Annotated in this window: 40 protein-coding genes (1 of these 40 running past the window's edge); 9 read left to right on the top strand and 31 right to left on the bottom strand. The window is 71.8% G+C overall.

Annotation, left to right across the window (positions count from 1 at the left end; all coding sequences use genetic code 11):
* Positions 1-111: 111 nt before the first annotated feature.
* From gatA to NUH29_RS13180, 8 genes are all read right to left on the bottom strand, one after another.
* A complete protein-coding gene (gene gatA, locus NUH29_RS13215) occupies positions 112-1614 on the bottom strand; it encodes an Asp-tRNA(Asn)/Glu-tRNA(Gln) amidotransferase subunit GatA (RefSeq protein ID WP_258799684.1) in 1503 nt (500 codons plus the stop codon).
* On the bottom strand, positions 1611-1910 hold the full coding sequence (gatC, locus tag NUH29_RS13210) for an Asp-tRNA(Asn)/Glu-tRNA(Gln) amidotransferase subunit GatC (protein ID WP_258799683.1): 300 nt from the start codon (positions 1908-1910) through the stop codon (positions 1611-1613). Before gatC ends, gatA begins: the two co-directional genes overlap by 4 nt.
* A 73-nt stretch (positions 1911-1983) precedes the next feature.
* Complete coding sequence (locus NUH29_RS13205; RefSeq protein ID WP_258799681.1) at positions 1984-3324, bottom strand: alpha/beta hydrolase; 1341 nt, start codon at positions 3322-3324, stop codon at positions 1984-1986.
* 143 nt (positions 3325-3467) lie between these two features.
* Positions 3468-5810, bottom strand: coding sequence for an NAD-dependent DNA ligase LigA (gene ligA / locus NUH29_RS13200; protein WP_505912358.1), 2343 nt, complete (start codon positions 5808-5810; stop codon positions 3468-3470).
* Between the two features lie 42 nt (positions 5811-5852).
* Complete coding sequence (mnmA, locus tag NUH29_RS13195; protein ID WP_258799679.1) at positions 5853-6956, bottom strand: tRNA 2-thiouridine(34) synthase MnmA; 1104 nt, start codon at positions 6954-6956, stop codon at positions 5853-5855.
* 45 nt (positions 6957-7001) lie between these two features.
* The gene (locus NUH29_RS13190) at positions 7002-8621 is read right to left on the bottom strand and encodes a cell wall-binding repeat-containing protein (RefSeq protein ID WP_258799678.1); all 1620 of its coding nucleotides are present in this window, start codon (positions 8619-8621) and stop codon (positions 7002-7004) included.
* A gap of 26 nt (positions 8622-8647) precedes the next feature.
* Positions 8648-10267 carry a cell wall-binding repeat-containing protein gene (locus tag NUH29_RS13185; protein ID WP_258799677.1) on the bottom strand — a complete coding sequence of 540 codons (1620 nt, stop codon included), beginning with the start codon at positions 10265-10267 and terminating at the stop codon, positions 8648-8650.
* Positions 10268-10365: 98 nt separating this feature from the next.
* Positions 10366-11529, bottom strand: coding sequence for a cysteine desulfurase family protein (locus NUH29_RS13180; protein ID WP_258799676.1), 1164 nt, complete (start codon positions 11527-11529; stop codon positions 10366-10368).
* Between the two features lie 57 nt (positions 11530-11586).
* On the opposite strand from NUH29_RS13180, the gene glgX reads away from it, so the two are divergent.
* Together glgX and ybaK are read left to right on the top strand one after the other, a co-directional pair.
* Positions 11587-13632, top strand: a complete 2046-nt coding sequence (glgX, locus tag NUH29_RS13175; RefSeq protein ID WP_258799675.1) for a glycogen debranching protein GlgX — start codon at positions 11587-11589, stop codon at positions 13630-13632.
* On the top strand, positions 13632-14102 hold the full coding sequence (gene ybaK, locus NUH29_RS13170; RefSeq protein ID WP_258799674.1) for a Cys-tRNA(Pro) deacylase: 471 nt from the start codon (positions 13632-13634) through the stop codon (positions 14100-14102). The genes glgX and ybaK overlap by 1 nt, the downstream gene beginning before the upstream one ends.
* Before the next feature lies 1 nt (position 14103).
* Here the strand turns inward: ybaK and glgP are convergent, their stop codons facing one another.
* The 6 genes from glgP to NUH29_RS13140 form a co-directional block, all read right to left on the bottom strand.
* On the bottom strand, positions 14104-16662 hold the full coding sequence (glgP, locus tag NUH29_RS13165; RefSeq protein WP_258799673.1) for an alpha-glucan family phosphorylase: 2559 nt from the start codon (positions 16660-16662) through the stop codon (positions 14104-14106).
* 58 nt (positions 16663-16720) lie between these two features.
* Positions 16721-17368, bottom strand: coding sequence for a signal peptidase I (locus NUH29_RS13160; protein WP_258799672.1), 648 nt, complete (start codon positions 17366-17368; stop codon positions 16721-16723).
* Entirely contained in the window at positions 17365-18192 is an 828-nt protein-coding gene (locus tag NUH29_RS13155) for a hypothetical protein (RefSeq protein WP_258799671.1), read from the bottom strand. Before NUH29_RS13155 ends, NUH29_RS13160 begins: the two co-directional genes overlap by 4 nt.
* Entirely contained in the window at positions 18186-19607 is a 1422-nt protein-coding gene (locus NUH29_RS13150; protein WP_258799669.1) for an RICIN domain-containing protein, read from the bottom strand. Before NUH29_RS13150 ends, NUH29_RS13155 begins: the two co-directional genes overlap by 7 nt.
* A complete protein-coding gene (locus tag NUH29_RS13145) occupies positions 19604-20233 on the bottom strand; it encodes a hypothetical protein (RefSeq protein ID WP_258799668.1) in 630 nt (209 codons plus the stop codon). The genes NUH29_RS13150 and NUH29_RS13145 overlap by 4 nt, the downstream gene beginning before the upstream one ends.
* Positions 20234-20306: 73 nt before the next feature.
* Positions 20307-20933 (bottom strand): alternate-type signal peptide domain-containing protein, encoded by a 627-nt coding sequence (locus NUH29_RS13140; protein WP_258799667.1) that lies wholly within the window; start codon positions 20931-20933, stop codon positions 20307-20309.
* 425 nt (positions 20934-21358) lie between these two features.
* Between NUH29_RS13140 and NUH29_RS13135 the strand changes: the two genes are divergently transcribed.
* Both NUH29_RS13135 and glgB read left to right on the top strand, forming a co-directional pair.
* Positions 21359-23368: an alpha-1,4-glucan--maltose-1-phosphate maltosyltransferase gene (locus NUH29_RS13135; protein WP_258799666.1), complete on the top strand. Its 2010-nt coding sequence runs from the start codon at positions 21359-21361 to the stop codon at positions 23366-23368.
* 1 nt (position 23369) lies between these two features.
* Positions 23370-25535 (top strand): 1,4-alpha-glucan branching protein GlgB, encoded by a 2166-nt coding sequence (gene glgB / locus NUH29_RS13130; RefSeq protein ID WP_308445775.1) that lies wholly within the window; start codon positions 23370-23372, stop codon positions 25533-25535.
* 3 nt (positions 25536-25538) lie between these two features.
* On the opposite strand, the gene NUH29_RS13125 is transcribed toward glgB, so the two are convergent.
* Both NUH29_RS13125 and NUH29_RS13120 read right to left on the bottom strand, forming a co-directional pair.
* Positions 25539-26456: a tetratricopeptide repeat protein gene (locus NUH29_RS13125; RefSeq protein WP_258799665.1), complete on the bottom strand. Its 918-nt coding sequence runs from the start codon at positions 26454-26456 to the stop codon at positions 25539-25541.
* Positions 26457-26461: 5 nt separating this feature from the next.
* Entirely contained in the window at positions 26462-28306 is a 1845-nt protein-coding gene (locus NUH29_RS13120; RefSeq protein WP_258799664.1) for a DUF8094 domain-containing protein, read from the bottom strand.
* Between the two features lie 292 nt (positions 28307-28598).
* On the opposite strand from NUH29_RS13120, the gene NUH29_RS13115 reads away from it, so the two are divergent.
* Together NUH29_RS13115 and NUH29_RS13110 are read left to right on the top strand one after the other, a co-directional pair.
* Positions 28599-30923 carry a hypothetical protein gene (locus NUH29_RS13115; RefSeq protein ID WP_258799663.1) on the top strand — a complete coding sequence of 775 codons (2325 nt, stop codon included), beginning with the start codon at positions 28599-28601 and terminating at the stop codon, positions 30921-30923.
* Between the two features lie 49 nt (positions 30924-30972).
* Complete coding sequence (locus tag NUH29_RS13110; RefSeq protein WP_258799662.1) at positions 30973-32034, top strand: AI-2E family transporter; 1062 nt, start codon at positions 30973-30975, stop codon at positions 32032-32034.
* Positions 32035-32349: 315 nt separating this feature from the next.
* On the opposite strand, the gene NUH29_RS13105 is transcribed toward NUH29_RS13110, so the two are convergent.
* The 14 genes from NUH29_RS13105 to rpsB form a co-directional block, all read right to left on the bottom strand.
* On the bottom strand, positions 32350-33288 hold the full coding sequence (locus tag NUH29_RS13105) for an RHS repeat-associated core domain-containing protein (RefSeq protein WP_258799661.1): 939 nt from the start codon (positions 33286-33288) through the stop codon (positions 32350-32352).
* Positions 33289-33354: 66 nt separating this feature from the next.
* The gene (locus NUH29_RS13100) at positions 33355-34074 is read right to left on the bottom strand and encodes an alpha/beta hydrolase (protein WP_258799660.1); all 720 of its coding nucleotides are present in this window, start codon (positions 34072-34074) and stop codon (positions 33355-33357) included.
* Entirely contained in the window at positions 34071-34364 is a 294-nt protein-coding gene (locus tag NUH29_RS13095) for an Rv1322 family protein (RefSeq protein ID WP_258799658.1), read from the bottom strand. The genes NUH29_RS13100 and NUH29_RS13095 overlap by 4 nt, the downstream gene beginning before the upstream one ends.
* A 34-nt stretch (positions 34365-34398) precedes the next feature.
* Positions 34399-36156: a cation:proton antiporter gene (locus NUH29_RS13090; protein ID WP_258799656.1), complete on the bottom strand. Its 1758-nt coding sequence runs from the start codon at positions 36154-36156 to the stop codon at positions 34399-34401.
* A gap of 33 nt (positions 36157-36189) precedes the next feature.
* Positions 36190-36810, bottom strand: a complete 621-nt coding sequence (locus NUH29_RS13085) for an aggregation-promoting factor C-terminal-like domain-containing protein (protein ID WP_258799654.1) — start codon at positions 36808-36810, stop codon at positions 36190-36192.
* Positions 36811-36905: 95 nt separating this feature from the next.
* Positions 36906-37451 carry a DivIVA domain-containing protein gene (locus NUH29_RS13080; protein ID WP_308445780.1) on the bottom strand — a complete coding sequence of 182 codons (546 nt, stop codon included), beginning with the start codon at positions 37449-37451 and terminating at the stop codon, positions 36906-36908.
* A 29-nt stretch (positions 37452-37480) separates the two neighbouring features.
* The gene (locus tag NUH29_RS13075) at positions 37481-38455 is read right to left on the bottom strand and encodes a phosphatidate cytidylyltransferase (protein ID WP_258799652.1); all 975 of its coding nucleotides are present in this window, start codon (positions 38453-38455) and stop codon (positions 37481-37483) included.
* A complete protein-coding gene (gene frr, locus NUH29_RS13070; protein ID WP_258799651.1) occupies positions 38455-39009 on the bottom strand; it encodes a ribosome recycling factor in 555 nt (184 codons plus the stop codon). Before frr ends, NUH29_RS13075 begins: the two co-directional genes overlap by 1 nt.
* Before the next feature lie 125 nt (positions 39010-39134).
* Positions 39135-39950, bottom strand: a complete 816-nt coding sequence (locus NUH29_RS13065) for a DUF3097 domain-containing protein (protein ID WP_258799650.1) — start codon at positions 39948-39950, stop codon at positions 39135-39137.
* Positions 39950-40681 carry a UMP kinase gene (gene pyrH, locus NUH29_RS13060; RefSeq protein WP_258799649.1) on the bottom strand — a complete coding sequence of 244 codons (732 nt, stop codon included), beginning with the start codon at positions 40679-40681 and terminating at the stop codon, positions 39950-39952. The genes NUH29_RS13065 and pyrH overlap by 1 nt, the downstream gene beginning before the upstream one ends.
* A 78-nt stretch (positions 40682-40759) precedes the next feature.
* On the bottom strand, positions 40760-41953 hold the full coding sequence (locus NUH29_RS13055) for a hypothetical protein (RefSeq protein WP_258799648.1): 1194 nt from the start codon (positions 41951-41953) through the stop codon (positions 40760-40762).
* Between the two features lie 159 nt (positions 41954-42112).
* Positions 42113-43360 (bottom strand): LPXTG cell wall anchor domain-containing protein, encoded by a 1248-nt coding sequence (locus NUH29_RS13050; RefSeq protein ID WP_258799647.1) that lies wholly within the window; start codon positions 43358-43360, stop codon positions 42113-42115.
* 200 nt (positions 43361-43560) lie between these two features.
* A complete protein-coding gene (tsf, locus tag NUH29_RS13045) occupies positions 43561-44388 on the bottom strand; it encodes a translation elongation factor Ts (protein ID WP_258799646.1) in 828 nt (275 codons plus the stop codon).
* A 40-nt stretch (positions 44389-44428) separates the two neighbouring features.
* A complete protein-coding gene (gene rpsB, locus NUH29_RS13040) occupies positions 44429-45436 on the bottom strand; it encodes a 30S ribosomal protein S2 (protein ID WP_258799645.1) in 1008 nt (335 codons plus the stop codon).
* A 381-nt stretch (positions 45437-45817) separates the two neighbouring features.
* Here rpsB and NUH29_RS13035 point away from each other — a divergent pair, with 381 nt between their 5' ends.
* From NUH29_RS13035 to NUH29_RS13025, 3 genes are all read left to right on the top strand, one after another.
* Complete coding sequence (locus NUH29_RS13035; protein ID WP_258799644.1) at positions 45818-46648, top strand: serine protein kinase RIO; 831 nt, start codon at positions 45818-45820, stop codon at positions 46646-46648.
* A gap of 90 nt (positions 46649-46738) precedes the next feature.
* Complete coding sequence (locus NUH29_RS13030; RefSeq protein ID WP_258799642.1) at positions 46739-47188, top strand: M23 family metallopeptidase; 450 nt, start codon at positions 46739-46741, stop codon at positions 47186-47188.
* 41 nt (positions 47189-47229) lie between these two features.
* On the top strand, positions 47230-47535 hold the full coding sequence (locus NUH29_RS13025) for an SHOCT domain-containing protein (RefSeq protein ID WP_258799641.1): 306 nt from the start codon (positions 47230-47232) through the stop codon (positions 47533-47535).
* Between the two features lie 7 nt (positions 47536-47542).
* Here the strand turns inward: NUH29_RS13025 and NUH29_RS13020 are convergent, their stop codons facing one another.
* Positions 47543-47694: the final stretch of a tyrosine recombinase XerC gene (locus tag NUH29_RS13020; protein ID WP_258799640.1), read on the bottom strand. The gene runs 754 nt beyond the window's last position; the window shows 152 of its 906 coding nt (coding positions 755-906); the start codon falls outside the window, past its right edge — the gene reads right to left on this strand; it ends in the stop codon at positions 47543-47545.

The raw sequence follows: 47694 nt of genomic DNA, 5'->3' as shown, positions 1-47694 counted from the left end.
CGCCCGCTACGCGGGCTACTCAACCAACGCGGTTTCGACACACCCGCTACGCGGGCAACTCAACCAACGCGGTTTCGACACACCCGCTACGCGGGCTACTCAACCAGCGGGTCAGGCGAGAGCGGGCGCGTTCGCGAGCAGGGGGCCGCCCCACTGTGCCTCGAGCAATTGCTCGAGCGCGGCGCCGACCGTGTAGAGGCGCGCGTCCTCGCGGGCGGGCGCCATGAACTGGATGCCGACCGGCAGGCCGTCCTCGGGCGCGAGCCCCGACGGCAGCGAGATGCCTGGCACGCCCGCCAGGTTCGCCGGGATCGTCGTCAGGTCGTTCAGGTACATCGCCAGCGGGTCGTCGACCTTCGAGCCGAGCGGGAACGCGGTGGTCGGCGCCGACGGCGTCGCCAGCACGTCGACCTTCGCGAATGCGGCATCGAAGTCGCGCTGGATGAGCGTGCGCACCTTCTGCGCCGAGCCGTAGTAGGCGTCGTAGTAGCCCGCCGACAGGGCGTAGGTGCCGAGGATGATGCGGCGCTTCACCTCGTCGCCGAAGCCCGCCTCGCGGGTCGCCGACATGACGTCCTCGACGGTCGGCTGGCCGTCGGGTGTCACCCGCAGGCCGAAGCGCACCGAGTCGAACTTGGCCAGGTTGCTGGAGGCCTCCGCCGGCAGGATCAGGTAGTAGGCGGCGATCGCGTACTGGAACGACGGCGCCGACACCTCGACGATCTCGGCACCCTGCGCCTCGAGCAGGGCGAGCGCCTCCTGGAAACGCTGCACGACACCCGGCTGGAAGCCTTCGCCGCCCGCGAGTTCGGAGACCACACCGACCCGGAGGCCGCGAACGGCACCCTCGCGCTGCCCGGCGCGCGCGGCATCCGCGAACGAGGGCCACGCATCCGGGATCGAGGTGGAGTCGTGCGGGTCGTGCCCGCCGATCACGTCGTGCAGCAGGCCGGCGTCGAGCACCGTGCGGGTGACGGGACCCACCTGGTCGAGCGAGGAGGCGAGCGCGATGGCGCCGTAGCGCGACACCCCGCCGTAGGTGGGCTTCACCCCGACCGAGCCGGTGACGGCCGCCGGCTGACGGATCGAGCCACCCGTGTCGGAGCCGAGGGCGAGCGGCGCCTCGAAGGCGGAGACGGCCGCGGCCGAGCCGCCGCCCGAGCCGCCGGGGATGCGCGAGAGGTCCCACGGGTTGTGGGTGTTGCCGTACGCGGAGTGCTCGGTGGAGGAGCCCATCGCGAACTCGTCCATGTTGGTCTTGCCGAGCGGCACCAGGCCGGCGGCACGCATCCGCGCGACGACCGTGGCGTCGTAGGGCGGGATCCAGCCCTCGAGGATCTTCGAGCCGGAGGTCGACGGCATGTCGAGCGTGCAGAGCACGTCCTTGATGGCGACCGGCACGCCGGCCAGACCGGATGCGGCACCCTCGGCACGGGCCTTGTCGATCGCCGACGCGGTGTCGAGCGCGTCGGCGTTCAGGTGCAGGAAGGCGTGCACGTCACCGTCGACGGCGGCGATGCGGTCGAGGTGCGCCTGCGTCACCTCGACGCTCGACACCTCGCGGGCGTCGAGCAGCGCCGCCAGCTCGGCGGCCGACTTCGTGACGAGGCTCACTGCTCCTCCCCCAGGATCGAGGTGACCTTGAAGAAGTCGCCGTCGCGCTCGGGCGCGCCCGCGAGCGCCTCGTCGGGGGTGAGCGTCGCGCCCACCACATCCGGACGCGTCACGGTGCCGAGCGGGATCGGGTGGCTGGTGGCCGGCACGTCCGGCGTGGCGACCTGCCGCACGGTGGCGACGGCGTCGACGATCTGGCCGAGCTCGCCGGTCAGGCGCTCCACCTCGTCATCCGTCAGGCCGATACGCGCGAGGTGCGCGAGATGGCGCACGACATCCGGGGTGATCTCAGACACGCTTCCATCCTAGGTTCGGCGCGATGGTCTCGAGACGCGTCGCCTGCGGCGGCGCTCCTCGACCGGCTCATGGTCAGAAGACGCGGGTGAGGGCGCGCGCGAAGTCGCCGCGGGAGTGGTCGGGCCCCGTGACGTAGGCGCCCTCGCCGATGCCGATGAGCGCGAGGTTGCGCAGCGACATGCTGCCCGGCGCGAAGTAGTCGTTGTGGGTGATCGCCCCGGTGAGGGCCGAGCCGGTGACCGGGTCGGATCCGGCCGCGACCGAGAACAGCTGCGCCCCGTAGGCGCGCGAGGCAGGCTGGCTGCCGAACACCCCGGATGCCGGGATCGGGTCCCAGTCGGCCGCCCCCACCCAGACGTTGCCGTCGGTCACGTGCAGCTCGTCGACCGAGCGGGCCGGACTGCCCGGCGACCCGACGACGGCGAGGGCGTCGACGTGCACGTCGTCCTCTTCGAGGGAGAGCAGCGCCGCCGTCGAGCCGTAGGAGTGGGCGAGCACCGCGAGGTAGGGCTGGTCGTCGCCGCGCGACGCCCGCAGACCCTGCAGCGAGTCGGTCAGCGCATCCCGCCCTTCGCGCGCGAGCTCCATCGAGGCCACGTTCACGAGGCTCGGGGTGGTGTACCCGATCCAGGCGACGGCCGCGACGGTCGCGTGCGACTCCGGATGCAGCACCCGCAGCCAGCGCTCCTGGTCGTCGACGAGGGTCTGGGCGGTCGCGGTCCACGCCTCGATCTGGGCGTCGACGCCGAAGAACATGCCCGGCACCAGGTATTCCACGTAGTCGGCGGTCGCGAGGTCGCCGACGGTGACCACCGCGCGCCCCTCGCCGGTCACGTCGAGCGTCACGAGCCGCCGACGCTGACCGTCGGGTTGGAGCGCCTTGTCGATCTGGTCGAGCATGTGCAGACGGTTGACGAGCTCGTCGCGTTCGGCGCGGCCGACCGTGCCGTCGGCCAGTCGCGAGCCGAGCTGCTGACGCGCGGTCGCGAGCACCGCGCGATTGGCGAGGTCGCGGGTGCGGTAGGGCACGCCCTCGAGGTTGCCGACCAGCTCGGGTGCCAGCTCGCGCAGGGTCGCGCGACCGGTGACGGAGGCACCCTTCCACCATGCGGTCACCTGGGCGGCGCTCGGCGGCGCGGCGAGCAGCTCGGAGACGGCCTGCGGATGCGCGTCGAGGAACGCGCCGACGTCGCCGCGCGGCATCGAGCCGAGACGGTCGAGCAGCGCGATGCCGTGCAGCTGGTCGATCGGGGTCGACGGGCCGCCGATCGGATCCGCCACCGGGTCGAGCGGTGCGTCGAGCGCGACGAGGGCGGCGAGCGCGAACGCCGGCGCCTCGCCCACGACCGAGATCAGGGGCTCCGCGGGCACGCCGAAGGCCCCGGCGAGGGTCCCCGGGGTCGCGAGCAGCAAGGCGATCTCGAACAGCTGATTGCCCTTCCCAGTAGCGCACAGCAGCGGATGTGAGACATTCTAGCGCGGGCATGTCCCCCACCACGGGGGTGGAAACGCTCTCGTAACCTGGGGCGGACGTTTTCGCCCCTCGTCGGCGCGGATCAGGCCAGGATCGACGGTCCCTCGGCGAGGAAGCGGCTGAAATCGTCGGCCTCGACGATCGGGATGCCCAGCTCGGCGGCCTTGGTGGCCTTCGAGCCCGCCCCGGGCCCGATCACCACGTAGTCGGTCTTCTTGCTGACGCTCGAGGCGGGCTTGCCGCCGGCGGCGATTACCGCCTCCTGGGCGCCATCGCGGGAGTGCTCGGGCATCGATCCGGTGACGACGATCGTGAGCCCCGACAGCGGACCGTCGACGGACTGCCGGCGTCCCGGACCCGGGTGCCCGGGGGTCGCCCACGGCACCCCTGCCGCCGTCCACCGGTCGACGATGTCGACGTGCCAGTCGACCTCGAACCAGTCGAGCACCGCATCCGCGATGATCGCCCCGACGCCGTCGACGGCGGCGAGCTCGTCGCGGCCGGCGGCGCGGATGGCGGCGAGCGAGCCGAACCAGTCGGCGAGCGCCCGCGCCGCCACCGGGCCGACGTGGCGGATGTTGAGGGCGACGAGGAAGCGCCACAGCTCCTTCGTCTTCGCCTTCTCGAGCTCGGCGAGCAGGGTCTCGGCCACGGCGGACGGCCCGACGACGGCCGGGCGGTCCTTGCGCTCGTGCTCGACGATCTTGCGGAACGGCGAGCGCAGGTCGTACGAGCCGTCGTCGAGGGTCTTGCGTTCGCCGGTCTCGGCGTCGCGCACGACCACCTCGATCGGCATGAGCTGCTCGAGTGTGAGGTCGAACAGGCCCGCCTCGGTCTCGAGCGGGGCGCCGACCTCGGCCTGGGTGAGGGCTGCGGCACCCACCTCGCCGAGGCCCTCGATGTCGAGCGCACCCCGCGATCCGATGTGCTCCACCCGCCCGCGCACCTGCGCCGGGCAGGCGCGCGCGTTCGGGCAGCGCAGGTCGATGTCGCCCTCCTTGGCGGGGGCGAGCGGGGTGCCGCACTCGGGGCAGTTCGCGGGCATCACGAACTCGCGCTCGGTGCCGTCGCGCAGCTCGACGACGGGCCCCAGCACCTCGGGGATCACGTCGCCCGCCTTGCGCAGCACGACGGTGTCGCCGATGAGCACGCCCTTCGCCTTCACCACGTCCTGGTTGTGCAGGGTGGCCTGCCGCACGGTCGAGCCGGAGACGCGCGCCGGCGCCATGACGGCGAACGGGGTGGCGCGGCCCGTGCGGCCCACCGACACCACGATGTCGAGCAGCTTCGTCTGCACCTCCTCGGGCGGGTACTTGTAGGCGATCGCCCAGCGCGGCGCGCGGCTCGTGGCGCCGAGCTCGTCGTGCAGGGCGAGCTCGTCGACCTTCACGACGATGCCGTCGATCTCGTGCTCGACGTCGTGGCGGTGCTCGCCGTAGTGGGCGACGAAGTCGAGCACGCCGTCGACGTCGGGGCTCACCCGGCTGTAGGGGGTGGTGGGGAGTCCCCATCCGGCGAGCAGCCCGTACACCTCGCTCTGCGCGGCGACGGGTGGGTCGGGCCACGCGCCGATGCCGTGCACGTAGAGGCGCAGCGCGCCGATGCGGGCGTGCGCGGCCTCGAGCTCGAGGCCGTCCTTCTTGTCGAGCTGCTGACGCAGTCCGCCGGACGCCGCGTTGCGCGGGTTGGCGAACGCCGGGAAGCGGCGGGCCGCCGACAGCCGCACCTTCTCCTCGTCGAAGACCCCGGAGCGCCCGGCGGCGCGTTGCGCGGACTCGGCGAAGGCGCGTTCGCGCAGCTCGGCCTGGAAGGCGTTCAGCTTCTCGAACTCGGCGACGGGGATGAACACCTCGCCGCGCACCTCGACGATCTGCGGATGACCCTCGCCGCTGAGGCGGGCGGGGATCTCGGGCAGCCGCAGCGCGTTCTCGGTGACGATCTCGCCGACCCGGCCGTCGCCGCGGGTGGCGGCCGAGGTGAGCACGCCGCGCTCGTAGCGCAGGTTGATCGCGAGTCCGTCGATCTTGAGCTCGGTGAGCCACGAAACGTGGCGGCCCGCCGCATCCGCCGTCTTGACGCACCACTCGCGCAGCTCCTCGGCGGAGAACACGTTGTCGAGGCTCAGCATGCGCTCGGCGTGCTCGATGGTGGCGAGCCCGCCCGCCTGAGTGCCGCCGCCGACGGTCTGGGTGGGCGAGTCCTGGCTCTGCAGCTCGGGGAAGAGGCGCTCGAGCTCTTCGAGGCGGTGCATGAGCCCGTCGTATTCGGAGTCGGCGACGAGGCTCGTGTCGCGGTCGTAGTAGGCCTCGCGCAGTTCGAGGATGCGTGCGGTCAGCTGCTCGGCCTCGGCGTGCGCGGCCTGCAGGGTCACGCGGGTCCGCTCGGGAACCTGCTCGACGTCGTCGGTCTTCGCGCCACGTGCCACGGGTGCCAGCCTAGGCGCCGCCTCCGACGCCCACCCCTCACCTCAGGCGGGGACGGGGACGGCCGAGACGGTGCGGTCGATCGTGCACTGGCCGACGACGCGGGTGCCGACGTAGACGACCGCGGTCTGGCCGGGGGCGACGCCCTCGATCGGCTCATCGACGCGGATCACGAGCTCGCCGGCCTCGAGACGGGCCGTCGCCGGCACCGGGTCGGCGTGCGCGCGCACCTGCACCTCGCAGGCGAAGCCGGCATCCGCATCCGCGGGCGCGGCGCCCGCCCAGCTGTAGCGCGCACCCGCCAGCTCGGCGATCGCGAGCGCCTCGCGCGGGCCGACGACCACCTCGTTCGTGACGGGGCGCACCTCGAGCACGAAGCGCGGCTTGCCGTCGGGCGCGGGGTAGCCGATGTTCAGCCCCTTGCGCTGGCCGACGGTGAACGCGGCGGCACCCGGATGCGTGCCGATGCGGTCGCCGGACCGGTCGAGGATGGCGCCCTCCTCGGCCCCCACCCGCTCGGCGAGCCAGCCGCGGGTGTCGCCGTCGGGGATGAAGCAGATGTCGTGGCTGTCGGGCTTCGCGGCGACCGACAGCCCGCGCGCCTCGGCCTCGGCCCGCACCTCCGCCTTCGAGGGGGTCGCGCCGAGCGGGAACCAGGCGTGCGCGAGCTGCGCGGCGGTCAGCACCCCGAGCACGTACGACTGGTCCTTCGCCCAGGCGGCGGCGCGGTGCAGCTCCACCCCGTCCGCGCCGAGGCGCACCTCGGCGTAGTGGCCGGTGACGACGGCGTCGAACCCGAGCGCGAGGGCCTTGTCGAGCAGGGCCGCGAACTTGATGCGCTCGTTGCAGCGCATGCACGGGTTCGGGGTGCGGCCGGCCGCGTACTCGGCCACGAAGTCGTCGACGACGTCCTCGCGGAAGCGCTCCGAGAAGTCCCACACGTAGAACGGGATGCCGAGCTTCGCGGCGGCGCGGCGCGCATCCATCGAGTCCTCGACGGTGCAGCAGCCGCGGGATCCGGTGCGCAGCGTGCCCGGCATCCGACTGAGCGCCAGGTGCACGCCGACCACCTCGTGGCCGGCCTCGACGGCGCGCGCGGCCGCGACGGCGCTGTCGACGCCGCCGCTCATCGCCGCGAGGATCTTCACGCGTTCCAGGGTACGCGGCTGGTCAGCCGACGACGTGCCGCCCGCTCAGCACTGAGGGAACCCGGTGACTGTCGACTCCGCGATCGAGTTCGGGCCCCCGAGCACGTAGATCCTCTTCGCCGACTCGAGGTCCCAGTGCGATACGAAGGGGATGCATCCGGGCGCCACCAGCAGGAGCCGCGCCTCGTACGCGCCCGCGAGCCAGCTCCCGGCGAGGGCGTCGGGGAATCCCAACCCGTTGGCGATGAACACCTCGTCGGTCACGAAGTGGCGCGAGGGCGTCATCGCCGCGGATTCGAACCGGTCGGCCCCCGTCGAGCGCAGCACGATGCGCACACCCGGGGTGGCCGCGATGCCGGCGACCAGTCCCTCGCTCACGCTGACGGGACCGCCGACGACGATCACCGTCGTGACGCCCAGCTGCTGCAGCAGTTGCCGCGTCGCGGTCTCGAGGTACGGGGTCTTCCCGTCGACGAGGATGACGGGGGCCGACATGGCACCCGCGAACGCATCGCCCGCCAGCGCGTCCGGGAAGTCCCGGCCGGTGGCCACCACCGCGAAGTCGCTCCCGCCGGGGAACCCGCGCACGGCGAGTGCGCGGGAGACCGCGTACCTGTCCGCGCCGCTCACCCGCTGCACATCCGGGGCGAGCGCGCCGAGCTGGGCGGCGACGTCGTCTCCCACGGACGCGGGCCCCCCGACGATCAGGATGTGCGCGGGCCCCAGGCGCCGGATCTCGTCGCGCACGACGTCGGGGAGCGAGAACGGCGTCACGAGGAGCAGCGGTCCGGACCCGGCGGCGAGCGGTCCGGCGCTGAGCGCGTCGGGGAAGTTGAGGCCGTTCGCGACGTAGACGGTGTCGGGTCGGTTGCTCGACGGGTCCGGATAGCCCTCCTGCGAGACGCTCACCGCCATCGCGAATCTGTCGCTTCCGCCGAGCCTCACCACCTCGGCCGGCGATGCCGGCTCCGCGTGGATGTCGATCCCCGAGGTGACGGAACCCCCGGTCACGGTCACCGTCTCGGCTTGCCACCAGAAGTCGACGTCGCCGGAGTAGCGTTCCGCAACCGTCGGATCCGGTTGACCGATGCGGATGATCACCTCGCCGGGCGGGATGCCGTCGATCCGGAAGTGGGGATCGGCGGCGCTCACCGCGAAGTCGCTCGCGACCTGGACGAGGCTCCCGTACTCGTCGAAGGCGAGGGCGTCGGCCCGGAACAGGTGCGTCCCCCCGAGGCCGGAGACGTCGACCGTTCCCGTGACCGAGCCGGTGCTCTGCGGGAACGCGATCGTGACCCTGGTCGTCTGCCCGGCGCGCACCGTGACGATGTCCGAGGCGTAGCGCGAGAGGGTGCCGCCCGCATACACGGCGAGACCGTCGACGCGAGCCCAGACGAGGAAGTCCCCGGCCGGGAACGACGGGTACACCATCTCGCCCGCGCTGTCGGTGAAGCCGGAACCGGGCATGTCCCCCTCGCCCCGATCGGGCGCGTTGGCGATCATCACGTTGGTCACCGCCCCGGACACGGGGCTCGCACCCCGCACGACCGAGACGATCAGGGTTCCCGCGGGGTTCAGCGCCACGGCCGGGCTCGCCGTGACCGCGAACGGGATGGCGAGCAGCATCGCCGTCGCCATCGCCCGAACCACCCCGAGTCGGGACATCTCGGCTCCTCTCGTACCGACCCCCGTCAGACGCCGCAGGGGGTGAGCGTCATGACCGCGTCGCTGACCGAGTTGGGGCCGCCGAGCACGTCGATCTCGTGCGGCTGCAACCGCACGATCTCGGAGATCACGCTCATCGGCACGCAGTCGCGCTGCACGAGGTAGATGGGCGCCTGCCATCCGCCGGCGAGGGGTCCGCCCGCGAGCGCGTCGGGGAAGTTCAGCCCCGTCGCGAGCATCACCGTGTCGGCGACCGGGAAGGTCGCCTGGTTCAGCGAGGCGGCAGCTTCGAAGCGGTCGGAGCCGGAGCGCCGCACCACCTCGCCGACGCCGGGCAGGCCGCTCAGCGACGCGACGAGGCCGGGGGTCACGCTCGCGGGTCCGCCGACCACGATGATGCGCTTCGTCTCGAGCTGTGCGAGCAGCTGGGCCGTGGCCGCGTCGACGGAGGTCGCGTGCCCGTCGACGAGCACCACCGGGGCGTGTTCGAACGCCGCCGCGGCTCCCGCCGCGAGCGCATCCGGGAAGTTGTGGCCGGTCGCGATGTAGACGGTGTCGGAGGTGTCGAAGCCCGTGCTGACGAGGTTGCGCGACGCGGCGAAGCGGTCCGCACCGTCGACGCGGCTGATGTTGTCGGTGTAGCCCGCGAGCTGCGAGAACACCGCGGGGCTCACCGAGTTGACGCCGCCCACGACCACGATGTTCGCCGGCTGCAGGCGTGCGAGCTCGGTCGCCACCGAGGAGGGCACCGAGGTCGGCGTGACGAGCAGGATCGGCCCGCCGTAGGCGGCACCGAGCGGGCCGGCGCTCAGCGCGTCGGGGAAGTTGAGGCCGTTGGTGACGAACACGACGTCGATGCCGGGCGAGTACAGCTGGGAGATGCCGACCGCCATCTGGAAGCGGTCCGCACCCGAGAAGCGGGACGAGTAGACGCCCGCGTCTCCGACGGTGCCGTCGATGCCGGTGACCGGCGTCGCCTCGTCGGACACCGTGACGAGTTCGGAGTCGACGATCCAGTCGGCGTCGTTCCAGTACTCGGCACCGGCGAGCGCGAATCCGGCCGGCACGAAGCGCACGAGGTAGTCGCCGGCCGGCACGCCGGTGATCGTGTAGCCGCCCCCGGCGGTGACGATCGCCTTCGCCGACCACTGGGTGAGGTCGCCGCTGACCGAGTCGATCAGGTGGGCCTGGGCGGCGAGCGAGCCCACCGCGCCATCCGTGGCGTCGGCCACGGTTCCGCCGATCGTGCCGCCGGGTCGGGTGACGAAGTCGACGAACGTCTCCACGCCGTCCGTCACCGTCACGACCTGCGACTGGGAACGGTACGGGGTGTTCCCCGCCCACAGCGAGGTGATGCACGGCGTGCCGGTGGGGCACTCGAACCGCGCCTCGACCAGGTACCGGCCGGGCGTGAGGTACAGCGAGTATCCGGCGAGGTACCCCTGGGAGGTCACGTCACCGGTCGCCAGGTTGGTCGCCGTGAGCTGCGCGCCGACGCTCTGGGTTCCGCTGCCGCTGTCGAAGCTCAGACTGCCCCGGATCGTCCCGTGGGGGGTGTCCGCCTGCGCGGGTGCGACACCCCCGATCGCGACGAGCGCGCCGACGAGCAGCGCGATGGCGAGGGAACGCGGACGGGTGAGGGTCATGAGGGCTCGGATTTCGTCGAGGGTGGACGGAGTCGACTCACTCTAGAGATCGCGGAGCGCCGCGCGGGTCGCCACGTCTCCCCCAGTCCGGGGGCGGGTCAGGACGCGGATGCGGCGGCGCGGGCACCCGCGACGGCGGCCGGCAGGGCGGCGAGGAACGCGTCGACGTCCGCGTCGCCCGAGTCGTGACCGAGGGTGATCCGCAGGGCGCCGCGGGCCTCGGGCTCCGGCACGCCCATCGCGATGAGCACGTGCGAGAGCTCGGGCACCCCGGCCTGGCAGGCGGAGCCCGTCGACACGGCGATGCCGGATGCGTCGAGCAGGTAGAGCAGGGCGTCGCCGTCGGCGCCCGCGAACGTGAAGTGGGCGTTGCCCGGAAGACGCCCCTCCCCCGGCGCCCCGCGCAGCACGGCGCCGTCGACGGTCGCGAGCACCCCCGCGACGAGACGATCCCGCAGCGCCGCCACGCGCGTGAGCGGCACCTCCGCCACCGCCCGCGACGCCGCGACCGCGAACGCCGCGGCACCCGCCGCATCCTGGGTGCCGGATCGTCCGCGCTGCTGGTCGCCGCCGTGCAGCAGCGGCTCGACGGTCGCCGTGCGGGCGAGCACGAGCGCGCCCACCCCCACCGGGCCGCCGACCTTGTGCGCCGAGACCGACACGGCGTCCGCCTCCACCTCGTGCACCCGCACCGGCACCTGCCCGAAGGCGGACACCGCGTCGAGGTGCACCGGCACCCCGTGGGCGTGCGCGAGCGCCACCAGCTCGGCGACCGGCTGCAGGGTGCCGACCTCGTTGTTGGCCCACAGCGCCGTCACGAGCGCGACCTCCCCGGAGGCCGCCGCGAGCGCCGAGTCGAGGGCGTCCAGCCGGATGCGGCCCTCGGCGTCCAGCTCGATCCACTCGAGCTGCGCCCCCTCGTGCCGCGCGAGCCACTCGACCGCGTCGAGGGTCGCATGGTGCTCGCCCCGCGGCACGAGCACCCGCGAACGGCGCGGATCCTGTGCCCGGGCGGCCCAGAACATGCCCTTCACGGCGAGGTTGATCGACTCGGTCCCGCCGCTCGTCAGCACCACCTCGACCGGGTCGGCGTCGAGCGCGCGCGCGAGCTCCTCGCGTCCGGTCTCCAGCAGCTCGCGCGCCGCCTGCCCGGCGCCGTGGATCGACGACGGATTCCCGACCAGCCTCAGCGCATCCGTGTACGCCGCGAGCACCTCGTCGGGCATCGGCGAGGTGGCGGCGTGGTCGAGATAGACCGCCACGGGGGCCTCCTGTTCGCGTTTACAAGACCGTCACGCGCACCACCTAACCTAGAGGGCATGTCGCCCGCCGATCCGCTCAGGAACCTCGGCGTGCACCTCACCTCGCGCGGCGGCGAGATCCGGGTCTGGAGCGCGAGCGCCACCTCGGTCGAGCTGTGCATCTTCGACGAGAAGGACTCGAGCTGGGTCGCCAAGCGGGTGCCGCTCACCCGCGGCGAGGGCGACGTCTGGTCGGCCAGCACCCGGTCGCTCACCCCGGGCGCCCCGTACGCGCTGCGCGTCGACGGCCCCGACGGGCCCACCCACGACTTCGACGTCGACCGCTACCTGCTCGACCCCTACGCGCGCGGCCTCACCCGCACGCGCGACGGTGCCTGGCGCAGCTACGTGCAGGACGACTCCTTCGACTGGGGCGGGGTCGCGAAGCCGGCGATCCCGCTCGACCACACCGTCATCTACGAGGCCCACACGAAGGGGCTGACGGCTCTCAACCCGGAGCTGCCCGAGGAGCTGCGCGGCACCTACGCCGGCCTGGCGCATCCGTCGACGATCGCCTACCTCACCGAGCTCGGCGTCACCGCGGTCGAACTGCTGCCGGTGCACCAGTTCGTCTCCGAGCAGCGGCTCACCAAGATGGGCCTCGTCAACTACTGGGGCTACAACACCCTGAACTTCTTCACCCCGCACGCCGCCTACGCCACCCGCGCGGCCCAGGTCGGCGGTACGGGCGCCGTGCTGCGCGAGTTCAAGGGCATGGTGAAGCTGCTGCACGCGGCGGGCATCGAGGTGATCCTCGACGTCGTCTACAACCACACGGCCGAGGAGGGGCGCGGGGGTCCGACCAGCTCGTTCCGCGGCATCGACAACGCGAACTACTACCGCCAGACGCCCGACGGCCAGTACATCGACACCACCGGATGCGGCAACACGCTCGACTACGAGCTGCCCGCCGCCCAGCGCCTCGTGCTCGACTCGCTGCGCTACTGGGCGAACGAGGTGCAGGTCGACGGGTTCCGCTTCGATCTCGCGGCCACCCTGGGGCGCGGCGAGGGTGCGGAGTTCACCCGCGACCATCCTCTGCTGCACGCCATCATCGACGATCCGGCCCTGCAGGGGGTCAAGATGATCGCCGAGCCCTGGGATGTGGGCATGGGCGGCTGGCAGGTCGGCAACTTCCCGGGCGGCTGGTCGGAGTGGAACGACGGCTACCGCGACCGGATGCGCAACTTCTGGTTGCGCGACGTCGCGCAGGCCCGCGCCACGGGCAGTGCGAGCGAGGGCATCGGCTCGCTCGCGCGACGCCTCGCGGGCTCGAACCACGTGTTCGCGCTGGAGCGCGGGCCGCTCGCATCCGTCAACTTCGTGACCGCCCACGACGGCTTCACGGCGGCCGACCTCGTCGCGTACGACCGCAAGCACAACCTGGGCAACGGCGAGAACAACCGCGACGGCTCGAACGACAACAAGTCGTTCAACCACGGCGTCGAGGGCCCCACCTCCGACGAGGAGATCCAGGCGATCCGGCGCAAGGCGGTGCGCAACCTGCTCGGCACGCTCGTGCTGTCGGCGGGCATCCCGATGCTCACGGCGGGTGATGAGTTCGGTCGCACGCAGCGCGGCAACAACAACGCCTACTGCCACGACTCCGAGCTCACCTGGCTCAGCTGGGACCGCAACGAGTGGCAGGAGGACCTCTTCGAGGTCGTCAAGACCCTCATCCGCCTGCGCCGCGAGAACCCGGCGCTGCGCCCGGTGCGCTTCGGGCGCTGGGGCGAGACGACGCCGTCGGCCAGCCAGATGGACTGGTACAACAAGGACGGCGAGACGATGACCCTCGAGGACTGGGACTCGCCCGAGGAGCGCACCCTGCAGTACCTCGCGGCGTCGACGCCGGAGTTCGAGGAGTTCAACCGCATCCTGCTGGTGGTGCACGGCCTCGAGACGGATGTCACGGTCACCCTCCCGGCGCACGAGGGCGTCGAGCGCTACACGCTGCTGTGGGACTCGGGCCACGACGACATCAGCGGCATCGAGGGCGTGCACCGCCCGGGCGAGGAGCTGGCGATGTCGCCCACCTCGATGCTGCTGTTCCGCGCGGACTGATGGCGGGCACCCCCGCGACGGCGGCGCTGACGGCGGCCGGCATCCCGTTCAGCGAACACGCCTACACGCACGACCCGGGCAACCGCGACTTCGGCATGGAGGCGGCGACCGCGCTCGGTCTCGACCCGGACCAGGTGTTCAAGACGCTGCTCGCCGACGTCGACGGACGGCTCGTGGTGGGCATCGTCCCGGTGACGGGCAAGCTCGACCTGAAGGCCCTCGCCGCGGCGGTCGGCGGCAAGAAGGCGGTGATGGCCGACCCGGCGCTCGCCGAGAAGCGCACCGGCTACGTGGTGGGCGGCATCAGCCCGATCGGTCAGAAGACCCGCCACGAGACGGTGCTCGACGAGACCGCCGAGCTGTGGGACGTGGTCTACGTCTCGGGTGGCCGCCGCGGTTTCGACCTGGGGCTGGCGCCGGCGGATCTGGTGCGCGCCACCGACGCGGTCGTCGCCGACATCGCGCGCTGAGCTACCCCGCGAGGGCGACCAGGCCGAGCTCCGCGTCGGAGGCGAACAGCGCGTTCCGCGGCACGACGCGCACGGTGTAGCCGAAGGCGCCCGCGCGCTCGAACCGTAGCGAGCCGGTGTAGACCGCGGGCTTGCCGAGGTCGTGGCTCTCGAGCTCGAGGGGCACGACGTGGGCGTCGCCCAGCTCCTCCCCCGCCCGCGGACGACCGTGCACGAGCTCGACCGCGACGTCGTCGGGGCCGAGGTCGCCGAGTTCGACGAAGGCGCGCACCCGCAGCTCCTCGCCGACGTGGGGTGACGCGTCCACGCCGCCCGACTCGACGTGCGCCACGTGCACCTCCGGCCAGGCGCCCCGCACGCGGGCCACCCAGGCGGCCAGCTCCCGCGCCGCCGAGTAGTCGCCGCTCGTGATCGCGGTCTCGGATGCGGCGGCCGGCAGGTACAGGCGCTCGACGTACTCGCGCACCATGCGCTCGGCCGAGAGCGCCGGCGACAGGGTCGCGAGCGTGTGACGGATGTCGGCGACCCAGGCGGCGGGCACGCCGTCCGCCCCGCGGTCGTAGAAGCGGGGGGCGATCTGGTGCTCGATCAGGTCGTACATCGCGGCGGCCTCGAGCGCGTCGCGCTCGGCCGCGTCGCCCGCGGAGTCCGCCGACGGGATCGCCCAGCCGTTGTGCTCGTCGTGGAACTCGCTCCACCATCCGTCGAGGATCGAGAGGTTGAGCGATCCGTTGAGGGCCGCCTTCATGCCCGAGGTGCCGCAGGCCTCGAGGGGGCGCAGGGGGTTGTTGAGCCACACGTCGCAGCCTGGGTAGAGCGTCTGGGCCATGCCGATGTCGTAGTCGGGCAGGAACACGATGCGCCCGCGCACCTCGGGGTCCTGCGAGAACTCGACGAGCAGCTGGATGAGCCGCTTGCCGCCGTCGTCGGCCGGGTGGGACTTGCCCGCGACGACCAGCTGCACCGGGCGGTCGGGGTCGGTGAGCAGGGCGCGCAGGCGGTCCGGGTCCTGCAGCATGAGGGTGAGCCGCTTGTAGGTGGGCACGCGGCGGGCGAAGCCGATCGTCAGCACCTCGGGCGACAACAGCTCGCGGTACCAGGGCGGTGCGGGCACCCCGGGGTTCTGCTCCTCCCAGGCGGCCGCCATCCGGCGCCGGGCATCGGCCACGAGCTGGGCGCGCAGCTCGCCCCGCAGCCGCCACAGCTCGGCGTCGGTCACCGCGTCGGTGGTCCAGTCGCACGCGGTCGCATCGTCGGTGCCGAGCTTCGAGGCGGCGAGCGCGCGCACCCGCGGATCGGTCCAGGTGGCCGGGTGCACGCCGTTGGTGATCGAGGTGATCGGCACCTCCTCGCTGTCGAACCCGGGCCAGAGTGCGCCGAACATCTGTCGGCTGACGGCGCCGTGCAGCAGCGAGACGCCGTTGGCGCGCTGTGCGAGGCGCAGGCCCATCACGGCCATGTTGAACGTGTCGGCCGCACCGCCTTCGTAGTCCTCGGCGCCGAGGGCGAGCACGTCGGCCGCGTCGACCCCGGGCAGCAGCTCGGTCGAGAAGTAGCGCTCGACGAGCGGCGCCTCGAAGCGGTCGATGCCCGCCGGCACCGGTGTATGGGTGGTGAACACGGTGCCCGCGCGCACCACCTCGAGCGCTTCGGCGAACGAGAGGCCGTCGCCGACGAGCTCGCGGATGCGCTCGAGGCCGAGGAAGCCGGCGTGGCCCTCGTTGGTGTGGAAGACGGTGGGCTCGGGGATGCCCGCCAGCCGGGCGTAGATCCCCACCGCGCGCGCTCCCCCGATGCCGAGCAGCAGCTCCTGCAGCAGCCGATGCTCCCCGCCCCCGCCGTACAGGCGATCGGTGACCGAGCGCAGCTCCTCGGGGTTCTCGGGCACGTCCGTGTCGAGCAGCAGCAACGGCACCCGGCCGACCGCAAGCAGCCAGATCCGCGCGGTGAGCGCCTTGCCGTCGGGCAGGGCGAGCACGACCTGGGCGGCGGTGCCGTCGGGGGCGCGCAGCACGCTCATCGGCAGTCCGTCGGGGTCGAGCACCGGGTAGCTCTCGAGCTGCCAGCCCTCCCGCGAGATGGCCTGGCGGAAGTAGCCGGCGCGGTAGAACAGTCCGACGCCGACGATCGGCACGCCGAGATCCGACGCGGCCTTCAGGTGGTCGCCCGCCAGGATGCCGAGGCCGCCCGAGTACTGCGGGAGCGCATCCGCGATGCCGAACTCGGGCGAGAAGTAGGCGACGGTGGCCGGTGCGTGGGATCCGAGCCCCTGGTACCAGCGCGGTGCGCCGAGGTAGGCGCGCAGCTCGTCGCGCAGCGCGACCGCGCGACCGACGAACGCCTCGTCGGCCGCGAGCTCGGCGAGTCGGGCGGGCTGCACCTCGCCGAGCAGCCCGTACGGATCCTTGCCGAGCTCGTCCCACAGCTCGGGCGCGATGTCGCGGAACAGTTCGAGCGTCGGCTGATGCCACGACCAGCGCAGGTTCGCGGCGAGCTCCTCGAGCGGCGCGAGCACGTCGGGGAGCACGGTGCGGACGGTGAACCGACGGATGGCCTTCACGACGTCAGCCTAGGGTCACCGGGTTACGGCCCGATGTCGTGGCGGCGACGGGCGCCGCTCAGGCCGAGGGGCCGGGCGGCGCGTAGCGGGCGAGCTCCTCCTGGCCTGCCGCCTCCTGCGCCGCCAGCTCCTCCGTGCGGCGCTTCTTCCGCTTCTCGAGGCGGTTCGAGACGATGAGCCACCCGCCGTAGAGGAAGAGGAACCCGGCGACCACGGGGATGATGATCGAGCGCATGTCGCCGTTGACCAGGTTGTTGACCCATCCGATCCACGGCACCGCGTACCAGACGGCGCCGCGGATCTGCACGGGCTTGACGGGGTTCGGGTCGGCCTGGCTGTTGGCGTCGCCCTTGGTGACGAAGCTCTTCTCGCCACCCGGCAGGTTCGGCTGCACGATCTGCACGACCCGGTGGGTCACGACCTCGGGCTCGCCCGACTCGAGCTGGTAGGTGATGACGGTGCCGATCCGGATGTCGTCGGTCGCGATCGGCTTGACGATCACCAGGGTGCCGGGCGGGTAGTTCGGCTCCATCGAGCTCGTGAGGATCGTGTACGGCGTCGCCTGCGCGACGGCCGGAACGACCACGACGAGGGCGGCGATCAGCGCGACGAGCGCGAGCACGCCCCAGCTGAGCCCGACCCCGATGTAGTAGAGGAGGCCGTGGTCCTTCTTCTGCGCGTCCCGAGCCGCACGCCGCTCGCTCATTCGGGGATCCTTTCACGTCGGCGTCCACGGAACCAGGCGTAGCCGCCCCCCAGAACGAAGGCCAGCAGCCACCCGGCGACGAAGTACTCCTGGTAGAGGCGGGCGGTGTTCCACGCCGTCGGGTCGGTGGTCTCGTCGCCGGTGTCCGGCAGCGGCGACGGGGTGGGCGTGGGCGCCGGATCGGCGACCGCTCCGCCGGATCCGGGCACGGTCTCGCTGTCGGTGAACTCGGGGGTCGGGGTCGTCGGCCCTCCCGCGGGAGGTGCCGGGGGCGCTTCCACGGGCTGGGCCGCGCACGGATCGGGCGCCGCCACCTCGGCGCTGCGCAGCACGACCACGAGGTCGAACGCGCCGATCGCGGCCTGCGCCTCGAGACCGCTCAGGGTGCCGGCGAGGCTGAGCGAGACGTCGACGCGCACGACGGAACCGGGGGCGAGCTGCACGCCGCCGAGGATCTGGGTGCAGGGGTCGACGTCCTCGAAGCCGACGGTGGGCCCCGTCATGACGCCCGCCTCGGCGGTCACGGAGAGCGCGGAGATGAAGACGCCGTCGTCGCCGCCGACGTCGCGGATGGCGACCGCGAGGTTGCCCGCCGACGCCTCCTGGTTCTTGACCCAGAAGGAGCGGGTCGCGGTGCCCCCCGGCACGACGGCGACCCCGCCGAACAGTTGGCCCGGATATCCGGCGGAGAAGCTCACTCCGTCGGAGGACAGGCCGATCGGATCGCTCGCGGCACCCGCCGGCGAGGCGGTGAGGATGCCGACGAGGGCGAGCGGAACCGCGATGGCCCCGGCGAGGAGTCCCGGCCGCCGCACCGTCAGCACCCCGCGTAGTAGTACTGGAAGAAGATGAAGGCGTACTGGGCGCTCACGGTGATGGTGTCCGTGCCGACGACGGCACCGTCGACGTTGAGGATCCGCACGTTGTAGGTGCCCGATCCCCAGCTCGTGAGCGGGGTTCCGATCGGCGCGGGGACGCCCGCCGAGGTGGCGCCGGCGCCGCTCGCGCTCGCGATGGTCTGCCAGGCGCTCGTCGAGGTCTGCTGGGCCTGCACGGTGTAGCCGCCGCCCGCCCAGTCGGAGGTCCAGCTGTACGTCGCGGTGCGACCGTTGCCGCTGCCCGTGCTGGTGCAGCTCAGGCTGGTCAGCTGCACGGCCGACCGCTGGGTGAAGGTGAACCGCTGGGAGGAGCTGCCCGCGCATGTGGTCTGCGTGGCCGCACCCGTGCTCGTCGCCGGCATCGTGAGACACAGCCCCGAGTACTTGTTGACGAACTGATAGGTGCCCGACGCCCCGCTGCCGCTCACGAGCTGCGGCTGCCACTGCTGCAGGGCGGATGCGTCGTCCGCGGTGCGCATGTCGACGGCCGATCCGGACGTCGTGGAGTTCGCCGCGGCGACCCGCAGGTTCGTCGCGTGGCGGGGCTGGAAGTTGCCGTAGCCGTCTCCGTCGCCGTCGACGTAGCGGAAGTCCTGGTTGGCGTCGGTGCCGTTCTTGCAGGCGAACGAGATGAGCTGCGAACCGCTCGTGGTGGCCTGGCCGCTGACGTCCCAGCACCAGGTGGTCGACGCGAGGGTGACGTACCACCAGTAGCCGGCCGAGATCTGCTGCAGGGGGTAGATGTACTGGCTCTGCACGGTGCTCGTCGGCGTCGCCGTACCGGTGAAGTTGCCCACCGTGAGGGTCGCCGCGGCCTGCGGGGTGAAGCTGCGGGTTCCGCTCGCCGCGGAGATGCTCTGCCGATCCGCCACCGTGTTGCGCAGGCAGTAGATCGCCGAGTTGCCCGCCGCCAGCGGTGTCGACACCGTGACGCCGGCCGACCAGCTCGCCGAGGTGGCCCCGGTGGGGATGGCGGTCGCGGTGCAGTTCGCCGCCGAGGCGACCGGCCAGACCGTCAGCGTGGTCGCGCCGGCGAGGGTGGTGTCGCCCGACGCGCGCGAGAAGGTCACGCTGAGCGTCTGGATCTGCGTGCTCGAGGTGACGGTGGAGTTGGTGAGGGTGATGCTGCCCGTGGTGGAGAGCGAGGAGGCGCCCGCCGCGGTCACGTTCTCGTTGCCGAGCGTGCTCGCGGCGAAGCCGCTGCTGGTGACGGTGAGGTTCGCGGCGGCGAGGGTGGTCGTGGAGCTCGCCTGGGCGCTCCAGTACGCCCATCCGGCGCCGGTTCCGGCGAGCACGCTGAAGGCGGCGATGCCGGCGACGAGGGAGATCCTCGCCCCGCGCCCGATCCGTCCGATCCTCATGAGGCCACCTGCGTCCCGTCGAAGGTCACGGTGTAGGTGATCGAGGTGTTCATGGTCGCCGCCGGCGCGGATGCGGGCAGCACGACCTGCAGGCACACGGTCGAGGTGCCGGCCGCGGCGAGGGTGGCGTAGGAGACCGGGGTGGTGCCGAGCGCGGTGGTGCCGAGCTGGGTCGCGGGGCACGCTCCGGAGGCGACGCGGGTGTCCCAGGCGCCGTCCGAGGTGGCGGATGCCGTGACGAGCAGGGTCGTGTTGCCCGCGTTGGTGAGGGTGATGCTCTGGTTCACGATGTCGCCCGGCAGCATGCCGGCGTACACGGCGGCGGGGATGGTGAGCGCCGAGGTCGCGGCGCCGGCTCCCCGGGTGAGCGTGAGGGCGGCGGTGCCCGAGGCGATGCTGCCGCCGTCGCCGACGGCGACGGTCGCGTTGAGGTAGGCGTAGCTGCCGCCCGCCGCGACGACCGCGCCACCGACGCCGATCGAGAGCGCGGCGGTCGCACCGAGCAGGGTGCGGATGCCCGGCAACCGCAGGCGCAGACGGGGACGACGCCGAGAGGACGAGACGACGCCCGGGGCGGCGCGGTAGCGGCCGCGTGCTCTCCGGTTCGGGTTCATCGTTCTCGTCATCTCAGCGTCGTCGTTCGGGGGGAGGGATGGCGGTCCGGGGATCCGGCAGGGTGGGGTCCCCGGACCGACCGTCTTACGGGGCCGCGACCTGGGTCAGGGTGATGGCACCCTGGCTCAGCGAGACGGAGCCCAGCTTGCTGGTGTTGGACGCCGAGGCGCCGAACGGGAAGTCGACCGTCCAGGTGACCGTGATGGTCGACGGGCCGGCGCTCGAGTTCACCTTGTAGACGCCCGGCGTGGTGGCGGCCACGACGTTGCCGCCGGTCACGCTGCCGACCGAGATCGAGCTGTTGGTCGAGTTGTTGATCGCGAGCGCGAGCGCGGTGTCGGCGGCGCTGGCGGTGGTGCCCGAGACGGCGCCGTTGGTGGTGCCGATCGTGAACCACAGGTCCTGGCCGGTGGCGGTGATGTTGAACGTCTGGGTGTAGACGAGTCGGTTGCCCGGCACGATCGACACGCCCGAGAGGGGCGAGACGGTGGCGGGGGCGACGACCTGGGTGTTGCTGGCGTTGTAGAACGCCTTGGTCCAGGTGCCGGCGTTCACCGCGGCGACCGAGAGGGTGCCCGCGCTGATCGAGTTGCTCCCGGACGCGGGGCCGACGTTGACCGAGTCGTTCCAGTAGGCGAGCGAACCGGCGCCGCCCATGAGCAGGATCACGCCTGCCGCGATGGCGATCGACGCCTTGATGTTCTTGTTCATTTCGGGTTGTGCCTTTCGGGGTGGATGTCGGGTTGCGCATGACGCAGGGCGCGCCGGAGGCACGTCATGTCGTCGGGTTGTGTTCCGGTCGGCGCCCTGCGCAGGCCGTCGTGGAGCGGGTCATGTTGTCTATCCCCCACTGCACTCAATCTACGGTCCTCCATAAGGCGGACAAAGGGGACGAGGCCGCCCCACTGCGGGGGGCGTGGGAGCGCTCCCACTTTCGACGCCAATAGCCTTCTGACCAGGCATTTCAGTCCATTCTGGTCACTTACACAGGTGACGTTCAGGGTGGATTCCGGGGTACAGTGGGTGGCGTTCCACCCGCGGATGGGTGCCACGGCGGACAGACCTCCCGTTCTACGGGCACCCTTGTACCCCGATCGCTCATCCGCACGCCACCCCGGAGGCGGTACGGTCGAAACGTGCCCTCCGATCCCACATCCGACGCCGCACCGGTGCGGTGGGCCCGGATCGGGCGCATCCCGATCCGGCATCTGAGCCCCCGGCAGCCCGAGGGCCGATGGCCCGCGAAGAGCTACCTGGGCGAGGTCGTGCCGTTCGAGGCGACCGTCTTCCGGGAGGGTCACGGCGTGATCGGCGCCGAGCTGCTGCTCACCGACCCGCACGGAGCCGAGACCGTGCACGCCATGCGGCTCGTCGGCGCGGGCACCGACCGCTGGCGGGCCGACCTCCGGCTGCCCGAGACCGGCGACTACACCTGGCGGGTGCGCGGCTTCGCCGACGACTGGGCGAGCTGGCTGCACGTCGCCCCGGTCAAGATCGGCGCGGGCGACGACCCCGAGCTCGTGTTCGCGATGGGCGCCGAGCTGCTCGAACGTGTTCCCGGCAAGATCGCGACGGATGCGCGCACCGCGCTCCTCGACGCAACCGCCGCCCCCGCAGACCGCCTCAAGGTCGCCGCGGACCGCCGGCTGGCCGCTCAGCTGCACCGGCACCCCGTGCGCTCGCTCGTGACCGTGTCCGAGAGCGTCGAGCTCGTCGTCGAGACCGCGCGCGCCGCGGTGGGCGCCTGGTACGAGTTCTTCCCCCGCTCGGAGGGCGCCCGCCGTCTCAAGGACGGCACCTGGAAGTCGGGCACCTTCCGCACCGCCGCGAAGCGCCTGCCGGGCGTCGCCGCGATGGGCTTCGACGTCGTCTACCTGCCGCCCATCCACCCCATCGGCTCGAGCCATCGCAAGGGCCCCAACAACTCCACGGTCGCGGGACCGCACGACCCGGGCAGCCCGTGGGCCATCGGGTCGGCCGAGGGCGGGCACGACGCCATCCACCCCGACCTCGGCACGCTCGCCGACTTCCGCCACTTCGTGCGGCAGGCGGAGGCGAACGGGCTCGAGGTGGCGCTCGACCTCGCGCTGCAGGCCTCCCCCGACCATCCCTGGGTCGCCGAGCACCCCGAGTGGTTCACCCAGCGACCGGACGGCTCCATCGCGTACGCGGAGAACCCGCCGAAGAAGTACCAGGACATCTTCCCGATCAACTTCGACCGCGACCCGGAGGGCATCCGCGCCGAGGTGCTGCGGATCGTGGAGCTGTGGATCTCGCGCGGCGTGCGCATCTTCCGCGTCGACAACCCGCACACCAAGCCGCTCGACTTCTGGGAGTGGCTGCTCGGCGAGGTCGCCGACCAGCACCCGGAGGTGGTGTTCCTCGCCGAGGCGTTCACCCGTCCCGCGATGCTGCACTCGCTCGCGGGCGCCGGCTTCCACCAGTCGTACAGCTACTTCACCTGGCGCAACACCAAGGAGGAGCTCGAGGAGTTCCTGTCGGGGATCGCGGGCGAGTCGGCCGACTACCTGCGGCCGAACCTGTTCGTGAACACCCCCGACATCCTCACCGAGTACCTGCAGTTCGGCGGCCGCGCCGCCTACAAGGTGCGTGCCGCGATCGCCGCCACCGGGTCGCCGAGCTGGGGCGTCTACGCCGGCTACGAGCTGTTCGAGGATGTCGCCCGGCCGGGCTCGGAAGAGAACATCGACAACGAGAAGTACGAGTACAAGCACCGCGACTGGGCCGCCGCCGAGGCGTCGGGGCAGAGCCTCGCGCCGTACCTGACGATGCTCAACCGCATCCGCCACGAGCACCCGGCGCTCACCCAGCTGCGCAACCTCCGCATCCACTGGTCGGACGACGACGCGATCCTCGTCTACTCGAAGCACCTGGCCGGGGAGTTCACCGCCACCGGCCGGCCCGACACGATCCTGGTGGTGGCGAACGTCGACCCGCACTCGGTGCGCGAGACCACCGTCTACCTCGACCTCGAGGCGATCGGCATGCGGCCGGGCGACACCTTCGGGGTGCGGGATCTGGTCACCGGTGCCCGCTGGACGTGGACGGATGCCGACTACGTGCGGCTCGACGCGTTCACGGAGCCCGTGCACATCCTCGCGGTCGAACCGCAGAAGGGACGCTGAGATGCCCGCCCGCTCCTCGCTGCCGCCGCTGGACCCGGGCCTCGTCGCGAGCCTCGTCGAGGCCCGGCATCCGCGTCCCCACGACTGGCTCGGCCAGCACGCCCTCGGCGACGGCTGGGTGGTGCGGGTGATCCGCCCGCTCGCCGAGTCTGTGACCGCGGTGCGGGCCGACGGCACCGAGGTGGCGCTCGCCCACCTCGACCGCGGGCTCTGGCAGGGGTACCTTCCGGGCGCCGGGCAGGCGCATCGCGTGCGCACCGCCTATGCGGGCGCGCCCGACTGGCTGAGCGACGACCCCTACCGCTTCGTGCCGTCGATCGGCGAGGTCGACCTGTTCCTGTGGGGCGAGGGGCGCCACGAGCAGCTCTGGCACGTCTTCGGCGCTCATGTGAAGCAGCACGAGGGCGTCGACGGCACCGGCTTCGTCGTGTGGGCCCCGCACGCCCAGGCGGTGCGGGTGATCGGCGACTTCAACTCGTGGGACGGCACGGGCCACGCCATGCGCCGCCTCGACGACAACGGGGTGTGGGAGCTGTTCGCCCCGGGCGTCGGTCCCGGCGGCATCTACAAGTTCGAGCTGCTCACGCCATCCGGCGAATGGGTGAAGCGCGCCGACCCCCTGGCGCGCTACACCGAGGTGCCGCCGTCCACCGGTTCGGTCGTGGGGCACTCGCAGTACCTGTGGGGCGACGCCGGATGGATGTCGTCCCGCGCGGCACGCGACCCGCACCAGGGCCCGATGAGCGTCTACGAGCTGCATCTCGGCTCGTGGCGTCCGGGGCTCTCCTACCGGCAGGCGGCCGACGAGCTCATCGACTACGTGACCGGGCTCGGCTTCACGCACGTCGAGTTCATGCCGCTCGCCGAGCACCCGTTCGGCGGCTCGTGGGGATACCAGGTCACCGGGTACTACGCCCCGACCAGCCGCTTCGGGCATCCGGACGACTTCCGTTACCTCGTCGACCGGCTGCACCAGGCGGGGCTCGGCGTGATCATGGACTGGGTGCCGGCGCACTTCCCCAAGGACGAGTGGGCGCTCGCACGCTTCGACGGCGAGGCCCTCTACGAGCATGCGGACCCTCGCGTGGGCGAGCACCCCGACTGGGGCACCCTCGTGTTCGACTTCGGGCGCTCCCAGGTGCGCAACTTCCTCGTGGCGAACGCGCTGTACTGGCTCGAGGAGTTCCACATCGACGGGCTGCGGGTGGATGCGGTGGCGAGCATGCTCTACCGCGACTACTCCCGCAAGGCCGGGGAGTGGGTTCCGAACATCCACGGCGGACGCGAGAACCTCGAGGCGATCTCGTTCCTGCAGGAGGTCAACGCGACCGCCTACAAGCGCAACCCGGGCATCGTGATGATCGCCGAGGAGTCGACCTCGTTCCCCGGGGTCACCCACCCGACGAGCGAGGGCGGCCTCGGCTTCGGGCTCAAGTGGAACATGGGCTGGATGCACGACTCGCTGCAGTACATGCACGAGGACCCGATGTGGCGCGGCGATCACCACGGCGACATCACCTTCTCGTTCCTGTACGCCTTCAGCGAGAGCTTCCTGCTGCCGATCAGCCACGACGAGGTCGTGCACGGCAAGGGCTCGCTGCTGGCGAAGATGCCGGGCGACCAGTGGCAGAAGCTCGCGAACGTGCGCGCGTATCTGGCGTTCATGTGGGCGCACCCGGGCAAGCAGCTGCTCTTCATGGGCTCGGAGTTCGGGCAGCCGTCCGAGTGGTCGGAGCAGCGGGGGCTCGACTGGTGGATCCTCGATCAGCCGGTGCACCAGGGGCTCGCCGACCTCGTGCGGCAGCTCAACCGGGTCTACCGGGAGCATCCCGCCCTGTGGGAGCTCGACGCCGATCCGGCCGGCTTCCAGTGGATCACGAGCGACCCGGGTGCCAACGTGGTCGCGTTCGTGCGCCGGGCCCGGGACGGCCGCGAGCTGGTGTGCATCGTCAACTTCGGCGGCAACCCCGTCGGTCCGTACCGTGTGGGACTCCCCGCGGCGGGCGAGTGGGTCGAGGCGCTCAACTCGGATGCGACGAGCTTCGGCGGCTCGGGCGTCGGCAACTACGGGCGCGTGACCGCGGGCGACGAGCCCTGGCACGGGCAGCCGGCCTCGGTGGAGCTCACGCTCCCCCCGCTCGCCGCCCTCTATCTCGAGCGCGGTTGAGGGTCAGTACAGCAACGAGGCCAGGCGACCACGGGCCACGATGACGCGCGGATCCTCCCCGCCGGCGATCTCGAAGTAGTCGAGCAGGCGGGTGCGGATGATCTCGCGCTCGGCGGGCGCCGCACCGGCGAACAGGTCGAGCAGGCGACCGAACGCGTCGTCGAGGTGCCCGCCGCTCACGTCGAGGTCGGCGACCGCGAGCTGGGCGTCGACGTCGCCCGGACCCGCGGCGGCGGCATCGCGGATCTCGGCCGCGGTGGCGCCCGTGAGCCGATCGAGCAGCGACACCTGGGCGAGTCCGGCGACGGCGAGCTGGTCTCGGGGGTTCTCGACGATGGCCTTGCGGTACTCGGCGATCGCCGTGGGGTAGTCGCCCGCCGAGATCGCGTCGAAGGCCTCCTGGTGGTGCGGCGGCAGCGGCTCGGGGGCGGGCTCCGCCTTCTCGCCTTCCGGCGCGTCGCCGACGGGGACCGTGCCGGTCACGCCGTTCTCGGCCGCGAGCTGCAGCAGCTCGTCGAAGACCTGCCGCACCTCCGCATCCGAGGGGATGCCGACGAACAGGTTGACGGGGCGTCCGCCGATGACGGCGGCGACCGTCGGCACCTCGCGCACCTGGAACGCCTGCGCGAGCTGCGGGTTCACCGTGCCGTCGACGATCGCGAGCACCAGGCGCCCGCCGTACGACTCGACGACGGGGGGAAGCGCCGGCGCGAGCCCCGGGGCGACGAACTCGACGACGACCGGCACGCGCGCCGACAGCTCGAGCACCCCCTGGAACTCGGCGTCCGAGGTGTCGAAGACGATCGCCGAGGCGCCCGCCTCCCCCGCGGGTCGGTCGCCGCGGGGCGGCTCGGCCGCCCGTCGCACGAGTCCGGACAGGTCGACGGCGCCGCGCAGGTTCGCGGTGGGCAGATCGGTCACGACGACTACGGTACTTCGCTCGCCGCCATGAGGCCCTGTGTGAACCCGAGCATGCGCACCTGGGGGTCGGATGCCGTGGCCGGCGGCACGTAGAACAGGATCTGCATGCCGTACTCGGCGGCGATCCCCTTCGTCGTCGTCTGCTTCTGCGAGAGCGCCTTCACCGCACCCTTCGGGCTGACGGCGGCACCGGTCTCGGCCGGCTTGACCGTCTCGGTCTCGCGCAGATCGACCGCGACGATCGCGCCGGTGTCGTTCGTGGCCAAGGCGATCGGGGTGTCGTCGCCGAGGCTGCTCGTGTAGCCCACGACCGCGTTCTGCAGATCGGCGATGCGCTTCTGCTTGTATCCGGCCCCGACGGCCTCCTGCAGCAGGTCGTCGGTCTCGTCGAAGTGCTCGGCGTACTGCGAGGAGTCGCCGTTGATGAGCACGTCGCCGTATTCGACCGCCAGCTGCGACGGCGGGAAGGCCAGCAGCTTCGAGTCGGTCGGGTAGCGGGAGGCGCCCAGCTCGATGGGTGCGACCTCCGGGATCGACTGGGTGAGGCGCGCGATGTAGTGCACCTTGTACGGGTCGCGGGGGGTGTCCTGCACGAACATGACGCCGTAGTCGTTGCCGTCGGCGTCGGCGATCGCGGCGAAGACCGCGCGGGGCCAGTCGTGCTGCTGCTGCGGCAGGATCAGGCTCACCTCGCCCGAGGGGAACGCGGCGACCGCGGCGACACCGGAGTCCACGCCGCGGGCCGTGTAGTTCGCCTGCCGGAGGCCCAGGGCGGGACCGTCGAGACGGGTCGCGGCGAGGGCGGCGTCGCGGGACTCGTCGGCCTGGGCGACCACGTCGGCGACCCGGCTCACGATGCGCGTGAACTGCTGCTTCGTGACGACGGGCGGGTCGACGGCCGCGACCGCGGCGTCGGTGCTCGTCGGCTGCGCGGTCGGAGCGGCGCCGCCGTCGGCCGTGCACGCGGACAACGCGAGAGCGCCGACGAGCAGCAGCGGCAGCGCGGCGAACGCCCGGCGGCGTCCGTGGGTCTCGCCGGCGGTGATCGCGTCGCGACGCGGCGCGGGCTTCAGCTGCGCGGGCTTCGGCGGCTTCGGCATCTTCGGCGTCTTGCGGCGCGGGCCGTGGCGGCGACGGGCGTGCACGAGGGCCCAGATGAGGGCGACGAGGCCGAGCAGCAGGGCGGCGATGCCGCCCACGACGAGCGGTCCCGACCAGGGCGTCGAGTTGTCGAGCGGCCAGGTGACGGAGAGGGCGGCGGGCGCGGCGGCGGTGCCGTCGGTCGCGATCAGCACGGAGACGTCGGCGGGGGCGTTGATCTTGCGCACCAGCGAGCCCTCGCCGTCGAACTCCTGGATCCACAGGTCGCTTCCGGAGGGCGAGACGCCCTCCGCCGCGGTGTCGTCGGTCGCCGCGTCGTCGGTCGCCGCGTCGCTCGTGTCGGCGGCCGCGTCGCTCGGTGCCGGCGTGGCCGCATCCGTGGCGGGGGCGGTCGGCTGCTCGGTCTCGCCGCCGTCCTGGGAGGCGAGCGGGGCGGTGGTGAGCTCACCCGCGACCGCGTCGTACGAGATCTCGACCGCCTGCTCGCCCTCGAGCCAGGCGTGCACGTCGTCGGTGCGGCCGTAGGCCATGAAGACCGGGTCGGTGCCCGATCCGGTCACCTGCACGAGCTGCGCGCCGGGGTTGGCGTTGAGGGTCGCGCCGTCGATGACGACGAAGGGGGCGCCGCCGGTCGCGGCGATCGACGCCGTGAGGTGGTCGGGGCCCTGCAGGATGGTGCGCTGCGCGACGCCGAGGCCGATGGACACTGCGGCGACGACGAACAGCACGATCGCGATCACGAATCGCACGGATGTACTCCTCTCGAGCTGCCACGCGGAAGGCTCCGCGCGATCCGCCGCACGGCATCCGGGCGGAGAACCTCCGCCGTCGGGGGTCGACGGGGGCAGCAGGCAAAGACACCCCAGGTTAGCGGACGCCCCCTCGGTTACCCCGGACGCCCCCCGAAAGCCCCCTGGGAGTCCCCTGACCGGGAGCGCTCCCCCGCGGAGGCGTCGGACCCCCGCGCCGATTACACTCGGGAGGGTTCTCCGCCGGTACGGCGGACCCGGAACGACCGTTTTCCCCGATCGAGGAGTGCACGTGGCGGCAGACGACGCGGGATTCACCACCGAGCTTCGCGGCTACAAGAAGGACGAGGTCGACCAGGCGGTCGGCACGCTCCGGCGCGACCTCATCAAGGCGAACAGCGACCGCACCGACGCCCTCAAGGAGGTCAAGCGCCTCCAGGCCCTCGCCGAGGATCTGCAGGCCGAGCTCGACGAGGTGGGCAGCCCCACCTACGCGGGCCTCGGCACGAAGCTCGAGAACACGCTCCGGGTCGCGGAGGAGCAGTCCACCCGCCTCATCGCCCAGGCCGACATCGACGCCGAGAAGCTGCGCGCGACCGTGCAGCACGAGGTCGATTCGCTCCGCTCGGATGCCGCCGACACCGCCGGCCGCCTCGTGTCGGACGCGCAGGCGCAGGCCGACCGCATCCTCACCGGCGCCCGCGAGGAGGCCGAGGCGGTGGTGACCCGCGCGTCGTCGGACGCCGAGGCCACCGTGCAGGAGGCGATGCGCGAGGCCGCCGCCATCCGCGGCGCCGTCGCGACCGAGGTCGCCGAGACCCGCGCCGCGGGACGCCGCGAGGTGGCCGCCCAGCGCGCCGAGGCCGAGCGCGAGATCGCCGAGCTCAAGGTCGTGGCCCAGCGCGAGGTCGCCGAGGCGCGCGACGCGGCAGCCGCGCTCGCCCGCGACACCGAGCGGGGTCGCGCCGAGTTCGAGGCCGAGGACGCCGGCCGCCGCGCCCAGCTCGAGCACGACCTCGAGCAGGGCCGCACCGACCTCGAGCGCGAGACCGCCCAGGCGCGCGAGGCGCTGCGCATCGACACCGAGGCCGCCGGCGCGGCCCTCGCGGCCGACACCCGCAAGGCGCGCGCCGAGCTGGAGGCGAGCACCGCCGCCGAGCGCGCCGCCCTCGACACCGAGATCGCGACCGCCCGCGCGCAGCTCGAGACCGACACCACGAGCCGGCGCGCCGCCCTCGAGACCGAGATCGCCGACCGTCGGGCCGCCCTCGAGACCGAGCTCACGCGCCTGCGCGCCGAGCTGGACGACGAGCTCGTGCGCACCCGCGCGCAACTCGCGGCCGAGGTCGAGTCGACGAACGCGGCGCTCACCGCCGACTGTGACAGCACCGCCGCCGGCATCGCCCGCGACACCGCGACGGCGCGCACCGAGCTCGAGCAGGAGCTCGCGACCGCCCGCGCCGCCCTCGCGGCCGAGCTGGCATCCTCTCGCGCCGCGCACGACGCCGAGCTGGCCGCCGCCCGCGAGCAGCAGCAGACCGACCTCGACTCGGCGAAGGCGACGCAGGAGGCGGAGCTCGCCTCCGCCCGTGCGGCTCACGACACCGCTCTCACCGCCGAGCGCGAGACCCACGACGCCGAGCTCGCGAACGGTCGCAAGGTGCTCGAGACGGAGCTGCGCACGAGCCGCAAGGCGCTCGCCGCCGAGCTCGGCCAGTCGCGCACCGCGCAGGAGACCGAGCTCGCCACCGCGCGGGCCGCCTGGGAGACCGAGGAGACCGCGGGACGCGAGGGTTGGGCCGCCGAGCTCGCCGCCGGTCGCGAGGCGCTCGAGGCCGAGCTCGCCACCCGCCGCGCCGAGGCCGAGCAGGAGGTGGCGCAGCTGCGTCACGCCGCGACGACCGAGGTCGACAAGCTGCGCGCCGACGGCGCGCGGGATGCCGCCCGCATCCGCGCGGAGATCACCGCCGAGCAGGAGGCGCACGCCGCCCGTGTCGCGCACGAGACCGACGAGCTGACGACGCGCCTCGCCGCCCAGGCCGAGCAGGCGCGCGCCGACCTCGACGTGGAGCTGGCCGCCCGCCGCGACGAGGCCGAGAAGGACTACCTGGCCAAGCACCAGGAGGCCGCGGCCACCACCCAGAAGTACCTCGACGAGGCGACCACGCAGCTGCAGGAGGCATCCGCTCGGGCCGCCGAGAAGCGCGCCGAGGTCGACGCGCTGCAGACGGACGGCATCGCCGAGGCGCGCAAGATCGTCGACGACGCCCGTGAGGCCGCCACCGCGACCACCCGCGACGCCGAGGCGACCGCGAAGAAGCTCGTGGCCGATGCCGAGAAGCAGGCGAAGACGCTCATCGCCGACGCCGAGGAGCGCCTCGCGAAGATCCGCGTCGAGCGCGAGGCGGTCGCCGGCTACTTCGAGAACCTGCGCGGGCTGCTCGCCGGCGCGGGCGCGTTCTCGGTGCCGGGCGACGACTTCCCGGTGCCCGCCGACGAGTCGCCCGCCGCGGCCGAGCTCGAGGCGCCCGTCGAGCCGGAGACGCTCGACGAGCAGGCGGACGGCGAGACCGACGAGAACACGCGCCGCACCGCGCACGCTCAGGCCGAGGGCTGACGGATAGCCTGTCCCTGACCCCGCGGCAGGCGGGTCGGAGGGGATGGCGATGAAGATCCAGAACGCGTTCCGACTGGGACTGTTCGGCGGTCTCGGCGTGCTCGTCGCGATCGTGCTGGGCGTCGGAATCGGCAACCTCGCGACGATCCTCACCTACGTGGGCGCCGCGCTCTTCCTCGCCCTCGGCGTCGACCCTGCGGTGTCGTTCCTCGAGAAGCACAAGGTCCCCCGGCCCCTCGCGATCGTCATCGTGCTCGCGGGGATCCTGGGCGTGTTCGCCGGCTTCATCTTCGCCATCATCCCGGTGATCGCCGACCAGGTCGGCAACCTGATCACGCAGGTGCCGAAGCTCGTCGAGTCGATCACCGAGCAGGACGTGCTGCGCGAGTGGTGGTCGGCGACCATCCCGTGGCTCGCCTACGACGACGTGGTCACCAACGTGCAGAAGTGGTTCACCGACAACCTGCAGAACATCACCTCGGGCGTGCTGAACACCGTCTTCACGGTCGCGAGCGGCGTCTTCGGCGGCCTCATCGTGCTCATCCTGATGCTCTACTTCGTCTCATCGCTGTCGAGCATCAAGCGCGCCATGTACCAGCTGGTGCCCGCGAGCCGCCGCGAGCGCTTCATCGACATCTCGGAGCAGATCTCGAGCTCGGTCGGCCGCTACGTCGTCGGCCAGGCGGCGCTCGGCGCCTGCAACGGCATCCTGACGTTCCTGTTCCTGAACGTGCTCGGCTGGATCCTCGGCGACCCGATCGAGTATGCCGCCCTGCTGGCGTTCATCGCGTTCCTGTTCTCGCTCGTGCCGCTCGTCGGCACGATCTCCGGATCGGTCATCATCACCGCGCTCGTGTGGCTGTTCGACGGGTGGCCGGCGGTGCTCATCGTGGGCATCTGGTACCTCGTCTACATGCAGGTCGAGGCCTACGTGCTGAGCCCCAACATCATGAACCGCGCCGTCAAGGTGCCGGGCGTCGTCGTCGTCATCGCGGCCCTCGCGGGCGGCACCCTGCTCGGCATCCTCGGCGCCCTCGTCGCGATCCCCGTCGCCGCGTCGATCCTCATCATCGTCAAGCAGGTCATCATCCCCCGCCAGAACGAGTTGTGAGCTCGACGGTACCGACGAACCGGAACCCCCGTACTCTCTGGTCGGATGACCACCAGTCAAGTCTCGAATCAATCGCATAGTCGCCTATGCCCACCCCGTTGATGGCGATCGGAGAGTCGCCGATCGGTGAATGTCGCGGCTGCACAACTGATGCGGAGTACTCCTGATCCTCATACGAAAGCGGCGGCTGAAGATTGACGAGGGCTGAATCCCCGTGGGTCGCCGCGACGCGGGCAAGTACAACGTGTCCTGCGATCGGAAACGGATCTGAAACCGTCATCAATAGCTCATCGCCAACTGATAGCCACATACAAGTCACTCCCATACACACAAGATCTTGCACGGAACAGGTCCGGTCGCGGTTCTCTCCATTCCGCCTCCCGGCATACCGAAATCTGGCCGCACGAACCGAGGTCGTCCAAAGGCGCCCTGCGGGACTTCCATCCTTACTCGGACTTCGGGCGTCTGCGGGAGTGCAAGACGAAGACGAGCGCGCTGGGCGCTGGAGTTCGCACTGTCAGTCACGAAATGACTACCATCGCGGCCCCCTCGCACAAGCCCGCTACTCTGCGTGGCCTCAAGCTCCGCCCGTGACATCCACCTCTCCACGACTTCAGTCTGTCCGCTATCCGCCCGAGTGATCGCGCCGAGGTCGATCTCGCCTCGATCGTCAGTGACCAGACGTCGCGCGACGCCCGAGAGCTGACTTCCTCCGGACGCCGCGAGCGATTTCACGCTCTGGACGGCGGACTTCACGGTGGTCTTGATCGTCGCCGCGGCCGCCCTCGCGGCCACCTTCAACCCGACTTTCGCCACCAGCTTCGCGGCCGCGATCACCGCACCGACACCGGTCGCCACCAGCAGCGCCGTCGACACGACCGCCGACACCATCTGACCCGCAGCGAACCACGGGTTCGACTGCGTGAAGCAGTCATAACCCGGGATGATCGCCCCCAGGATCGCCGACGACGCCCCGAACGTCAGATCATCCAGCACCCCGGCACCGAACGCCAGGACGCCCGCACCGATGTCTCCCCACACGTCGAGACCACTCGGATCCGTCCACAGCAACGGGTTGTTGTAGGCATACGCGTACGGCTGGTGCGTGTCGTCGACCGCCGGATCCACCTGCAGAAACTGGGCGGTCGAGGGGTCGTAGTCCCTCGCCCGCAGATACACCAGCCTGGTCGCCTCATCCGTCCACGCACCCGTGAACCCGAACGCCGAAGCGACACCCATGGCCGCCTCGCGCACACCGAACACCCCGAACTCGGGTCGTAGACGTCGCGATGCATCCCGTCGTCGACGAGGAGGGCTGCGCTAGACCGGCCACTCCGTCGGCAGCGGCAGGGCCGCGGGGTTCACGACGCGCACGATCTCGGTGAGCACGCGCGCGGTCTGCTTCTCCCCCACCCACAGGTGCTTGCCGTCGTCGACGGCCACCACCTCGGCCTCCGGAACGGCGGCGGCGAAACGCGCGGTCGCCTCGGGGGGCTTCAGGTAGTCGTCGTGCTCGGGCACCACCGCGACGAGGCGCTTGCCGCTGCCGGCCCAGGCGGCGAGCTCCGGCTCGGTGGTGCGGCGCAGCGGCGGCGACAGCAGGATGGCGCCCTCGACCGGGTGCTCGAGGCCCCACTTGAGCGCCACCTCGGTACCGAACGACCAGCCGACGAGCCACGGATGCGGCAGCTGCCGCTGCGCCACGAGCGCCATCGCGGCGGCCAGGTCGTGCCGCTCGTCCACACCATCGCCGAAGGAGCCCTCGCTCGTGCCGCGCGGCGAGGTGACGCCGCGGAAGTTGAACCGCAGCACCGCCACGTCGGCGAGCGCCGGCAGCCGGGCGGCCGCCTTGCGGATGATGTGGGAGTCCATGAAACCGCCGTGCGTCGGCAGCGGGTGCAGGCACACGAGCGTCGCGACCGGGTCGGCGGTCTCGGGCAGCGCCAGCTCGCCCACGAGCGTGAGTCCGTCGGCGGTGCGCAGCTCGACGTCCTCACGGAACGCGGGCAGTTCGACGCCGCCGGTGATGGCGATGGTCACGTGCGGATCCTCCAGCAGTGGGTGTGCCAGTGCCGCCGGGCGGCCAGGTCGTCCTCCTCGCCGAAGAGCCCGTCGGCGCGCCAGGCCACCAGGTGGGCGGTGCCGACCGCGATACCGAGACCGCATCCGGGGCAGACGTACTCCTTCACGGCGGATGCGGCGCTCTGGGGCTGCACGTTCCACGTGCCGTCGCGGCGCGTCTCGGTGTGCTTCGCACCCCCGAGGATGCGTTCCACGTCGAGAGGCTCGGGCTCCTGGTCGCGGCGGCGGGGGCGACGCGACGGGGACATGCTCCGATTCTACGAAACCCGCGGAACGGCCCGGCTACTCCTCCGCGCGGCCTCCGGTGTCGATCTGCTGCAGGCGGGCGTCCTCCAGGTCGAGCAGCGCCTGGGCGCGCTGCAGGATGCGCGAAGGGTAGGAGCCGCGGGAACGCGCGTCGAGCAGCACGGCACGCTCGGCGGCCAGCACCTCGCGCCTCAACCGCCGGTACTGCTGGTGCGGGGAGTTCGCGAGGGCGTCGTCCTGATCGGCCTGCTCCGCGCGCTCCCAGGCGGACTGGGTGGCGAGCAGGGTGTCCTCGCGCACCCGCTCGACGACGGCCGGATCCACGGGCACCCCCTCGACGGTCACCTCCTCGGCGTCCAGCACCGAGACTCCGGCGGTCGACATCTCCTCGAGCAGCGTGGCGAGCTCGCGGCGGTCGGCGACGCGGTCGCTCCCCCGGATGCCGGTCCAGCGGATCACCCAGGGCAGTGTGCCGCCCTGAACGAGCAGCGTCACGACGGCGACCGTGAACGCGATCAGCACGAGCTGCTCGTAGTAGGGGGTGCTGCGCGGCAGGGACTGCGCCGCCGCGAGCGTCACCACGCCGCGCATCCCGGCCCAGCCGAGCACGATGCCGCCGCGCCAGCCGAGACCCTCGGCCCGCAACTGCACGATGTCGTTCCGGCGCCGGTCGATGCGGCGCTCGACCCCCTGTCGTCGCCGCTCGAATCGATCGCTGCCGCCGACCATGCCCTGGATGCGTTCGAGCGCGCGCGACAGCATCGAGTCCTGCTCCTCGAAGCGCTGCTGCTGGCGCCGCATCACGAAGATCAGGGGCCAGACGAAGACGTATCTCACCGCGATGAGCAGCGCCGTCATGAGCAGCCCGAGCAGCACAGCCTGATGGATGGGCAGCTCGTCCGATTCGACGTCGGCGATGATGGTGGAGATCTGCGCCCCCATCAGCAGGAAGACGCCGTTCTCGAGCACGAACTGCACGGTGCGCCAGTTGAAGCGCTCCGAGATCCGCGACTGGGCCGTGAAGGCCTTCGCGCTCTGGTGACCGCTGTAGAGGCCCGCCGCGACCACCGAGATCACTCCCGAACCGTGCAGCTCCTCCGCCGGGATGTAGGCGATGAACGGCACCGCGAACGAGATCGCCGTGTCGAGCATCGGGTTGTCGAGACGGCGCCGCACCCACACGGCGGCGATCCCCACCACCACACCGATCGCGATCGCCACGAACACGGCGTAGAAGAACGCGGCGATCGCGTTCCAGGCGATCACATCCGCCCCGGATGCGGTCGCCGCGGTCGCCGCGATCGCGGTGCGCAGCAGCACCAGAGCGGTCGCGTCGTTGACGAGCCCCTCGCCCTCCAGGATCGACACCAGCCGGGCCGGCAACCCCATCCGCTTGGCGATCGCGGTGGCGGCGACCACATCCGTCGGGGAGATGACCGCGCCGAGCGCGATCGCCGCCGCCAGGTTCAGGTCGGGCAGCAGCATGAACAGCACCGAGCCGGTCACGAGGGCGCTCACCACGACGAGCAGCACCGAGAGCACGGTGATCGTCGAGAGGTTGCGACGGAAGTCGACGATGGGCACGGTGATCGCGGCCGCGTACAGCAGCGGCGGGAGCACCCCCATCAGGATGATGTCCGGCTCGATGTCGATCGGCGGGACGCCGGGGATCAGGCTGTAGACGACGCCGAGGACGACGAGGATCAGCGGCGCCGCCACACCGAGCCGAGGACCCCACGCGGCGGCGGCGACGATGGCGGCGATCCCGGCGATCGCGACGAGGGCGTAGTCCATGCTCGATCGTATCGAGCGCTCAGGGGAGCCGGATCAGTACCAGCCCTTGGCCTGCGAGTGGCCCCACGCGACGCAGGGGGTGCCGTAGCGCCCCGAGACGTAGCCGAGACCCCAGGTGATCTGGGTGGTCGGGTTGGTGGCCCAGTCGGCGCCCGCCGTGGCCATCTTGGTGCCCGGGAGCGCCTGCGGGATGCCGTAGGCACCCGAGCTCTTGTTGTGGGCGTAGACGTTCCAGTGGGATTCCTTGTTCCACAACGCCACGAGGCAGTCGAACTCGCCCTGGCTCCAGCCGCGTGCCATCACCATCTCGTAGGCGATCGCCTGCGCGGTGCCCGGGTCGGGCACGCCCACGGCGGGGGCGACGGCGGCGGTCGGCTTGGGCTTCGGCTTCACGACGTCGAAGCCGTCGCGCGCCGTCGCGTCGGATGCGGCGTCGTCGGCCACGAGCACGGTCTGACCCTCGAGGTCCCCACCGGCCACCGGGTCGTTCGCCGCGGCGAGCGTGGCTGCCGAGCTGAGACCGGTCGGCTCCACCAGCAGCGCGGCGATGAGCCCCATCGAGGCGAGGTAGGCGAAGGTGCCGAGCACCCACCGGGGCCGGACGGCGCCGCTCGTGCGGGCGCGCGCGACCGCGACCGCCCCCTCGGGCGGCACAGGAGTGACCCCCCGGCGCCGATATCCGCTCACAGTCGCACCAGTGTAGCGACGCATCCCGGGAAGGCCATGGGAGCGCGCGCCCCGAACAGGGGTCAGCGCACCGCCAGCATCACCCGTGTGACGGTGTCGAGCAGGTAGTCGACCTGCGCCTCGCGGTAGCCGCCGCGCTGCGCCCGGAAGGCCACCGTGCGGATGTCGTCGGGGGTCAACGCCGCACCGCTCTGGAAGTAGCCGGCGATGCGGTCGGCGAAGGCGTCGACGTCTTTCACGGAGTAGCCGATGGTGAGGAAGGTGACCCGCTGGAACCTCTTGCCGGTCGGCCGCACCACCCGGTCGAGGATCTCCTGCGCGGTGCCGCGCGCCTGCGCGTACCAGGCCTCGTCGCCCTCGCGGGCGATCTGGCGCTCGCGCTCCCGGGCGGCGAACGCGTCCTCCAGGCGCTCGAGGGCCGCATCCACGTGCGTCGTCGAGTAGCCGCCCTTGCGCATCGAGAACGCCGTGGTGCGGATGCTGTCGGCCGTCACGATCGACACCTCGGGGTTCTCGGCGGTGTACGCGCGGCGCGCGTCCTCGAGGAAGTCCTCGACCTCGTCGATGTCGTAGCCGGGGCGCCCCTTGCGCGCGCGGGGGAAGGTCATGCTCACCCGCACATGCTACCGGGGGCGGATCAGTGGAAGATCAGGAAGAACGCGTACGCCACCGCGGCGGAGGGCAGGATCGAGTCGAGCCGGTCGAGGAAGCCGCCGTGCCCGGGCAGCCAGCCCGAGATGTCCTTGATGCCGAGCTCGCGCTTGATGAGCGACTCGGTGAGGTCGCCCATCGTGCCGACGAGCATCAGCACGAGGCCCATGATGGTGCCCTCCCACCAGGGCTGGTCGAGCATGAGCCAGGCGAGCAGGGTGCCGGCCGCCATCGACACGATCGCCGCGCCCGCGAAACCCTCCCAGGTCTTGCCGGGGCTGATCTTCGGGGCGAGCTTGTGCCGCCCGAAGCTGAGGCCGGCGGCATAGGCGCCGACATCGCTCGTCACCACGATGATGAGGGCCGCGAGCACCCACCACTGGCCGCCCTCGTCGCCCGCGAGCACCACGTAGAACCCGGCGAGGAACGTCACGTACAGCTGCACGAACAGCCCGGCGCCGATGTCGGCGAGCACCGCGGATGCGGGCCCGCGGTGGCTGGGGCGCAGCAGCTCCACGAGCCGCCACACGGTGATCACGACGACGGCGCCGATGACGGCGAGCCACAGGCCCGGCACGTGGAAGAAGAACGCGATCGGCACGACCGCGACGCCCACCAGGATCGAGCCCACCCGCGGCACGTCGCGGCCGTCGCGACGCAGCGCCGTGGCGAGCTCCCATGCGGTGAAGCCCACGAGCAGGGCCGCGAACGGGATGAAGAGCCAGGTGTAGAACAGCAGGCTCACCAGCAGCATGCCGCCGAGCACCACGCCGATCGCGATCGCGGCGAGCAGGTTGCGCCCGGTGCGTTCCCGGATCTTCTCCTGCGCCTGGTCGAACTGGTCGCGCGCGTGCTGCGCGTGGGCCTCGAACTCGGCGCGCGTCTGCTGGGCGCGGGCCTCGAACTCCGTGCGCGGGGTGCGCTTCTGAGGGGCGTCGACGCCCCCGGGGTCGTCGTCCATCAGACCTCGAGCAGCTCGGCTTCCTTGTGCTTGAGGGCCACGTCGATCTGGTCGACGTGGTTCTTGGTCAGCGTGTCGAGTTCCTTCTCGGCGCGCGCCACGTCGTCCTCGCCGACCTCCTTGAGCAGGGCGTCGAGGTCGTCCTTCGCCTTGCGGCGCACGTTGCGGATGGCGATCTTCGCATCCTCGCCCTTGGCCCGCACGAGCTTCACGTACTCCTTGCGGCGCTCCTCGGTGAGCTCGGGCATGGTGACGCGCACGATGTTGCCGTCGTTGCTCGGGTTCGCGCCGAGGTTCGGGAAGTTGACGATCGCCTTCTCGATCTCCTTGAGCGCCGACTTGTCGTAGGGCGTGATGACGAGGGTGCGCGCCTCGGGGTTCTGCAGGCCCGCGAGCTGCCCGAGCGGCGTCGGGGTGCCGTAGTAGTCGACCATGATCTTCTGGAACAGCGCGGGGTTCGCGCGGCCGGTGCGCACGGTGGCGAAGTCGTCCTTGGCGACCTCGACGGCCCGGGTCATCTTCTCCTTCGCCTCGGCGAGGACGTCACTGATCACGGGGGGCTCCTTCGGTGTCGCAGCAGTTCCCCCCAAGCCTAGTTGCCAAACGCTGCAGCCCTTCGAGTGCCGCTGCAGGAATACCCGGCGCGCGCCGACGACCGCTGCAGCGTTCGGCCGGGAACTCAGGTGGAGACGAAGTCGATGAGGTGCTCGACGGGGCCGAGCAGGGCGGGCTCGAGGTCGGTGTAGCTGCGGACGGAACCCAGGATGCGCTGCCAGGCGGCGGCGATGTCCGCCTGGTCGGCGTGCGGCCAGCCGAGCGCCTCGCACACGCCGTGCTTCCACTCGACGCCGCGCGGCACCACCGGCCAGGCGCGGATGCCGAGCCGCTCCGGCCGCACCGCCTGCCACACGTCGATGAAGGGGTGACCGACGACGAGCACGTGCTCCCCCGTCACCTGTGCCGCGATCCGCGACTCCTTGGAGCCCGGCACCAGGTGGTCGACGAGCACCCCCGCGCGCGCGTCGGGTCCGGGCCGCCGCTCGGCGAGCAGTGCGGGCAGGTGGTCGACGCCCTCGAGGTACTCGACCACGATGCCCTCGACGCGCAGGTCGGCACCCCACACCTTCTCGACGAGCTCGGCGTCGTGCCGTCCCTCGACGTAGATACGGCTGGCCCGGGCCACCCGAGCGCGCTGCGGGGCCGCCGCGCGAGAACCGGATGCGGTGTACGAACGCCCCTGCACGGCCGCCTTCGGCGCCACGAGCACCACCGGCTCGCCGTCGACGAGGAACCCCCCGCCGAGCGGGAACCACCGCACCCGGTCGTGCCGGTCCTCGAGACCGACGTTGCCCTTCTCGACCCCGACGACGGCGCCCACGAAGCCGTCGGCGAGCTCGACCACGAGCTCGCGCACGGCCTCGACCTGCGGCACGACCGTGCGTCCGCGGGCGCGCCAGTCGCCCGCGAGCACGTCCTCGCCGTAGCGGTCGGCCACTACGCCGTGACCAGGGTGCCGATGTGGTCGCCGCGGATCGCCTTCGTGATGTTGCCGGCGGGCTCCATACCGAAGACGTGCATCGGCATCCCGTTGTCCATGCACAGGCTGAACGCGGTCGAGTCGACCACCTTGAGGCCCTGCACGAGCGCCTGCTGGTAGCTGATGCTCTCGAGCTTCTTCGCGGCGGGGTTCTTGCGCGGGTCGTCGTCGTAGACGCCGTCGACGCCGTTCTTGGCGACCAGCACGGCATCCGCGCCGATCTCGAGGGCGCGCTGGGCGCTCACCGTGTCGGTGGAGAAGTACGGCAGCCCGGCGCCGGCGCCGAAGATGACCACACGACCCTTCTCGAGGTGGCGCTCGGCGCGCAGCGGGATGTACGGCTCGGCCACCTGGGTCATCGCGATCGCCGACTGCACGCGCACCTGGGCGCCGGCCTGCTCGAGGAAGTCCTGCAGGGCGAGAGCGTTCATGACGGTGCCGAGCATGCCCATGTAGTCGGCGCGCCCGCGGTCCATGCCGCGCTGGCTGAGCTCCGCCCCGCGGAAGAAGTTGCCGCCGCCGACGACCACGGCCACCTCGACGCCGTCCGGGTCGTCCGCTCCGGCCGGTGTGGCGGCGGCGATCTCCTTCGCGATCCCGGCGATGACGTCCGGGTTCACCCCGAGCGATCCGGCGCCGAACGCCTCACCCGAGAGCTTGAGCAGGACGCGACGGCGACGGTTCGGCATGGGGGTCCTTCCGAAGGGGGATGCGGCCGGTGGGCCGGATTCAGAGTACCCGAGCAGCGCCCATCCCGACGGAGGCGATCAGCCCCGCGCAGTGCGCCGACGCACCGCCACGGCGAGGGCGCCGAGCAGCACGAGAGCGAACCCGGCGAGGAGCCCCGGCCAGGCGTCGGCGCCGGTCGCGGCGAGCTCGGGTGCCGCGGCCGCCGGGGCGGCCGTCACCTCGAGAGCCAGCGTGACCGTCATCGGGGCGCTGCCGCCCGCTCCGCCCGCGGACGAGAACACGACCGTCACGTCGTAGCTGCCCTCGGCCGCCGTCCCGGTGAGGCGCAGCCGCGAGGTCGCGGGGTCGAAGACGAGGGCGAGGCCGCTCGGAAGACCGGCGGTGCCCACCGTGAGTCCCGTCGTCGAGACGGCGGGGTCGAGGGTCACGGCGAGCGACTGGTCGGTCGGCGTGCCGGTCGGGAACGCGGCGGCGGGCGCGATCGAGACGCAGCCGGAGCCCGTCGCGGGGGCGATCTCGCCGCCGAAGGAGGCGGCGAGGGTCGCGAGCCGCACATCCATGTCGGTGATGGCGGCGGTGCGGGCGCAGGGCGCGAAATCCTCCACCGCCAGCGTGAAGGTGCTGAGCTGGCCGCTCGGCATCGTGAAGGAGACGAGGCCCGACGAGCTCACCGTGAACGCCCGTCCGGTGCCCTCGGTCACCATCCCGAGCACCGGCCGCAGCGTGGCGCCGCCGCTCGTCACGGTGGCGCTCTGCACGCCGGAGGCGATGCCGACGGAGTCGTCGCCGGACGTCAGCTGACCGGTCGCCGTCAGCGTGGCGGGGCCGAGCGAGCTCGCGTCGAAGCTCCAGCGGGCGTACGAGCCCTGGATCTCGAGCGTGAGGTCGACGGAGATGTCGCGGCCGTCGCCGAAGTCGACGTAGCCGTCGGCCGTGATGCTCGTGAGCCCGTCGTCGAGGTAGACCGCGCTCACCGGGGTGATCGTGACCGGGACGCCCGTCATGGGGCCGTAGGAGGCCGTGAGCGAGGTGAACAGACCCGAGAGCGACCCGTAGCCGTCGATGTCGATCCCGGTGCCCGCGACGTCGCGGTAGCGCGGGGCCACGTCGCCGATCGTGAGGGCGTTGTCGTCGACCGCGGTCCACTGCAGCCCCGGGGTGACGACGTCCGAGGTCGCAGCCGAGGCGGGTGCCGCCCCGAGGGCGAGCACGGATGCTGCGGTCAAGGCGAGGACGGTGGACAGCGCGGCGGTGCGGCGGGTGGTGGGCACGGTGCTCCAGGGTGCAGACGGATCGGGTACTTCGACACTAACCACTCGGGCGAGCGCGTCCGACCACCCCGGACACCCCGTGCGGGGGTGGACCGATCCGTCCGGATGCGCGGAGGGGCCCCGACACCGTCCTGGCGTCGGGGCCCCTCTGCGGACAGGTCAGGCTGCGCGGCGACGTGAGGCGCGCGCTGCGCCGAGGGCTCCGGCGCCGAGCAGCACCAGCATGCCGCCGACCGCGAGCCAGGGACCGGAATCCGTGCCCGTGGCGGCGAGCGTCGGCGCGCCGACGGTGACGGTGAAGTGCGCGACCAGCGGGTAGCCGTTGCCCGGCACCTCGTAGATGTAGTCCTCGACATCTGTGAGGTAGAGCACCATCGTCACCTCGGTCGTGCCGGCCGCGGTGGGCGTGCCCGACATCGTGACCTGCGAGGTGGCGGGGTCGAACGCGAAGGTGAGGCCGGCAGGAGCACCGACGAAGGCGCTGCCGACGACCGTCGGGTCGGAGAGGTAGGAACCACGGTCCTCGAGCTGCCACGAGTCGGCCATCCAGGGGTCGATCGTCGGGTCGATGGTCACGGGCAGCGACTGCGAGGCGGCGGTCCCCTGCGACAGGGCGGCCGGGGTGGCGACCGTGGCGCACTCGAGGGCGCCCTCGATCGACTGGCCGAAGGTGCCGTTCAGGTTCGCGACGCGGGCGACCATCTCGGCGGTCGCGGTCGCCTCGGCGCACGGCGCATAGTCCTGGAGCGCCAGAATGGCCACGATCGGTCCGCTCGTCTCCGCGGTCCAGGTCACGTCATCATTTGACCCACCCGAGCTGTCGGGAACGTCGAGCGTGCCCGAAGGCCCGCTGAACCAGTATCCGATCACCGGGTCGGCGGCGTTCTGATCGGACGAGACGACGGCGCTGTTGGCCGTCACCACGGTCGCGTCCTGGTAGCCGTCGGAACCGAGGTTGGCGACCATCTCGAAGGTGTCGGCGGGGCCCGACACCGGCGTGAAGGTCCATCGGGCGTAGTTGCCCTGGATCTCGAGCAGGGCGTCGATCTCGTACGAGGTCGAGACGCCCGCGTACTGGAACGAGCTGAGCCCGCCGGAGACCCATCCCGATCCGCCCGGAACGGACGTCCACGAGATGTTCTCGCCGCCGACCCGGATGGATCCCTCGGGGATGCCGTCCAGCGCGTCACCCGTCCATCCGAAGGGCAGCGCGACGCCCGAACCGAGCAGGTCCGGGTAGTAGCTCTCGGCGTCCGAGATGAAGGGGCTTCCGTCGTCGACGTTGCTCCAGAGGATGTTGCCGCCGGTGATGTCGTCGGTGTCGGCGGATGCCGGCAGGGCCGCGGCGACCGCGACGAGACCGAGGGCGATGGGCGCGACGAGCAGTGCAGAGGTGCGGCGGTTCACGGATACTCCGGTTCGGATTCGGGTTCGGATTCGGACCGCGGCACCGCGATCCCTCCGAAGCTATCGGTTCCGCCGCACCCGCGCGAATCGGCGAGCGTGACCCGTTCGGGGGGTGGGGGGGGACAGCCTCCGAGCCGATGCCGCGGAGACGCGAACGGGCCCGGCCTCCGCGAGGAGACCGGGCCCGGATGCGGTGCTGCTTAGGCGCCGACCTTGAAGCGGGCGAACCCGTTCACGGTGAGGCCCGCGTCGGCGATGACCTTGCCGACGTTGAGCTTGTTGTCGCGCGCGTAGTCCTGCTCGAGCAGGGCGACCTGCTTGAAGAACGCACCGAGGCGACCCTCGACGATCTTCGGGAGGGCGGCCTCCGGCTTGCCCTCCTCGCGGCTGATCTGCTCGACGATGCGGCGCTCGTTCTCGACCTCGGCCTCGGGCACGTCCTCACGGGCCAGGTAGGTCGGGTCGGCGAAGGAGATGTGCTGCGCGATCGAGCGCGCGGTCTCCGCGTCGTCACCGGTGTAGGACACGACGACGCCGATCTGCGGCGGCAGGTCCTTCGAGGTGCGGTGCAGGTAGACGGCGAACTTCTCACCGGCGATGCGCGCCACACGACGCAGCTCGATCTTCTCGCCGATGGTCGCCGCCTGGTCCTCGATGAGGGAGCCGACCGTGCCGCCGTCGACGGCGACCGCGAGGGCCGCGTCGACGGTCTCGGCGCCGGAGTCGGCGAGCGCGCCGACGACCTTCTCGGCGAGCGCCACGAACTTCTCGTTCTTGGCGACGAAGTCGGTCTCGCAGGCGAGCTCGATGAGCGTCACGGCGGTGGCCGACTCGACGACGGCGACGAGGCCCTCGCTCGTGGAGCGGTCGGCACGCTTCGCGTTGCCCTTCGCACCCTTGAGGCGCAGGATCTCGACGGCCTTCTCGATGTCGCCATCGGCCTCGACGAGAGCGTTCTTGGTGTCGACCATGCCGGTGCCGAGGCGCTCGCGCAGGGCCTTCACGTCTTCCAGGCTGAAGTTGGCCATGGATGTGTTCCTTAGCTGTTCGTTCGTGGGTTCGGGTGGATTACTCGGCGGCCGCGGCCTTGGCGGCCGTCTTCTTGGCCGCCGGCTTCTTGGCGGGCTCGGCGGCGGCCTCCTCGGCCGCAGCCTCCTCGGCCTTCTCGGCGACCGCGGCATCCGCGTCGTTCTCGGCGGTCGGGGTCTCGGCCTCGACGACCTCGGCGACCTTCTCGGCACCGGCCTCGACGTCACCGTCGACGCGACCGTCGACCTCTTCGATCTTCTCGGCGACCGACTCGGGGTTGCTCGAGGCCTCGAGCAGCTCGCGCTCCCACTCGGCCAGCGGCTCGACGGCGGAGACGTTGCCCTCGGCCTCGGGCTTCTGGTGGCGCTGGATGAGGCCCTCGGCCGCGGCGTCGGCGATGATGCGGGTGAGCAGGCCCACCGAGCGGATCGCGTCGTCGTTGCCCGGGATCGGGTACTGCAGCTCGTCGGGGTCGGCGTTGGTGTCGAGGATGCCGATCACCGGGATGCCGAGCTTGGTGGCCTCGTCGACCGCGAGGTGCTCGCGCTTGGAGTCGACGACCCAGATGGCGCTCGGGGTCTTGGTGAGGTTGCGGATGCCGCCCAGGGTCTTGTGCAGCTTGTCGAGCTCGCGCTTCTTGATGAGGAGCTCCTTCTTGGTGAAGCCCTTCGTCGTGTCGTCGAAGTCGATCTCCTCGAGCTCCTTCATGCGCGCGAGGCGCTTGGAGACCGTCTGGAAGTTGGTGAGCAGACCGCCGAGCCAACGCTGGTTGACGTACGGCTGGCCGACGCGGGTCGCCTGCTCGGCGATGGCCTCCTGGGCCTGCTTCTTGGTGCCGACGAACAGGATGGTGCCGCCGTGGGCGACCGTCTCCTTGACGTAGTCGTAGGCCTTGTCGATGTAGGCGAGCGATTGCTGCAGGTCGATGATGTGGATGCCGGAGCGCTCCGTCAGGATGAAGCGCTTGACCTTCGGGTTCCAGCGACGGGTCTGGTGTCCGAAGTGGACGCCGCTGTCGAGCAGCTGGCGGATGGTGACGACGGCCATAGCCGCATTCCTTTCCTCGCAGGGCGCGGCGACGCCGGCTCTGCGGTTTCTCAGTTGTGTGCCGCGACCGGATGGTCGCGATCCCTGGTGCCCCGGCGCGCGTCCGCCGCCTCGTGCGAGGCGGACCGAAGGAGTTGAGCCGTGTGCGATGGGCACGCGAAGTCACCCGCCGAAGCGGATGCTGACGCCAGTGTAGCAGCGCGCGGCTGTACACGGCGCGGGCGAGGGGTTATCCTGTGAGCCGCCCGGATGGCCCGTGGCGTCGTGAGGGAGGGAGCGCACCATGAACGCCGTCGTCGTCGTGTCCCCGAACCCGACCCTCACCCCCGAGGCCGCCGCCCGCTGATCCGCGCGCTGGCCTCCCCATCCGGAAGCCATCACGTGAACAACTTCTTCGGCGACGACTTCGTCGTCCCCACCTTCTCCGACGCCGAACCCGGCGACGGACAGCGCTGGTCGACCTGGCCGGCCATCACCCCATCCGAACGCGGTCCGCAGCCGTGGCCCGCGTGGGTCGTCACCTCCGCGGCGGCGATCGACACCGAGCTCGGCGTGCTCAAGACCGGCAAGGAGGCCGACGTGTTCCTCGTCGAACGCGCCGTGCCCGACGACCCCGCCGAGTCCGTGCTGCTCGCGGCCAAGCGCTACCGCTCCCCCGAGCACCGCGACTTCCATCGCTCGGGGGTGTACCGCGAGGGCCGCATCGAGCGGCGCAGCCGCGACCAGCGCGCCGTCGAGCGCGGCACGGCCTATGGGCGCTCGGTCGCCGCGGTCGCGTGGGCGAACGCCGAGTTCGGGGCGCTCGTGCGGGCGTACGAGCTCGGACTTCCGGTGCCCTACCCGGTGCAGGTCGACGGCACCGAGCTGCTGCTCGAGTTCATCGGCGAGGGCGGCGCCGGTGCGCCGCGGCTCGCGCAGACCGCCGCGACGGGCGACGAGCTCGCGGAGCTGTACGACCAGGTCGAGCGGATCCTGCTCGGATTCGCGCGGGCCGGCTGGGCCCACGGCGACCTGTCGGCCTACAACCTGCTCGTGCACCGCGGTCGGGTGGTCGTGATCGACCTGCCGCAGCTGGTCGACGTCATCGCGAACCCGAACGGGATGTCGCTGCTCGAACGCGACTGCCGGAACGTGTGCGCCTGGTTCGCCCGGCGTGGTCTCGATCAGGATCCGGACGAGCTGTTCGGCCGGACCGTGGCCGAGCTGTTCTGACGTCCCCTCCCCCACCGTCGAACGTCGGTCGTGTCCCGATCCGGTGCCGTCCGCCCCCGCATCCGGAGCGGACGGCACCACGATCGACGGATGCGCGTCCCCGTCCGTCGTCTCGCCGCCGCCGCGGCCGCGGCGGCCCTGTGGGCGTGGCCGATAGCGTCGCCGCATCCGATCGCCCGGGCCTACCTCGCACCCGCGACCCCGTACGCGGCCGGACACCGCGGGGTCGACATCCGGGCCGCCGAGGGTGAGGTCGTGCGTGCGCCCGCCGACGGGGTGGTGCACTACGTGGGCGTCGTCGTGGACCGGCCCGTGCTGTCGATCGACCACGGCGGCGGGGTGCTCTCGAGCTACGAGCCGGTGGTCACCGCACTCCACGCGGGCGACGTCGTGCACCGCGGGCAATTGATCGGCACGCTGCAGGCGGGGCACTGCGCCGGTGGAGCCTGCCTGCACTTCGGCGTGCGCATCGACGGCGCGTACGTGTCGCCGCTGCTGTTCCTCGGGGGCCAGCCGCGCGCGGTGCTGCTGCCTCCGTGAGCCGTCTTCACTTCGGGCCCGGGACTCGCCAGGATGAGCGCATGGATCCTCTCGCGCCTCCCCCGGAGTTCAGCGCCGTGTTCGGTCTCGTGACCACCGTCGTGATCCTCGGGATCATCGGCGTGATCGTGGTCGCGATCGTCAACGCCAAGAAGGCAGCGGACCTCGGTCACAACCCGCTCACGATGCAGACCGAGCTGCAGGCCAAGGTGCTCGACTCGCAGGCCCTGGCCGCCGAGCGGAGCGTCGAGGAGCGACTCGCCGAGCTGGAGCGGCTGCGCGCCGCGGGACTCATCGACGACGCCGAGTACGAGCAGACGCGCGCACGCATCCTCGGCTCGCTCTGAGCCGCGCTCAGGCGCGCGGATGCGCGAGGCGGTAGCTCTCGCGCAGGCGCTCGGTGGAGACGTGCGTGTACAGCTGCGTGGTCGCCAGGCTCGCGTGCCCGAGCAGCTCCTGCACGATGCGCAGATCGGCCCCGCCGTCGAGCAGGTGGGTCGCGGCCG

The sequence above is a fragment of the Protaetiibacter mangrovi genome, assembly GCF_024752305.1.
Taxonomy (GTDB): Bacteria; Actinomycetota; Actinomycetes; order Actinomycetales; family Microbacteriaceae; genus Homoserinibacter; species Homoserinibacter mangrovi.
The sequence above is the reverse complement of the archived record's forward strand: the minus strand, read 5'-3'. Positions and strand labels throughout refer to the sequence as shown.

Excerpts from the sequence above, each read along its gene's own strand:
- NUH29_RS13190 (WP_258799678.1), bottom strand. The coding sequence starts at position 8,621 with ATGTCCCGACTCGGGGTGGTTCGGGCGATGGCGACGGCGATGCTGCTC.
- NUH29_RS13185 (WP_258799677.1), bottom strand. The coding sequence starts at position 10,267 with ATGACCCTCACCCGTCCGCGTTCCCTCGCCATCGCGCTGCTCGTCGGC.
- glgX (WP_258799675.1), top strand. The coding sequence starts at position 11,587 with ATGTCGCCCGCCGATCCGCTCAGGAACCTCGGCGTGCACCTCACCTCG.
- ybaK (WP_258799674.1), top strand. The coding sequence starts at position 13,632 with ATGGCGGGCACCCCCGCGACGGCGGCGCTGACGGCGGCCGGCATCCCG.
- NUH29_RS13160 (WP_258799672.1), bottom strand. The coding sequence starts at position 17,368 with ATGAGCGAGCGGCGTGCGGCTCGGGACGCGCAGAAGAAGGACCACGGC.
- NUH29_RS13150 (WP_258799669.1), bottom strand. The coding sequence starts at position 19,607 with ATGAGGATCGGACGGATCGGGCGCGGGGCGAGGATCTCCCTCGTCGCC.
- NUH29_RS13145 (WP_258799668.1), bottom strand. The coding sequence starts at position 20,233 with ATGACGAGAACGATGAACCCGAACCGGAGAGCACGCGGCCGCTACCGC.
- NUH29_RS13140 (WP_258799667.1), bottom strand. The coding sequence starts at position 20,933 with ATGAACAAGAACATCAAGGCGTCGATCGCCATCGCGGCAGGCGTGATC.
- glgB (WP_308445775.1), top strand. The coding sequence starts at position 23,370 with ATGCCCGCCCGCTCCTCGCTGCCGCCGCTGGACCCGGGCCTCGTCGCG.
- NUH29_RS13110 (WP_258799662.1), top strand. The coding sequence starts at position 30,973 with ATGAAGATCCAGAACGCGTTCCGACTGGGACTGTTCGGCGGTCTCGGC.
- NUH29_RS13095 (WP_258799658.1), bottom strand. The coding sequence starts at position 34,364 with ATGTCCCCGTCGCGTCGCCCCCGCCGCCGCGACCAGGAGCCCGAGCCT.
- NUH29_RS13090 (WP_258799656.1), bottom strand. The coding sequence starts at position 36,156 with ATGGACTACGCCCTCGTCGCGATCGCCGGGATCGCCGCCATCGTCGCC.
- NUH29_RS13080 (WP_308445780.1), bottom strand. The coding sequence starts at position 37,451 with ATGACCTTCCCCCGCGCGCGCAAGGGGCGCCCCGGCTACGACATCGAC.
- NUH29_RS13075 (WP_258799652.1), bottom strand. The coding sequence starts at position 38,455 with ATGGACGACGACCCCGGGGGCGTCGACGCCCCTCAGAAGCGCACCCCG.
- pyrH (WP_258799649.1), bottom strand. The coding sequence starts at position 40,681 with ATGCCGAACCGTCGCCGTCGCGTCCTGCTCAAGCTCTCGGGTGAGGCG.
- tsf (WP_258799646.1), bottom strand. The coding sequence starts at position 44,388 with ATGGCCAACTTCAGCCTGGAAGACGTGAAGGCCCTGCGCGAGCGCCTC.
- rpsB (WP_258799645.1), bottom strand. The coding sequence starts at position 45,436 with ATGGCCGTCGTCACCATCCGCCAGCTGCTCGACAGCGGCGTCCACTTC.
- NUH29_RS13030 (WP_258799642.1), top strand. The coding sequence starts at position 46,739 with ATGCGCGTCCCCGTCCGTCGTCTCGCCGCCGCCGCGGCCGCGGCGGCC.
- NUH29_RS13025 (WP_258799641.1), top strand. The coding sequence starts at position 47,230 with ATGGATCCTCTCGCGCCTCCCCCGGAGTTCAGCGCCGTGTTCGGTCTC.